This window comes from Paraburkholderia heleia NBRC 101817, assembly GCF_000739775.1.
In the GTDB taxonomy this organism is placed as follows: Bacteria; Pseudomonadota; Gammaproteobacteria; order Burkholderiales; family Burkholderiaceae; genus Paraburkholderia; species Paraburkholderia heleia.
On record NZ_BBJH01000029.1, the window covers coordinates 1 to 55611 of the forward strand.

The window sequence follows — 55611 nt, forward strand, 5'->3', positions numbered from 1 at the left end:
CCCGCCAATCGCGGCCTGCTCGGCAGCTGGCAGTTCGCGAGCCAGGGGATGGGCGTTTCGCTCGGCGCGCTAACGGCGGGACTCCTGACGACTTTCCTCGCGCCCGACACGCTGCTCGCCTGGGGCTGGCGCGTGCCTTTCCTCATGGGCGTGGCGATCGCGCCGCTCGGCATGTGGATTCGCCGACGCCTGGACGAACAGTTGCCTGAGCCGACGAGCGTGGAGCGCATGCCGGTGCTCGCCGTGCTGCGCGACCACTGGCGGCGCGCGGCGCTCGGCATCCTGCTGACGATCGGCTCCACGGTCACGGCCTATGTCGTTACGTTCTATATGCCGACGTATGCGATTCATGAACTGAAAGTGCCCGCACCCACGGCCTTGCTGGCGGGGCTCGTTTCCGGCGTCGTGACCTTTCTGGTGGCGCCCGTGTCGGGCCTGCTCTGCGACCGGTTCAGCCGCCGCGCGCTGATCTTCTGGCCGCGCGTGGGCGTCCTGCTGTCGATCTATCCGGCGTTCCTGTGGCTGGCGAGCGGCCCGGACGCCGCGCGTCTTTTGATTACCGTAGGCGGCCTGAGCGTGCTGCTGGGGCTGCAGGCCGCGCCCTCCATCACGATGCTGCCGGAGATGTTCCCGCGCGCCGTGCGCGCCACGGGCATGGCGATCGTCTACGGCGTCGGCGTGGCGATTTTTGGCGGTTTCGCGCAGACCGTTGCCACCTGGCTCGTGAAGAGCACGGGCAATCTGCTCGCGCCCGCCTGGTACGTCATGGCGTGCGTGGCGATCTCGTGCCTCGCGTTGCCGTTCATTCGCGACCTCACGGGCAAACCGCTCGAGGATTGAGGCGAACAGGCCTTAGCGTGTCTGGCGCGCCGCTTCGAGATTCGAATCGAGCTGGCGCGCCAGGCCGTAAAGCATGCCGAGCGAGGGCGCCGCGACGCCCACGCGCTGCGCCAGTTCATATGGCGCGCCTAGCAGTGCTTCGACTTCGAGCGAGCGCTGCGCTTCCACGTCCTGCAGCATCGAAGTCTTGAATGCGCCGAGCTTGCGCGTGATCGCGTTGCGCGCCTCGATGGTCATCGCGAGGCGAATGCCGAGCGCTTCGCCAATCGCACGCGCTTCCGTCATGACCGCGCTCACGAGTTGCGCGGTGAGCGGGTCGTCGAGAATCACGTCGGCCGTCGAGCGTGTGAGCGCGCTGATGGGGTTCATCGTCATGTTGCCCCAGAGCTTCGCCCAGATATCGGCCTGGATCGGCGCGGCTTTCGTGACCTCGAAGCCGGCCCGCTCAAGCAGATCGCGCGCTTCCTGCGCGCGCGCCGCCATGTGCGCCGAGCCCTCTCCGACGATCAGATGATTGCCGCCGCCCTTGCGGATCACCCCCGGCCCCGCAATCGACGACGACAGATGCACGACGCAGCCCGAAGCCTGCGCGGGCGGCAACGCCTGCGAGACGACACCGCCCGGATCGACCGCCTCGAGCCGGCCGTTGGCGTGTGTGCCGCCGAATCCGTGGAGGAACCACCAGGGCACGCCGTTCATCGCCGAGACGATATGCGTGTGCGGGCCCACGAGCGGCGCGAGCGAAGCCGCCGACTGGGCGAGCGCCTGACCCTTCAGGCAAACGAAGACGACGTCTTGCGCACTGAGCGTTGCGGCGTCGCCGGTGGCGTTGACGGATTGCGTGTAGCGCGTGTCGCCTTCGACAATCGTCAGACCGTCGCGGCGAATCGCTTCCAGATGCGCGCCACGTGCGAGCAGATTCACGGCGATGCCCGCGCGCGCAAGACGCGCCGCGATCAGGCCGCCGATCGCACCGCCGCCGACGACAGTGATCCTCTGATTCGGTGTGTTCAAACTTTCACTCCTGATATGACGGGTCGATGCGCGTGACACGACGGACCAGCGCGTCGAGCACGTTCTGGCCCGCGCCGTGTTCGGGCGAGAACTGCAAGGCGTCGCGCGTCGAGCGCTCGGTAATGGCAGGCGAGATCGGCAGGGTCTGGCCGCGCATCGAATCGGTCACGACCTGCACCTCGCACGCACGGTTGAGCGTCCACAACAGCGCAAAGGCATGCGCGAGGGTCACACCGTGCGAGAGCAGCCCGTGATTGCGCAGGATAAGCAGCCGCTTGTCGCCCATCGACTGCAGAATGCGCGATTTTTCTTCGGCGTGCACGGTGATGCCTTCGAAGTCGTGATACGCGACCATGTCGTGCAACTGCGCCGAATAGAAGTTCGTATACGCGAGGCCGCCTTCCATGCACGCCACCGCGAGCCCTGCCGTGGTGTGCGTGTGCATCACGCAATGCGCGTCTGCCACGTTGGCATGAATCGCGCTGTGAATCACGAAGCCGGCCGGGTTGATCGGATACTCGCCCGGACTCAGGATATTGCCTTCGAGATCGATTTTGACGAGATTCGACGCCTTGATTTCGTCGTACGCGAGCCCGAACGGGTTGATGAGGAAATGCTTGTGCGGCCCGGGCACGCGCAACGTAATGTGATTGAAGATCAGCTCGGTCCAGCCCATGAGATGAAACACGCGATATACGGCGGCAAGCTGCACGCGCGCCGCCCATTCCGTGGGGGCGCACCATTCGGGGCGCGTGCGCTGAATGTTTTCATTCATGAAAGTCTCCTCATGGCGGGCTCCGGTCACGCCGATCCTACGCGCAAATAAATGCGTGTGCAAGCATCAAATTTTCCATGAAATGCCTGCAGAAAAGGGCTTTTATCGATGCTATTCTGATGGCGTGGCCGCATTTCGCGGCCGGTGGAAACCAGGCGGGAAGATCAATGACGGGGAAGTACGACATCGCGGAGCTGTTCACCTACCGGCTTCATGTGCTCAAGAAGCAGACCGATCGCACGATGAGCGACGCGTTCGAGGCAGCGCTTTCCCTGTCGCTCACCGAGGCGCGGCTGCTGCTCAGCGTGGGTGCGTTCGGATCGTTGTCGGTATCGGATCTCGGGCGCGTGTCGAATCTCGATCGCAGCCAGGCGAGCCGCGCCACCGACGTGCTCGAACGCAGGGGCCTGCTCGTCAAGACCTCGAACGAGGCCGACGCGCGGGGCGTGCTCGTGGCGCTTACGGCGCAGGGGCGCAGCACCTGCCGGCGCGCCGCGGCGATCTCGAAGGCAACGAACGACGCGATTCTCGCGACGCTGAGCGAGCACGAACGCGAGGTGCTGGCGAGCGTGCTGGCAAAGCTCGTCGAGAGCGGGGAAGCGGGCGAATGAAGCGTGCGCCGCGGCGACGGCGGCGCGTGCCTCTTCGGCTTTCTCGATCATCGGCACGAGCAGCGTTTGCGTGCCGGTGATCAGGGTATCCTGGTCAGACGAAATTGAAGCCGATGCCGCCCAGCGGGCCGTAATCGGCATGGAACGTATCGCCCGCGCGCGCCGGGATCGGGGCCGTGAATGAGCCGCTAAGGATCACGTCGCCGGCTTCGAGCCGCTCATCGTGGCGCGCGATCTTGTTGGCGAGCCAGGCAACGCCGGTTGCCGGATGGTCGAGCACCGCGGCGGCCAGACCGCTTTCCTCCACGGCGCCGTTCCTGTAGAGCAACGCGCCGACCCAGCGCAGGTCCACGTCGAGCGGCTTCACCGGGCGGCCGCCCAGCACGACGCCCGCGTTGGCGGCAAAGTCGGAAATGGTGTCGAACACTTTGCGCGGCTTTTTGGTTTCGCGGTCGAACTGCTCGATGCGCGCGTCGATGATCTCGATGGCCGGCGTGACGTAGGCCGTGGCGTCGAGCACGTCGAAGAGCGTTATGTCGGGCCCTTGCAGCGGCCGGTTCAGCACGAACGCCAGTTCCACTTCCACACGCGGCGCGATGAAACGGTCCGCGCGAATCGCGCTGCCTGCGGCGATGAACATACTGTCGAGCAGCGGCGCGTAGTCGGGCTCGTCGATCTGCGAGGCGCGCTGCATGGCGCGCGACGTAAGGCCGATTTTGCGGCCCTTGATCGTGTAGCCCGCGGCGAGCTTGAGTTTGACCCACTCGCGCTGGATCGCGTAGCCGTCGTCGATCGTCATGTCCGGATGCGACCGCGAAAAATGCCGCAGCGGCGTGCGCGTGCGTTCCGCTTCGTCGAGCTGCGCAGCCAGTTCGCAGATGGTTTGCTGATCTAGCATCATGAACTCGCGTCTTTGAGCCGGGCGTGCAGGTTGTTGTGCTTCCATGCGCCTTCCTCGCTGAATTCGACGATTTCGAGCGAGAGCGCGAGGCCGTGCGACGCGAAGGCATGTGCGAAGTGCTGCTTGATCGCATCGAAGAGCGCATCGCCCGTGGCCCTGCGCACCGCCTGCGAGCGACCCGCGCCGATCTTCAGGCAGCCGTGCAGGAAGGCGTTCGCCGGATTGCCGTCGGCAACGAAGTACTGTTCGCAGCGCAGCGCGCGCGTGCGGATGCCGCCGCGTGGATAGACGCGCGCGCCGTTTTCGTCGCGTTGTGCATCGAGCACGTGGGCAAGCGTTTCGCAGAGCCGGTCCACGCTGCTCGCATCCGCCAGATTCGCGCTGTATTCGAGGGTAAGATGGGGCATGGCGTTCTCCCGTGTTCAAGCCGGCAGCGGCGTGACCGGCAAGACAGCGTTGATCTGTCCGGTGCCGGAGCTGCCGAAATACGGCGTGACGACTTCCGCCCGGCCGTCGTAGCGGTCCCATCCCAGCGCGCCGAGCAGCATGGCGGTGTCGTGCATGCCGCCCTCGCCCCAGCACTTTTCGTTGTACATCGGCAGCATGCCGCAGAAGGTTTTCCAGTCGCCGCGCTCCCACATCGCCACGACGTTGCGATCGGTCGCTTCAAGAAACGGATCCCAGACCTTGTGCATGAAGGCTTCGGCTGTGCCGTTGTTGGCGAAGTGGTGGCTGAGCGACCCGCTCGCGAGTATCGCCACCGTGCCTTCGTAGCGCTCTTCGATCGCGCGGCGCACGGCGAGGCCGAAGCGCGCGCTCGTGGCGAGGTCGTGCCACATGCACCAGCCCGCCACCGAAACCGTGCGGAAATGTTCGTCGCCGTTCATATAGCGCATGGGTACGAGCGTGCCGTATTCGAGGTCGAGCGTCGTTTCGCTATGCGCGCGCGTCTTGACGTCCATTGCGTTCGCGACATCGGCAATCAGATGGCCAAGCTGCGGATTGCCCGGATACGCATATGGCATGTTCCTGATGAAATGCGGCAGTTCGTTGCTCGTGTAGACGCCTTCGAAGCGCGGCGCACAGTTGATGTGATACTCGCTGTTCACGAGCCAGTGCACATCGAACACGACGATCGTATCGACGCCCAGCTCGCGGCAGCGGCGGCCGATCTCGCGATGGCCGTCGATGGCTGCCTGGCGGCAGCCCTTGTGGGGGCCGTCCAGTTCCGAGAGGTACAGCGAAGGCACGTGCGTGACCTTGGCTGCCAGCGCGAGTCTGCCCATTACACGCCCCAGTGCGGAATGTGATGCGAGCCGAGCGAAACACAGACATTCTTCGGCTCGAGGAACACTTCGTAGCTCCACTTGCCGCCTTCGCGGCCCACGCCCGAAGCCTTCGTTCCGCCGAACGGCTGGCGCAGGTCGCGCACGTTCTGGCTGTTGACGAAGCACATGCCCGCTTCGACGGCCGCGGCCACGCGCAACGCGCGGCCGGCGTTCTCGGTCCACACGTAGCTGGACAGACCATAGGCAATGTCGTTGGAAAGGCGGATCGCGTGCGCTTCGTCGTCGAAGGGAATCAGACAGGCAACCGGGCCGAAGATTTCTTCCTGCGCAATGCGCATGCGGTTATCGACATCGACGAACACGGTTGGCTGAACGAAGTTTCCCTTCTTCACGGCGTCGGGCAGCGCGGGCGCGTCGAGGCCGCCGCACGCGAGTGTCGCACCTTCCTGCGGCCCGAGTTCGATATAGCTGCGTACCTTCGCGAGATGGCCCTGGCTGATCATCGGGCCGATGATGGTTTTCTCGTCGAGCGGATCGCCCACGGTGATGCGCTTCGCGCGCTCGACGAAGCGCTCGGCGAACTTCGCATAGATCGAACGCTGCACGAGAATGCGCGAGCCGGCCGTGCAGCGCTCGCCGTTGTTCGAGAAGATCATGAAGACGGCGGCGTCGAGCGCGCGCTCGAAATCGGCGTCGTCGAAGATCACGAACGGCGACTTGCCGCCCAGCTCCATTGAAAACTTCTTCAGGCCCGCGGCCTGCACGATGCGGTTGCCCGTAGCCGTCGACCCCGTGAACGAGACCGCGCGCACGTCGGGGTGCGCGACAAGCGGCTCGCCCGCTTCCTTGCCATAGCCGTGCACGATATTGAGCACGCCCGCCGGAATGCCCGCGTCGAGCGCGAGCTGGCCGAGCATCGAAGCCGTGAGTGGCGATAGCTCGCTCATCTTCAGCACCGCGGTATTGCCGAACGCGAGGCAGGGTGCGACCTTCCACGTGGCGGTCATGAACGGCACGTTCCAGGGTGAGATGAGCGCGCACACGCCCACGGGGTGAAATAGCGTGTAGTTCAGGTGCGTGGACGTGGGGTAGGTGTGGCCGTCCACGGCGGTGCAGACTTCGGCGAAGTAGCTGAAGTTGTCGGCGGCGCGCGGCACGAGTTGCTGGCCGGTTTGCGAAATGGTTTGGCCCGTATCCTTCGTTTCGGTCTGCGCGATTTCGGGTACGTTCTTCGCGATCAGCTCGCCGAGCTTGCGAATCGCCTTCGCGCGCTCGGCGGCGGGTGTGGCTGCCCAGGCGGGGAACGCGTCTTTCGCGGCGCGCACCGCGAGATCGGCTTCCTCCGCGCCGCCGCGCGCCACTTCCGCGAGCACGTCCTGGTTCGCCGGATTCACGGTTTCGAAGTAGTCGTGCCCGCTGTGCGCGCGGCCGTTGATGAGATGGTCGATTCGCATATCTAACGTAACCCGTGTTCGATGCGTTGGCGGATCAGCGCCCGTAGTCGGCGTCGCTCGCGATGGTGTTGACGAGACGGCCCAGCCCGTCGATCTCGCACACCACTTCGTCGCCCGCATTCACGTTGACGACGCCTTCGGGCGTGCCGGTCAGAATGACGTCGCCGGGGGCGAGCGTCATGAAGCCGCTCAAATACTCGATGAGTTCCGCGATGCCGGTGACGAAATCGCGCGTGTTGCCGTTCTGCCTGAGCTCGCCGTTCACGTAAGTGCGCAGGCCGAGCGCGTTGACGTCGGCGACGTCGGCGGCATCGACGAACCAGGGGCCCAGCACGGTGCCGCCGTCACGGTTCTTCACGCGCAGGTTCGGGCGGTAGTAGTTCTCCAGATAGTCGCGGATCGCGTAGTCGTTCGCGATCGTGTAGCCGGCCACGTACTGCATGGCGCCCTCGCGTTCCACGTTCTGCGCGGTGCGGCCGATCACGACGGCAAGCTCGCACTCGTAGTGCATGAACGTGGCGTCGGCGGGGCGGCGCGTGGTGCCGCGATGGCCGATCACGCTGCCCGGCCCCTTGAGGAACACGAGCGGCTCTTCCTGCTTCGAGAACTGCAGCTCCCTGGCGTGCTCTGCGTAATTGAGCCCGAGTGCGAAGATCGTGCCGGGCTCGAAAGGCGCGAGCCAGACGACTTCGTGCTCCTCTCGCACGCGCCCGTCGGCGAGCCGCACGCGTGTTCCTTCCGGCGTGGCTTCGTGGATGGCGCCTGCATAGGCAACGCGTGCGCGCATCATGCTCGTGCTCCCTGCGCCAAGCCTGCCGCGGCGAATTCAATTTCGAGCGGTGCCCAGTCTCCAATGGAGATCGCTGCGCGCGCGCCTGCCTGAACCACGGGGGCGCCGTGCGGCACGCCGAGCGTGATGACGTCGCCGGGGGCGAGCGTCATGAAGTCGGTGACGTCGGCGAGCAACTGGGCAACGCCGCGCACGCTCGTGGCCGTCGTGGCATGGAAGGGCGCGCCGCCTTCGACGTTCACCGTGATGGCAAGCCGGTCGGGATCGGCCACATGGCGGCGCGCGACGACGGCGGGGCCGACAACGCAGAAGTTGTCGCGCGCGCGAAACCGCACCGAGGGGCGATAGACGCTCGCGTGCGGTACGCTCAGATCGGCCACGACCGTATACCCCGCAATGTAATCGAACGCTTCGTGTGCGGTGACGCGCGCGGCGGTCCGTCCAATCACGACGCCGAGCGACGCGCCTGCCTGAATGCCCTCGCTGCCGGGCACAACCACGCGCGCGCGGTGGCCCGCGAGCGTGTTGCGCGGCTTCAGATAGAGAACCGGCGCGCGCGGCGGCGCCTTGTAAGGGGGCGCGTTTACGGCGTCGCCCAGCGCTTCGAGCGCATGGCGGTCGTTGAGCAGCGTGCCGTAGACAGCGCCGCTCACGGGCGCCCGGCAACGCGTGCCCGTGGCGAGCAGCCCGCGCATGGCGGCAGTGCTGACGTCGCGCGGCAATGCCTCGCCTTCGACGTGCAGCAGATGATCGGCAACGTAAAACATGGCCTGGATGGACTTCACGGAAACACTAATATGTGAGTGATAGTGCGCTTGCTATCATCCGTCGTCAATCGTCGATGAGAATTTTTCGGGTTTCCCCTGGGCCCGTTCACATGAATAACGGGCCCAGGGCCGCCCGGTTCCTCGAGTTCTTCGTTTAGCTGAAACCGCCATGTCCGATACTTCGCGTCCGACCACTCGCGTTGCGCACCGCAACCTGCCCATGCTGCTGCTGCGCGCGCGCGAAAAGATGATGGAACGCTTTCGCCCGCTCATCACGTCGCACGGCCTCACCGAGCAGCAGTGGCGCGTGATCCGCGCGCTCAACGAAAGCGGACCGCTCGAGCCGCGGCAGATTTCCGACCTGTGCACGATATCCAGCCCGAGCATGGCGGGCGTACTCGCGCGCATGGAGGCGCTCGGACTCGTGACGAAGGAGCGTTTCGCCGACGACCAGCGGCGCGTGCTCGTCTCGCTCACGAAGAAGAGCCATCAGCTCGTGAAAGCGATTTCGAAGGAACTGGAGGCGCGCTATAAGGCGCTGGAAGCGCAGGTGGGGCCAGAGGTGGTCGAGCGTGTGTATCGCGCGATCGACGATCTGCTCGCCGGGCTGGAGGCGTGAGCGTGGCGCGTGCCTTCGGGCGCGCTCGCGGGCAAAGGTGAGGGTTTTCGGGAGCGGTCCGCGCGGCTCGGTCGGACCGCATGGAAGGGCCAGGCGCGGCTACGCGAGCGAAGCGAACGCCTCGTCGAGTTCGGCGGCGTTTTGCGGACGCACCACGCGCGCGACCTCAACGCCATCGCGCAGGAAAATGAGCGTGGGCCAGAGCTTCACGCGAAACGAGCGGCCCAGCGCGCGGCCCGGTCCATCTTCCACTTGCAGGCGACGCACCTGCGGATTGCGCTCGAACGCCGCGCCGATCAGCGGTTGCGCGCCCTGGCAATAGCCGCACCAGTCAGTGCCGAATTCGACGACGGCGGCCCCGCTGAGCGAGTCGATTTCCTTGCGGGCGGGCGCGTTCGTTGCGTAGCTCATCGTGTGATTCCTCGTATTGGCGTCTGCAGACATTCACGTACGATACCGCATCGTGCGGCATCGTTCAGGCTTTGCATGGGCGTCCACATGAACGTTCGCGCGAGAGGTGAGGCTTTTCGGGAGTGAGCCGGTATGCACGTGATCACGCACCTTGAACAGAATGGCGCAAGCGCGTGGATGGTGCCTTCAGGCAAAAAAGTATCTTGAAAACAAGGGTGAAACGCAAAACCGGCGTGTGATGCGGTGAGCGTGAACCGCTCGGCGGATGCACTCGAAGCGGAGTGAATCCACGTTTCGACATACAAAGGTGAGCGTTTGCGGGAGAGGCGGGAGCGCGCCGTCGGCAATCCTGAGAAGCGAGGCGACGAACCTGCCGATCCATCGTGCGAAATCCACATTAGCCTTGAATTCAAGGTGTTTTTTAGTCGCCGGGTGTGACGAAGCGACAAGCCGCCGCGCAGGCGGCCTCGGCGCGCGGGCGACAAAGGTGAGAAGATTCGGGAGTGCACCCGCCGTTGGCCATCGCGCTGCCGGGCTTCGAATAGACGCCTGCACCCGATGGGTATATAACATTGAAAAGTGCGGGATTCTTTTGACTACGGCTCACCAAGGGAGATCGACTTCATCATGACGAGCGACGACAAGCAAAAGCAGGACGCTCAAAAGCCTGGCGCCGGTTCATCGCAACCGGATCTGGAGAGTCTGAACGCCGCCTTCAGTCACGTCGACGAAGGCGTGAAATCCGGCAAGATCGCGGCGGGCGCGGCCAAGGGCCTCGTCTTCAGCCTGGTGGAAACGCTGGGCGCGCTGGTGGGCGACCCCGACCTGCCGCAACACGCGCGTTCGGGCTACGAAGGGCTGCTCGAGGCCGCGCGCGAGTTGCGCGCCAAGCTGGAGCACTAATCGTCCTCAACGCGTGCGGCGGCTCTGCCGGGTCGGCAGCCGCACGCTCACGCAGCCAGAAGGGCGGCCGCGAGGCCGTCCGGCGCGGCGCCGATGCGTAGTTCCGGCGTGCCGTGCCAGTCCGCGCAACGCTGCAGCGCCCGGCGCAAGTCGGCCACCAGACGGCCGCTCGCGCGCACGCCGGGCTCCAGATGCAGCGACTTCACCTCGAACACTTGCTGCGCCCGATGCGCCTTTGCGTCGATGCGCCCGACAAGCCGCCCGCGATTCAAGATCGGCAGTACGAAGTAACCGTATTTGCGCTTTGCAGCCGGCACGTAGCATTCCATCGCGTAGTCGAAATCGAATAGCGCGAGCGCGCGCTTGCGGTCCCACACCACCGGATCGAAGGGCGAGAGCAGGGTCGTGACCGTGGAGGCGAGCCTCCCGCTCGCCACTTCGTCGATGAGCGCCGCGTGCTCGCGATGCACGAACGCGTCGTGCTTCCAGCCTTCCACGCGCACGGGCAGCAACTCACCCGCGTCGGCGAGTGCGTGCAGGGCGTCGGCATAGGGGCGGCGCGGCAGGCGGAAGTAGTCGGCCGCCCAGTCCGCGCGGATCACGCCGAGCGCGCGGCAGGAGCGCAGGAGCAACTCGCGTTCCGCTTCGGCGCGCGGAGGCAGGTCGCGCGTGTCGTTCCAGTGCGGCAGCACACGCTCGGCCACGTCGTACACACGCTGGAAGTTGTGCCGCGCGGCCACCATGAGCGCGCCGGTTGCGAACAGCACTTCCAGATGCCGCTTCTCCGGCTTCCAGTCCCACCAGCCGCTGCCTTTCGCGCCCTCGGCGCGCGCGAAGTCGGCGGAACGCACGGCGCCCTCGGCGCGAATGCGCTCGAGCAGGGCGTCGATTTCGTCGCGGTACTGGTCGTGCCACGCGGCCGCGTATTTCCAGCCCATGCCGGAAGGATCGAGCATGCGATGACGCAGCAGCCCGTAGTCCTCGATCGGCAGGAAGCAGGCCTCGTGCGCCCAGTATTCGAACAGGCGCCCTTGCGCGAGGTGCGCGTCGAGCCATGCCGGCTCGAACGCGCCAATGCGGCTGAACAGCACGAAATAAGGACTGCGCGCGACCACATGGATCGTGTCGATCTGCAGCTGCGCCATCCGGCGGATCGCTTCGAGCACGTCGTCCCGGGTCGCCTTGCGGCGCGGCGGCGCGAGCAGCCCCTGCGCCGCGAGGTGCAGCGTGCGCGCGGCCGCGAGCGGCAGAACTAGCGAGGTACCGGCTTCGGGACCCGTGGGGGCTTCTGCAACCTCCGCTGCGCACTCACGCATGGACGCCCGCAACCACTGTCACGGGCCGCAGCGCAGCGAGCCGTTGATGGATCTGCGCGACCACGGCCGCGCCTTCGCCCACCGCCGCGGCCACGCGCTTGGTCGAGCCCGCGCGCGCGTCGCCGATCGCGTAGACGCCTTCCACCGAAGTCGCGAGGCTGCACGACTCGTTATCGCCCGTCAGCACGAAGCCGTGCGGGTCGAGCTTCACGCCGCACGCCCGCAGCCAGCCGGTGTTCGGGTCGGCGCCCGTGAAGAGGAACAGATGGCGCGCATCGAAATGGTCGACGCCCTCCGGACACGGCATCTTCAAACGCACCGCGGCGAGGCCGCTGTTGTCTTCGTCGAGGCCGCCGATCTCGCTGTGCCCATGCACGCACACGTTCGGGAGCGAGGCGATACGGTCGATCAGATAGCGCGACATCGTCGATTCGAAACCGGCCTTGCGGATCAACACGTCGATCTGGCGCGCGTGCGTGGAAAGATAGACGATCGCCTGGCCCGCCGAATTGCCGCCGCCAACGAGCACGATGTTTTCGTGCTTGCAAAGCTTCGCCTCGACCGGCGAGGCCCAGTAGTAAATGCCGCGCCCCGTGTAGCGATCGATGCCCTCGATCGCGGGCTTGCGGTACACGGCGCCGCTCGCGATCACGACCGTATGCGCGCGCACGTCGCCGCTGCAGGTTTCGAGCCGGCGCGGTTCTTCATCGCAGATCAGCCGGCGCACCGAGACGGGAATGGCCACGTGTGCGCCGAACTTCTGCGCCTGCACGAACGCGCGGCCTGCGAGCGCCTGGCCGGATATGCCCGTGGGGAAGCCCAGATAGTTTTCGATACGCGAACTGGCGCCCGCCTGGCCGCCGGGCGCGCGCGAGTCGAGCACGATGACCGAAAGGCCTTCGGAAGCGGCATAGACCGCGGTGGCGAGACCGGCCGGCCCCGCGCCCACCACGGCGACATCGTAGACGCGCTCGCCGTCCAGCTCGGGCAGGATGCCGAGACGCGTCGCCAGTTCGGGCGCACTGGGTTGGCGCAGCACAGACCCGTCGGGGCAGATCACGAGCGGCAGATCCTCGCAGCGCGCGGCGAAACGCTCGACGATGCAGAGCATGCCTTCATCGCGCTCGTCGAGCACCGAATACGGATGGCCGTTGCGCGAGAGGAAGCCTTGCAGCGAAACGAGTGCGGGATCGTTGTGCTTGCCCACGAGAATCGGGCCGCCCGCGCCCTTTTCGATGAGCGAGACGCGGCGCAGGATCAGCGCGCGCACGATGCGTTCGCCGAGTTCGGCTTCGGCGACGATGGCCGCGCGCAACTGCTCGGGCGGAATCAGGATCGCATCGACGGGTTCGAGCGCCATGCCGTCCACGAGCGCCGGGCCGCCCGAAAGCTGGCCCACTTCGGCGAGGAAATGCCCGCGCCCATGCTCGACGATGAGCCGCTCGCGGCCCAGCCCGTCGCGCTGGAACACTTTGACGGAACCGGAGAGCAGCACGAACATGCCGGGGCCGGTTTCGCCCGTGCGAAAGAGCAGTTCGCCCGGCGCCCAGTGGCGCTGCTCGCCGAAGCGCGCAAGGCGCGCGATTTCGTCGTCGGTGAGTTCGGGGAACATCTGGTGGCGCCGCGTGGAGAGCGTCGAGAACGGCGCTTCGGCGGGTTGCGGCTGCGTGTCGGAGTGGCGGCTCGCGGAAGGAAGTTCCGCGGATTCCGGAACCTCGGCTTCGGTGATCGTGCCCATCTGGCGGTTCTCCTCGTGCGGGCGGCTCGGGAGCGGGCCGCCCGGATCAGACAGCTTTAGGCGTGATGTTGACCGGGACGTCGGCGTGGGTGTGCAACTGAAGCGACTCGAGCGCGCGGCCTGCATCGCGCCACGCATCGAGACCGCCGAGGAGCGGCACCACATCGGTAAAGCCGGCCTCGACGAGCTTCTTCGCCATCCAGGCCGCGGAAATTTCATTAGGGCACGAGCAGTAGATCACGAGCTTCTGGTCGTTCGGGTACTTGCCGACGATCTCGTCGAGCTTGCGCTCGTCGGCGAACAACGCGCCCGGAATGATGTACGGATCGAGCTTGCGCTTTTCTTCAGAACGAATGTCGAACACCACGGGTGGCGGCTTGGCGCCCATTGCGCGGTAAAGGTCTTCCACCGTGATGCGCGCATTCGCGAGCTTCTTGATGAGCTGGCGGCGGCGCTGCCAGCGGTAGGTCGCGTAGAGCACGAGCAGCACGACCACCACCACGAGGGCGAAGCGGCCAAGGCGGCTTGCGCCGGCGAGCATCATGTCGATCTGCGGCGCGAACATCACGCCGACGAGCAGGCCGGTGCCGGACCACAGCGCCGCGCCAATGCCGTCGAAGCCGACGAACTGGCGGTAGGGCACGCCCATCGCGCCGGCCAACGGTACGGAAACGAGCGACAGCCCCGGCACGAACTTGGCGACGGCGAGCACCCGCACGCCCCAGCGGCCGAAAAAGCGCTCGGTTTTTTTCACGCAGGTGTCGCGCGAGAGCGAGAGCTTGCAGAGCGTCTTGAGCGTGTTGCCGCCGTAGAGGCGCCCGGCCATGAACCACACGCTGTCGCCGATCAGCATGGCGAAGATGGCGAGCCCGAGCACCGGCGCGACCTGCTGGCCGATCGAACCGGGATGCATGGCCGCCATCGCGCCGAACAACACGAGCGCGGGCATCGCGGGCACGGGCAGCCCAAGCGATCCGGCGAGCACATTGATGAACACCAGCGCAGGCCCGTATTGCGCGATGAGGTCATGTAGCATCGGCTTACTTCCGTTGCGCCGTCTGGCGAGGAACGGCAAAGACAGGAGGGTAACGTAAAGATTATGGACGCATTTCGAAGGCGTGCAAGCGACCCCCTGCATGCGCGTGAGAATGCCTGCCGGGTGGAGCAGACATATGAAAAAAGCGCCGGATTGAAAAGAGAGAAACGCGAGACAAGCGCGATGAGTGGAAAACGACAGAACGCGGCACCCGAGACTGCGTGTGCCGCGTTCGTGCCGCCGGCTCCCGTGCGCTTAACGCGTGTGTGATTCTCCGGGCAACTCGGCACCTTGTGCGCGAATTGCCGCGATCAGCTCGGCCGGCGTGATTTCATAACGCACTTCGCGATGGATGCCCGGCTTGCGCTCGTCGACTTCGACCAGCAAGAGGCTTTTGCCGTCGGCCGCCGATTCGAGGCGCAGTGAACGCAGTTCGCGTCCGGTCGCGTCGTCATGCTCGGTGAGCAGGGTCATGTTTCCGGAAGACCCGGTCGTGCGCATTGATATTGTCCTCGTGCGTTGGGTGGTCGAGCCATTGTACGGGGTCGGCTGGGCGGCGTGTTCATGCAAGTGAGCGCCGACACACACAGCGAGATCGCCGTGGCGCGACCCTGGCCAGCCAGTGTAACGCGACTCGCCGCCGCCACGCCTGTTTTTGCGCGCCCTGCAACGGGCCATGCGAAATGCGTTGCGCGTTGCCTCGCTGTCATGGTTGCGAAGCAAAGCGATGCCAGGCGTCAGGCGCGCGCAGCAGAAAAAACGGCCCACCCGGGCAGGCCGGGCGAGCCGTTGAAACGCCGTTGTTACTCGGATCAGCAAACCGTGGTACGGCTTGCTGACGGTTTGGATGGTGCCGCCCGCGCGCTGTACTGTCGAGATGGGACTAACGCCGATCTTTCAGACCAATAGACAGCCGCTCGACGGAAAGCCGCTCGACGGCGCTTGCGGCGAGGCGTGAGCGCCGGTTGTCATGCCGCGACGTCCTCGGCCGCTTCGGCAAGAGCGACGCTCTGGCGGCGCGCCGGGGTGCGGGCGGGCTTCGAGCGCTTTGCCGCCTCGGCGCCGGCCACGGTGAACAGGCGCACGGCCTCGTCGAGCACGTCGGCCTGCTCGGCGAGCCGCTGCGCCGTGGCGGCGGCCTGCTCGACGAGCGCGGCGTTCTGCTGCGTGGCGCTGTCCAGATGCGCGACGGCCTGATTGACCTGGCGGATGCCTTCGGCCTGCTCGCCGCTTGCGTTCGCGACCTCGGTGATGATCGACGAGACGCGGGTCACGGCTTCGTCGATCGAGCGCATCTGCGCAGTCGTGTTGCCGACGAGGCGCGTGCCCTCGGCGATCTCGTTGACGCTGGCGTCCACGACCTGCTTGATCTCCCTGGCCGACGCCGCGCAGCGCTGCGCGAGCATGCGCACCTCGCCCGCCACCACGGCGAACGAGCGGCCGGCCTCGCCCGCGCGCGCGGCCTCGACGGCGGCGTTGAGCGCGAGGATGTTGGTCTGGAACGCGATGCCGTCGATCACGCCGGTGATGTCGCTGATGCGGCGCGACGCGTCGGTGATGCCCGTCATCGTGCGCTCCATCTGCGCGGCGATCGAACCGCCCTCGGCGGCGGCGGACTGCGCGTCGCGCGCGAGATCGAGCGCGCGGGCGCTGGCCTCGGCGTTGGCCTGCACGGTGGTCGTTAGCTGATCCATCGTGGCCGCCGTTTCTTCGAGCGACGCGGCCTGCATTTCGGTGCGGCGCGCGAGATCGAGATTGCCGCTCGAGATTTCGTGCGCGGCGTCGAGCATGCCGTCGATCTGCGAGCGCACGTCGAACACGATTGCCGTGAGATTGGCCTGCAACTGGTTGAGCGCCTGGAGCACGTCGCCGAGATCGTCGTTCGCGGCGACCGCAAGCGTGGCCGTGAGGTCGCCCGCGGCCATGCGCGTGGAGGCCGTGGTCATCTGCGCGAGCGGGGCGCCGAGGTGGCGCGTGGTGAGACGCCAGGCGCCGAGCGCACACACGCAGGCCGCGCCGAATGCACCCCAGAACGGCAGCGGCGGCAGGCCTTGCCAGGCGGCGAAGCCGGCTGCGGCGAACACGGCGGGCACGGCGCCATAGCCGAACGCGATACGCGTGGCGATCGGCACGCGCAGGACTGCCTGCAGCGCGCCCACGAGGCCCGTGCGCACCACCGAGCCGTGGCGCAGCCGCACGCCGTGCAGACGGCCCTCGCGCATTTGCGCGTAGAAGGCTTCGGCCGTGCGGATTTCCTCGCGCGTGGGCTTCACGCGCACGCTCAGATAGCCGACCACTGTGCCTTGCTCGGAGACGGGCGTTACGTTCGCGCGTACCCAGTAGTGATCGCCGGACTTGCGGCGGTTCTTGACGATCGCGGTCCAGGGACGGCCTTCGCGAACGGTCTCCCACAAGTCGGCGAATGCTTCGGCCGGCATGTCGGGATGGCGAATGATGTTATGTGCCTTGCCGATCAGCTCTTCTTTCGCAAAGCCGGACACGGCGACGAACGCAGGATTGCAGTACTGAATGCGCCCCTTGAGGTCGGTGGCCGAGACGAGCATCTGCGAAGCGGGATAGTCGAATTCCTGTTGCGTGACGGGTTGATTGTTGCGCATGAGATTCCTTCGATGGGGCCGCTTGAGACCCAACAACACAGCGAGGCATAACGGCATTTCCCTTACAAACTTTAGGGGTATGCGCATTCACGGAGCGCGTGAGGTGATTTGCGCGCAGCGAAAAAATCCGTTGTGCGATCAATGGATTGGCGCGGATGTTGGGGGGTGTATGCACAGACTTTTCCCCGTTTTCTGTGGACAAGTCCAGTGCCTCCAAAACGTGCAACTTCTCTGTCGCGTGGCGCGTTGGCGTTTGCGATCAGGGACTTAGGTTCGCTGTCCAGAAGTTGTGCACAGGGCTGTCAACGAAATCTGGGGATAAGGCGGGTGAGGTTCGAGGCTGTTCGAGGCGGTGTTGCCGCGATTGGCAACGCTTGGGGTTAACTGAAACGCATCAAGGACTTGATGCGGTCTTCCAAGCGTTACGCACAGGGCTGCCAACACAATGTGTGGACAAGTCATGGCGCGCGCAACGGTTCGTGTTGCCAACCAATCCGGCCTCGAGGCGATTGGCGCACTCGCGCAGCAATTGCGCGTTACCTCGATACCGCGGCCGGTGTCGCTAAAACGCCAATATCAATTGAAAGAAAATGAGACGTGTGTAATGATATCGATTCTCATTACCGCAGACATTTTCGCGGCCAGACAACCAGACCAGCCAGCCTAGCGTCGTTTCCCTCGGTCCTTTCGGGGCGGCCCAGCCAGCCAATCGACCCGCGTCGTCCGCGCCAGTTCTGTGCGAGTCGCACGGTTGGGTCATCCGCCATGTATAGGGACCTCATGTTGAACCGGACGCCGCTCGCGAGTGCGCTCGCGCTGAGCTTTGCCGTGCCTTTCGCTACGTCTGCGCTCGCCCAGAGCGAGCCTGCCGCCGCCACGGCGGCAAGCGCCGCGAACGCCACCACGCTGCCCACGATCTCCGTATCCGGCCAGAGCGACGCGCAGGACTTCCAGGCGGAGCGCTCGACCGTCGGCGCGAAAACGCCCACCGCGCTGCGCGACATTCCGCAGTCGGTCACGGTGATCAACAAGGCCGTGATGCAGTCGCAGGGCGCCACGTCGTTCCAGGATGCGTTGCGCAACGCGCCCGGCATCACCATCGGCGGTGCGGAAGGCGGCCAGATCGGCAACAACATCAACCTGCGCGGCTTCACGGCGCAAAACGACATCTACCTCGACGGCTTTCGCGACCGCAACCAGTACTACCGCGACACCTTCGACCTCGAATCGATCGAAGTGCTCTACGGCCCCTCGTCGATGCTGTTCGGCCGCGGCTCCACGGGCGGCGTCATCAACCAGGTCACGAAGCAGGCGAACCTCAAGCCGCTCACCGAAGTGTCGACCACCATCGGCACCGACGATCGCTATCGCGCGACGCTCGACGTGAACCGTCCGCTCGGCGATCACGCTGCATTTCGTCTGAATGCGTTCGGCCAGTCGATGGGCTCGACGCGCGACGTGATGAAAAACAAGGACTACGGCTTCGCGCCCGAGTTGCGCTTCGGCATCGGCACGCCGACCGAGGTCACGATCTCGGCGTTGATCCAGCACAACTACGACATGCCGGACTACGGCGTGCAGTCGATCAACGGCCGCCCGTTCGCGCCTTCGAAGAGCACCTTCTACGGCTTGACCGACGACCGCACGATCCAGGACGTACAGACGGTTCAGGCGCGCGTGGATCACCGTTTCAACGACCAGTTCAAGATCACCAACCAGACGCAGTTCTCGCACTCGCTCACGGACGCGCGCGAGACCGCGCCCGGCGCGGTGCTGACCGGCCCGCTTTCCTCGAGCACGGCGCTCAAGAACGGCAACTTCACGAGCCTGCCGCTCGAAGATCTTTACATCAAGCTGGCGAGCCACGATCGCGTGATCGAGAACCACTCGATCTACAACGATACGATGGCGCAATACAAGTTCACCACGGGCTTCCTGAAACACGAGATGCTCGCGGGCATCGAGGTAGGCCACGACAGCTACACGAATCAGGCCTACACACGCAACAACCTGCCGATTCTCTCGCTGCTCAACCCGGTCTATATCTCGACACCTTCGAACGTCACGACGACGGTGGGCAATCACGCGGAGTCGGGCGCGACCACGCTCGCTGCGTACTTCAACGAAACCATGTCGATCGGCGAGCACTGGAAGCTCATCGGCGGTGTGCGTTGGGATCGCTTCCAGGCGCATATCGCCAACACGATCAGCGCGCCGGCCTACGCGGATCAGACCAACACGTTCACGAGCGTGCGCGCGGGGGCGATCTACCAGCCGTCCGACTGGCAGTCGTATTACTTCTCGTACGGCACGTCGTTCGATCCGTCGCTCGAAGCGCTCACGGTCACCAACAACACGCAAAATCTCTCGCCGGAACATACGAAGTCATATGAAGTCGGCGCGAAGTGGGACCTGCTCGGCGGCAATCTTTCGGTGACGTCGGCATTCTTCCAGCAGGAGATGGACAACGCGCGCACGCAAACGTCGACGGGCGAGTACACGCTCGAAGGCGATATTCGCGTGCGCGGCTTCCAGGCGGGCGCGACGGGTCACATTACCGACAAGTGGCAGGTGTTCGCGGGCTACACGTATATGGACGGCGTGATTCTCAAGGCGCTCGACGGCACCCAGGGCAATACGCCGGCGAATACGCCGCGCAATACCTTCACGCTGTGGACCACGTATGCATTCACGCCGCATTGGGAAATTGGCGGCGGCCCCACCTATATGTCGGCGCGTTACGCAGCGAACACGAACTACGTGGAAACCGGCGGCTACACGCGCTGGGACGCGATGGCGGCGTACCACGAGAAGAAGTGGGACGTGCGGCTGAATCTGCTGAATCTGACCAACAAGTTCTACTATGACGCCCTCATCCAGTCGGACGGCGGACGTTCGGTGCCGGGTATCGGCCGCACGTTCCTCGCGACGGCTGACTACCGGTTCTGATTGCGGCAGCTTTGCTGCTTGCGCGGCACAACGAAGGAGTTGACGATGCTGGTTCACGTGCGCAACGTATTGACGCCCGAGCAGGTGCGCACGCTGCGCGCGCGGCTCGACCATGCAGGCGACGCCTGGGTGGACGGCCGCGCAACGGCCGGCTGGTCCGGTGCGCCCGTGAAGCGCAATGTGCAGGTCGCCGAGCATACGCCCATCGCACGCGAACTCGGCGACATCGTGCTCGCGGCCATCGAGCGCAATCCGCTTTTCATCAGCGCGGCGCTGCCCAACCAGGTGTACCCGCCACTCTTCAATCGCTATGAAGGCGGCATGACGTTCGGCAGTCACGTGGATGGCGCAGTGCGTGTGCTGCCCAACGGCGTGAAGCTGCGCACCGACGTTTCCTGCACGCTCTTTCTCTCGTCGCCAGACGAATACGATGGCGGCGAACTCGTGGTCGAAGACGCTTACGGCGTGCAGGAGGTCAAGCTGCCGGCGGGCGACATGATCGTCTATCCGGCCACGAGCCTGCACCAGGTTACGCCGGTCACGCGCGGCGCGCGCGTGGCGAGCTTTTTCTGGGTGCAAAGCCTCGTGCGCGACGACACCAGGCGCGCGCTGCTCTTCGACATGGACACGGCCATCCAGCGCCTGAACGCAAGCGACGCCGACGCCCAGGCGCGGCGCAGCCTCGTGGGCTGCTACCACAATCTGTTGCGACTCTGGAGTGAAACATGAATTTTCCCGAGACTGCCGGGATCGACGCGCCGGCAGCGCCGCGCACGCGTCTGGGCGCCGAACGGCGCGACGAGCGCGCAAAGCGCTCGCGCCGTGCGACCTTCATCAAGTGGCTGCGCAAGGTCCACGGCTGGGTGGGCCTGTGGGGCGCAGCGCTCGGCTTGCTGTTTGGCGCAACGGGATTCGTGCTCAACCATCGCGCCGAGCCGTTGCGCATTTCGCCGGGTGCGCCGCAAGTCTCGACGGTGCAGATTGCCGTGCCCGACCCCGCGCCGGAAACGCCGCGAGAAATGGTGAAATGGTTGCGCTCGCAACCGGATTTGAAGTTGCCCGCGCGCACGGGCCGCGTGCAGAAGGAGCCCGAGCATAACGTAGCCTGGGGCGATCGCCAGGTCGTGCAGCCCGAGCATTGGCAGATGATGTTCACGTCGCCCGGCGAGAGCGTGATGGTCGAGTACTGGATGGGCAACGACAAGCTCACGCTCAAGCGTAACGACAACTCGCTTGTCTCGACGATCACCAATCTGCACAAGGGTACGGGTATGAGCGTCGGCTGGGTGCTGTTCATCGACAGCTTCGCCGGGGCGCTCATTCTGCTTTCGCTCACGGGCGTGCTGCTGTGGACGGAGCTGAACAAGCGCAAGACAGTGGGCGCCGTGCTGTTGTTCGGCTCGATTATCGTCGCGGTGGGCGTCGGCCTGGCGTAAGCCTCGACGCGCAATCCAGTCAACGGGCGCGCGAGCGCCGATATGTTCGCGCCCGTTCTTCTTTCAGTCTCTCACGCCGCGCTTGCGCAGCAAATACGTGTCCATGATCCATCCGTTCGCTTCGCGCGCCTGTGCGCGAACACGGACGATCTCGTCTTTCACGTCTTCCAGCCGGCCCGACACCAGGATCTCGTCTGGGGTGCCGACGTAGGCGCCCCAGTAGATATCGAGTTCTGCGCCTGCGAGCTGCGCATACGCGTTCTGCGCATCGAGCATGACCACGGCGCTTTCCACGTCTTGCGGAAAACCGCCCTCCGCGAGCCGCCTTCCCGTCGTGATGCTCACCGGCTTGCCGATAAAGTTCAGCGGCACGCGATGCCTCGCCGCGAGCGCCTGCACGCTGCTAATGCCGGGAATCACCTCGAAGTCGAACGCGAGCCGGCCATCGGCCAGGATCGCATCGAGAATGCGGATCGTGCTGTCGTAGAGCGACGGGTCGCCCCAGACGAGAAATGCGCCGCATTGGCCGTCGGTCAATTCCGCTTCGATCAGGCGCTCGAACACGCGCTGCTTGTCGCGGTTGAGCTCGTCCACGGCGGCCTTGTAATCGAGCCCTTCGTCGCGGCGCCGCTCGGGGCTCGTGGCCTCCACGATGCGATAGTCGTGGTCCGCGATGAAGCGCGCGCAGATTTCCTTGCGCAGCGCGACGAGCTTGTCCTTGGCCGCGCCCTTGTCCATCACGAAGAACACGTCGGCCGCGTTGAGCGCTTCGATTGCCTGCACGGTCAGGTACTTCGGATCGCCTGCGCCGATGCCGATGATGAGGATCTTTTTCACGTTGCAGTTCCGGAATGGGAGTCGTCGGTGCGGCGCAATGATAGCGCGAGTCCGGTGTGGTACCGCGCTCGCGGGCAGGGCAATTTTCTTCAATACGGTGGCGGCGCGCGCGTCTATCCTCGACGCTGACTGACCGCCCATGAGCGTAGCGAGGAAAACCGTGAGCACTGCCTTGTCGATGGCCGCCTTCGCGCTGGCCACGTCCATCACCCCTGGACCCGTCAATATCGTCGCGCTGAGCGCGGGCGCGCGCCACGGGCTGCGCGCGAGCCTGCGCCACGTCACCGGCGCGACCGTGGGCTTCACGCTGCTTCTGCTGCTGATCGGTCTCGGCATGCAGGAACTGCTGGCGCGCCTGCCGTTTCTCACGCGCGCGCTCGAATGGGCGGGCGTGGCCTTTTTACTGTACGTGGCGTACCGGCTTGCCACCGACGATGGCCGCGTCGACTCGTCGAACGCGGCGCGCGGTCCCTCGCTGATGGCGGGCGCCACGATGCAATGGCTCAATCCGAAGGCGTGGCTCGCGTCGGTAGCGGGCATGGGTCTATATGCGGCTTCGGGAGAAAATGCGCGCGTCTGGCAGTTCGCCGCGATCTATTTTGTGGTGTGCTACGTGTCGATTGCGTGCTGGGCGTGGGCGGGCGCGTCACTGCGCCAGGCCTTGCGCGAACCGTCGCGCGTGCGTTTCGTGAACCGCGCGATGGCGCTGCTGCTGGCGGGCAGTGCGGTCTGGTTGGTGCTCGGCTGAGCGCGCGGCGGCGGCGTTAGCCGCGATATTGGCCAGGCGTCGCGGCAACGAACTGGCGGAACGCGCGCTGCAGATGCGCCTGATCGGCGAAACCCGCTTGCGCCGCAACATCTGCAATGGCGTGCCCGCGGCGCAGTTGCGCGCGGCTGAATTCGATACGGCGGTTCACGACATATGCGTGCGGCGTCATGCCGTATTGCTCGCGAAACGCGCGAATCAGATACGAGGGCGACAGAGCCGCGGCGGCGCAGATCTCTTCGAGCTTGAGCGTGCGCGTGTAGTTGCCGTCGATGAATTCCGCCGCGCGCGCGAGGCGCTCGTTCGGTGCGCGTGCGCTGACCGGCGCAGGATTGAGGGACTGCTGGAGCCTGGAGAAATAGGCCACGACGGCGCATTCCTTGCGCAACGCGGGCTCATTCGTATCGACGAGCAACGCGTAGAGTGCGTTGAGCCCGTCGAACAAGTCGCGCTCCCAGCTCAAGGTCGGCTCGAACGGGCGAAAGCCTTCGTGCGCTCCGAAGCCCAGGTCGCGTTGCAGATTCGCGAGCCACGCCGTGTCGAGATAGAACATGCGATAGGCCCAGGGCTCGTCCGCGGCCGGGTTGCACGCGTGCACGGTTTCCGGGTTGATGACCACCACCGCGCCCGCGCTGACATGCGAGAGCGTGCTCCCGTTCAGGTAGGTGCTGCGCCCGCCCGTGACCGCGCCGATCGAGAACGTGCTGTGTGCGTGACGGCCGTAGCGGACCTTGCGGCCATCGGCGATGGCGCGCACTTCGATGAACGGCAGGTCTGCGTCGCGCCAGAAGCAGGGTTGTGCGTCGGACGTCGTGGCTTGCGGCATGGGGGACCTCGGAGTCATGCTTCGCGCATCAAGCGGCGCGGGTGGTCCATATTAGCGCAACGTGAGCCGGCGAGGACGGACGTGATAGGCTTGTTCGATGCTTGTTCGATTCGCACGGGTCATTCCCTTCCCCTTGCCAGGCACTGCACATGAACGACACGAAGCCGATGAATGCAACGATTCGCCCGTTGACCGAGCAGGACGCCGGGGCGTTTCACGCCATGCGTTTGTACGCGACCGAGAATTTTCCCGCCGGCATCGTCCCGACCTATGAAGAGGAGTCGAAACGCACGCCCGAAGAAAGCCGGGCCAGCGTGCAGGCTACCGAAAACCAGGTCGTCGTCGGCGCATTCGTGGGCGACACGCTCGTCGGCATCACCGGCCTCATGCGCGAACCGCGGCGCAAGCTTGCACACAAGGGGCTCGTTTGGGGCGTCTTTGTCGATCCTGCATGGCGAGGCGCCGGCATTGCCAGGCAACTGATGGAGGGCGTCATCGCTCATGCCCGCGCGCTCGGCTTGCTGCAGGTGCAACTGGTGGTGAGCGTGCTGAATCCCCGCGCGCAGGCGCTCTACCGCTCGTGCGGCTTCGTGCGCTACGGGGTCGAGCCCCGCGGCCTGTGCATCGACGGCGAGTACGCCGACGACGAACTCATGGTGCTCTTTCTCGACGACCCCGCCGTGCCCGACTGAGCGCCGCGCCGTGGCCGCGCAATGCGCAACGCTGCGCGAACGTCAAGTGTGGTGTAACGCACAGCGCGCTCGGGCGAATTATGCATGGTCATCATTTCGTCATACCTGAACGTCGATAATCCACCGCGAATAAATTGGCCGACGTGTCCCGAGCCGCGCAACCATAGCGCGGCCGGCGCGACGAAGGCCCGGGGATTTCGACATGACCATTCGTCACCGCATCACGCTGCTCATCGTCCTGATGTTCGTCGCGTTGTCCGCCATCGGCGGCTACGCGGCCTGGCAGGCCCGCCGCAGCGCCACCGACGTCCGCGAGGTTACCCAGGGCGTCGTACCGAGCGCCCTCGCTTCATCCGACCTCGTGTCGCTCGTGAAAGACGTGCAGCTCGCCACCATGACGCTCGTCTACGCACCTGACGCCACGGTCGCGTCGCTCGCGCAAAACGACCTCAAGGACAAGGAAGCCGCGTTGCGCGCCGCGCTCGACGTGCAGCGCAAGGCGGCAGCCAGCCACGCGCAGGAAGGCCTGGTTTCGCAGGCGCAGGAAAGCCTCGCGAACTACTTTTCCGCGATCGACGACACCGCGAAAATGAAGGCGAGCGGCAAGAACGAACTCGCGCAGGCTTATCTCTTCGCGAACGTCGCGCAGTACCGCGACGAACTCGAAGGCATCGTCGCGACGATGCGAGTGGAAAAGAATCGCCAGAAGGACGACGCGATCCGCACGCTCAACGGCACGCTCGACACCACGACGAGCGCGATTGCCGGCGTGACGGGCGGCGCGATTCTGCTGCTCACGCTGATCGGCGCGCTGCTGTATCGCCAGATCACGCGCCCGCTCTCGCGCATGCAGGCCATGATGAGCGAGATTGCTTCCAGCCAGGACTTCACGCGCCGCGTGCCTGTGGGCCGGATGGACGAAATCGGTCATTCGATCGTCGCCTTCAACGGCATGATCGAAAAGATCCAGCACAGCTCCGCGCAGCTCAAGCGCAAGACCGCCGACATTCAGGCGATGCTGCAGAACATGCAGCAGGGCATTCTCACGGTGGTGGAAGGCGCGACGATCCACAACGAATATTCGGCGTATCTGGAGGCGATCTTCGAAACGGACGAAATTGCGGGCCGTTCGCTCATGGACCTCGTGTTCTCGCATACGGATCTCGACGCCGACACCCTCGCGCAAATCGACGCCGCCGTGCACGCGTGCCTTGGTGAAGACGACGTGAATTTCGCCTTCAATCAACATCTGCTCGTGAACGAGATCACGCGCACGCTGCCCGATGGCCGTGCGAAGGTGCTCGACCTGAGCTGGTCGGCCATCACCGACGAAAACGACGTGGTCGTGCGCCTCATGCTGTGCGTGCGCGACGTGACGGAGCTGCGCGAACTCGCGGCCGAGGCCGGCGAGCAGAAACGCCGCCTCGAAATGATCGGCGAAATTCTCGCGGTGAGCGAAGAGAAGTTCCAGCATTTCGTCGAAAGCTCGACGGGCTTCATTCACGAGAACGAGCACATCATCCGTCAGCACGACTGCGCGGACACGAGCGCGATTGCAGCGCTGTTTCGCAATATGCACACGATCAAGGGCAACGCGCGCACGTACAGCCTGCAGCATCTCACGGGCGTGGTGCACGAAGTCGAGCAGCGCTACGACGCATTGCGCCGTGAAGACACGAGCCACACGTGGGACCAGCAGGCGCTCATCGCCGATCTGGAGCGCGTGAAGACGGCGCTCGAGCACTATTCGAGCATCAACGAAGTGAGCCTCGGGCGCGGCCCGCGTGCGGCTGGCGCACAGAACGGCGCGGCGAGCCTCACGGTCACGCGCGAAGCGATCGAAGAGACGCTGCGTATCGTCGATCGTACCGACGACAACGACCTGCCCGCGCTGCGCGCGATGCGCGCCGAACTGCGCGCGACGCTGTGCGCCATCGGCACCGAGCGCGTGGCCGATGTGCTCGCGGGCGTGACCGGCTCGCTGGCCTCGCTCGCCGAGGAACTCGGCAAGACCGAACCGGCGGTGCGGATCGCGGACAACGGTTATCGCCTGCGCGGCGAGGCTGCCGGCACGGTGAAGAACGTGTTCATGCACCTGCTGCGCAACTCGCTCGACCACGGCATTGAAACGCCGGCGCAGCGCCGCGCGATCGGTAAGGACGAGTCGGGCCATATCGACATCGACGTGAATGTGCACGACGGTGCGCTGCAACTGACGCTCGCCGACGACGGCCGCGGTCTCGCGCTCGCGCGCATTCGCGGCATTGCCGTGGAGCGCGGCTGGCTGCAGGCGTATGAAGCGGTGAGCGACGACGCGATCGCGGCGTTCATTTTCCGCCCCGGCTTCTCGACGGCGACGAGCGTGACTGAAGTCTCGGGCCGCGGCGTGGGCATGGACGCAGTGCGCGATTTCCTCGAACGCGAGGGCGGCGCAATCGAACTGCGTTTCACCGATGACCGTGCGGGCGCCGATTACCGGCATTTCCAGACCGTCGTGCGTTTGCCGCAGCAATGGGCCGTAAAGATGGCGGACGCAACGCAGGCAAAGCAAGAGGAAGCGCTGGCGTAGCGCATGGCGGGGGTGGATGTGGTCTTACCGTATTTGATCGAAGGCGCGGCGCTCGCCGCCCTGGCGGCCGGCCTGGCTGCCGTGTGGGGCAAGCATGCGCAAACGCGGGCGCGTGAGGCCGCGCGCGCGCAGGACGCCGCGCACGCAGCCGCGCTTGCACAGGCTCAGGCGCAGCACGCGGCGCAGCAGGAAAGCGTCGCGCGCGAACACGAGGCGCTGGTTGCGCAGACCGAGTCGCTGCGCGCGGAACTTGCTCAGCGCAGGTCCGTGGCGGATGCACTCGAAGCGGCGCTCGCCGGCGAGCGCGCGCAGCGTGACGACGCCATGCAGCATGCGGCGCGCATCGCCTCCGAGGCTTCGCGCCTGAAGCTCATGTCGTCGACGTTCGAGCGCTGGCACGAGCAGATGATTTCGCTGATGGCGCAGAACAACGACATGCACAAGAAGAACCAGGAGCTGTCGTCGATCGTCAGCCACGTGCTGATCGTCTCGCTCAACGCTTCGATCGAAGCGGCACGCGCCGGCGCGGCCGGCCGCGGCTTCTCGATTGTGGCGGGCGAAGTGCGCTCGCTCGCCACGCGCTCGCAGGAACTGTCGAAGAGCTATCGCGACAGCCTGAACCGTAACGACCTCATCACGGCCGCGACGTTCCAGGACATTCAGGCGGGCGGCAAGATGATCGCGGCGACGCTCGCGAGCGTGGAAGCGTCGTCTCAGCAGCTGCATCACCAGCTCGAAGCGGCGCGCGCCGGGGCGCACGCATGATCGGCACGCACGCGAAGGACAGCATCGAGCGGATTTTCTTCGCGGCGGCGCGCATGCGTCTCGTGACCGACGCCCAGCATAGCTGCGCAATCGAGTCTCGTGCGGGCGAGGCGCCCCAGGGCGAGCACCTGGTCGTCCTGACGATTTCGTCGATGCAGTTCCGCCTGCTCCTGCTCCTGCACTTCGAAGACGACGAGCGCACGCAGCGCTATTACGTGGGCGACGCTTCGCGCCCGCTCGCCGAGTGCTTCATGGAGTTCGGTAATCTGTGCTGCGGAGCCATGAACCAGCAACTGGTCGAGCATTTCCCCGACCTCGGGATGTCCACGCCCTATGCGCTCAGCAGCGGGTGCCTGCCGTATCTGCGCGAACTGAAGCCGGATTACGTGCAGTCGTATGCGCTCACGATCGATCACGACGTCCGGCTCGGCGCCACGCTGTGCATCTGCACGCAGGCGCCGCTCGATTTCGTGGCGAGTGCCGCCGCAGTCGAAGTGCACGACAGCGCGGGCGAACTCGAATTGTTTTGAAGGCAGGGAAAGGAACATGAACGCGAACAAGCCAGTCAGCAAGCTGTTGCTGCTGGAAAGCGATACCGCGCGCGCCGCGGCAATAGCGCAAACCGCAGCCGCATACGATTGCGTGTGCGTGCCGGTGCGGCGCGACGCGCTCTCGGCGGCGCTGAAAACGCACTACGACCTGGGCGGCGTGCTGCTCGGCGAGGACTTTGGCGGCTCGCTCGAAGCCGCGGCGGCGGTGGCCGTCGCGCTGGAAGCGGAGCGCCCGGAACTGCCCGTCGTGCTGCGGCGCGCAGCAGACGGGCACGGCGATGCGTTGCCCGAGCCGTTGCGCCGCCTGCCGTGCGCCAGCTGGCACGAAAGCGATCCTGCAACGCTGATCGCGGCGCTCGAAGCGCACGTGTTCTCGCACGACTATCCGGACCCGCTCGTGGACGGCATCACCGACATGACGCTCGGGCGCTTGCGTGGCCTCTTCGCCGGACTCGAAGTGAACTGGGACACGCCGGGTATCGTGCGCGACCGCATCATCTTCGGCGAGGTGTTGACGCTCATTCCGATCGAGACCGCATGGTGCCGCGGCTGGCTTCTCATGCAGACCGAGGAGGCGCCGCTCATCGAGCTGCTGCCGCCGCGCGCGGGCCGCGACGAAGCGAGCGACTTCCGCGACGTGAACGGCGTGCTGGCCGAACTCACGAATCTCGTGTGGGGTGCGTTCCGCAATCGCTATCTGGGTGACGCGCACGCTGCCGGCGAGGCGGGTTGGGGCCGCGCGCCGGTGCAGGTGCCGCTGCTCATCAATCATCGGCGACGCTATTTGTCGTTTGGCTCGGACAACCCGCAGCTGTGCATCAAGTACCGGCTCACGTGCCCGAATACGGGCCGCGAAGTGGTGATCGACCAGCGGTTCGTGTTCAGTCTCGGCTGGTCGCGCGAAGGATTCGACGAGACGGCCGCGCAGGCCGCGGCTGCAGCCGTTCAGGAGCAGGCGAGCGGCGAACTCGAACTATTTTGATCAAATGCGCGCCCTGCGCGCGCAACAGAGAGGGACAACATGGCAAAGATTCTGGTGGTGGACGATTCGAGCACGGTGCGCGACGAAGTGGCCGGCTTTCTGCGCAAGAACGGTCTGGACGTGGACACGGCGGTGGACGGCAAGGACGGCCTCGCGAAGCTGCGCTCGAACCCCGGCGTGAAGCTCGTGGTGAGCGACGTGAACATGCCGAACATGGACGGCCTCACGATGGTCGAGAAGATCCGCAGCGAACTCGCGAATACGGCCGTGAACGTGGTGATGCTGACCACGGAAAGCAGCCCGGCCATGAAGGAGCGCGGCAAGGCGGCCGGCGTGCGCGGCTGGATCGTGAAACCGTTCAAGGGCGAAGCCGTGCTGGAGACGTTCCGCAAGCTCGCGAGCTAAGCGCGGCGGCACGGGCAAAAAAAGCCCCGGCGCCGTTGCCGGGGCCTGCAGACCGGACATCGCGCCATCATGCCGCGCTGGCGTGATCGTTAGTCTTCGCCGGAGTCAGCAGCACCGGAATCGACTTCGAAGTCGGCGTGCCCGCGCCATCCGCGACGGACGCAAGCGGCACGAGCGGATTGGTCTCGGGATAGTACGCGCCGAGGCAGCCGCGCGGAATGTCGTACTCCACCAGCATGAAGTCCTCGACGTGGCGCTCCACGCCGTCGTCCCACACGCTCGTGATGTCCACGTGCTGGCCCGGTTCGAAGCCGAGCATGGTCATGTCTTCGCGGTTCGCGAACAGCACGCGGCGCAGGCCGTACACGCCGCGATAACGGTCGTCGAGACCGTAGATCGTGGTGTTGTACTGATCGTGCGAGCGCGTGGTCATGAGCGTCATGAGGCGCGAACCGTGTTCGGTCCGCGCGCGGTGAATCGGCGTATCGAGCGCGATGGGGTGCACGACGAATTGCGCCTTGTTGCTGGGCGTTTTCCACACACGATCGCGCGAGGCCACGCCCAGGTGGAAGCCGCCCGGGTGCTTCAGGCGCTCGTTGTAGTTCTCGAAGCCGTCGAATACCTGCTCGATGCCGTCGCGGATCTTCGCGTAGTCGGCGGCGAGATCGAGCCAGTCCACCTTGTCGCTGCCGAGCGTGGCGTGCGCCATGCGCGCGACGATGGCGATTTCCGAAAGCAGGTTCGTCGAAGCGGGCCGGTTCATGCCGTAGGAGATGTGCACCATGCTCATCGAGTCCTCCACGCTCACGCCTTGCGGCACGCCGTTCTGCAAGTCGATTTCAGTGCGCCCGAGCGTGGGCAGAATGAGCGCGTCGTGGCCGTGAACCAGATGGCTGCGGTTGAGCTTGGTCGTGACGTGCACCGTGAGCGCGCACGCGCGCATGGCTTCCCACGTGCGCGGCGTGTCGGGCGTGGCGATCGAGAAGTTGCCGCCGAGACCGATGAACACCTTCACGCGGCCTTCGAGCATTGCGTGGATCGTTTCCACGACGTCATAGCCGTGCTCGCGCGGCGGCTCGAAATCATAGGCCTTGCCGAGACGGTCGAGAAACGCCTGCGTGGGCTTTTCCTCGATGCCCACCGTGCGGTCGCCCTGCACGTTCGAATGTCCGCGCACGGGGCACAGGCCCGCGCCGAGGCGGCCGATATTGCCGCGCATCATCATGAGGTTCGAAAGCAACTGGATCGTCGCCACCGAATTCTTGTGCTGCGTAAGGCCCATGCCCCACGTCGAGATGACGGCCTTGCCCTTCACGTAGATATCGGCGAGCTTGAGCACTTCTTCCATCGGCACGCCCGCTTCGGCGACGATCGTGTCCCAGGATTCGGCGCGCAGGTCGGCGGCGAAGGCGTCGAATCCAACGCAGTGTTCGGCGATGAAATCGACGTCGAGCACGCGTTGCGCGCCTTGCGCGAGCGCTTCGTCGTCGAGTTCGATCACGCGCTTGGCCACGCCCTTGATGAGCGCGAAGTCGCCGCCCACGCGCGGGCGGATGAACACGGAGCTAATCTGCACGCCCTTGGGCGAGAGCATGTCGAGCGTGTGCTGCGGGCTCGCGAAGCGTTCCAGCCCGCGTTCTTTCAACGGATTGATCGAGACGATGGTCGCGCCGCGCTTTGCGCATTCGCGCAACTCGCCGAGCATGCGCGGATGGTTCGTCGCCGGGTTCTGGCCGAAGATGAGCAGCGTGTCGGCGTGCTCGAAGTCGTCGAGCGTGACGGTGCCCTTGCCGATGCCCACCGTGCCCGGCAGGCCGCGGCTCGTGGCCTCGTGGCACATGTTCGAGCAGTCGGGGAAGTTGTTCGTGCCGTACATGCGCACGAAGAGCTGGTAGAGGAATGCGGCCTCGTTGCTGGCACGGCCCGAGGTGTAGAACGCGGCGCGGTTCGGGTCGTCGAGCGCATTGAGGTGCCTGGCGATCAGCTTGAACGCGTCGTTCCACTCGATCGGCACATAGCGGTCCTGCAACGCGTCGTAGACGAGCGGGTCGGTCAGGCGGCCATGCTGCTCCAGCTCGTAGTCCGACTGCGCCATCAGTTCGCTAACCGTGTGCTCCTGAAAGAACCGGGGCGTCACGCGCTTGCTGGTCGCCTCCGCCGCCACGGCCTTCACGCCGTTCTCGCAGAATTCGAAGGTGGAAGCGTGCTCGCGGTCGGGCCATGCGCAGCCGGGGCAGTCGAAGCCATCGGGCTGGTTCTGCTTGAGCAGCGTGCGGTAATTGCCGCCCGTCACCTTCTCCTTGATCAGGTTGATGGCGACCTGCTTGAGCGCGCCCCAGCCGGCGGCGGGGTGGTGATACGGCTCGATGCGACCTTGCGGCTTCTTCATGATGCGGTTGGCTTTTCGTTTTCCAGGGCGGTCTGCCCGATGACCCAAGGCTACTGTGTTCCTGTGCCCCCCGGAGATCACAGAAAAACCAAAAAGCAAGGGATACAGTTGCGGCGTTTTGTCATAGACTTGCCGGGATCGGCCCCGCGCGGCCTCAGCCTTTCGCCGCTTGAATGCAACCCGAACGCAACCCGAACGTGACCCGCTACGAGCAACTCGCCGACGATATCGAAGCCGCCGTGCGCCGCGGCGTGTTCGGCCCTGGGGAGCGCATTCTCTCGGTGCGGCGCGCGAGCCAGCAGCACGGCGTGAGCATCAAGACGGTGCTGCGCGCCTACGCGGTGCTGGAAAGCCGCAGCGTGATCGAGTCGCGGCCGCAATCCGGATATTTCGTGCGTGCGCGCCTGGGTGCGCCGCAAGGGCGCGACCTGGCGGGCGCACCGGGCGCACCGGGCGCACCGGGCTCACCGGGCAAGGAATCCGTTTCCCAGGGCAAGCCGCGCCGCGCCGGCGCGCCCAGGCAACCCATGCCTGCCAACGTGGACGTGAGCCGGCTCGTGCTTTCCACGCTGCGCAGCATCGGCGCGCAGGACGCGGTGCCGCTCGGTTCGCCATACCCGGACCCGGCGCTGTTCCCCTGGCGGCGCATCAACCAGTACGCCAATGCCATTGCGCGCCGCCATACGGGCTGGAACCTCATCGACGACCTGCCGCCCGGCAATCCCGAGCTGATCCGCCAGATCGCGCGGCGCTACGCCGAAAACGGCGTGAGCGTCGATCCGGAGGAAATCGTCATCACCGTGGGCGCGACCGAGGCGATCAACCTGAGCCTGCAAGCCGTGGCCAGGCCAGGCGACACGGTTGCCGTCGAATCGCCGACGTACTACGCGATGCTGCACGCCATCGAGCGTCTGGGCATGCGTGCAATTGAAGTGAGCACCCACGCCGATACCGGCATCGACCTCGACGCGTTGGAGCGCGTACTGGCGCACCAGAAGGTCGCGGCCTGCATGGTGATGCCGAACTTCCAGAATCCGTTGGGCTTTCGCATGCCCGACGCGAACAAGGCGCGGCTCGTGGCGCTTGCCGAGGCGCACGACTTGCCCGTGATCGAGAACGACGTTTATCAGGAGCTGTACTTCGGGCAGACGCGGCCTTCCACGCTCAAACAGTTCGACACGCGCGCACTCGTGTTGCATTGCGCTTCGTTTTCGAAGAGCCTCTCCGCCTCGTACCGCATTGGCTGGGCGCTGCCGGGGCGTTACCGCGCGCAGGTCGAAAAGCTCAAGTTCCTCAATACACTCACGACACCCTCGGTTCCCCAGGTGGCGCTCGCCGACTACTTGCGCCACGATGGCTACGACCGGCACCTGCGCCGCGTGCGGCGCTTCTACCGGCAACAGGCGCGGCTCATGCGGGCGATGGTCGAGCGCTTCTTTCCGGCGGGCACGCGCACCTCGGAGCCGCAAGGCGGCTACGTGCTATGGGTGGAACTGCCGCCGCGCGTCGATTCGATGCGGCTCTATCAGGCAGCGCTCGCCCAGGGCATCACCATCGGGCCCGGCTATATGTTCTCGATGCGCAACGAGTATCACCATTACATCCGGCTGAACTACAGCTACCCATGGAACGCGCAGACCGAAGCCGCGCTGAAGACGCTGGGCGAAATGGCCGCGAAGATGGCATGAGGAGACAGACGATGAACGCAGATGAAGAACGCGAAGACGCCGACGAGCAGGGCGTCGACCCGGTGCTGATCGCGGTGCTCGAGCAGCTATGGCGCGCGGAGTGCGAAAAGCACGAGCATTCTGAGCGCCAGGGGCGTGCATGGTCGCTCGCGAAACTCTCGAAGCAGGCTGGCGTGCCGATGAGCGGATTGCGCAGACAATTGACGGCGCTCGTGGACAGTGGGCTCGTGGTGACGACGCAGGCCGAAGATGGGACCGGCACGGCGAGTCTGTCGGATGAAGGGCGCGTGTTTTGCGCGGAGGTGTTCGGCGAGGGCGGCTGAAAGGCTTTAAGCTACGCCAACACCATCCCCCTCACGACCATGGACTACATCGACAGCCTGCGGATCTTCCGCTCCGTCGTCGAGGCGCGCAGCTTCACGCGCGCCGCGGACATGCACAGCCTCACCACGCCGGTCGTTTCGCGCGCCATCGCGCGCCTCGAAAAGCGCCTTGGCAGCCGGCTCTTTCATCGCAGCACGCGTGCGGTGTCGCTCACCGAGGCGGCCGAGCGCTTCTACGAAGGCTGCTGCCGCGTGCTCGACGATCTCGACGCGCTGGAGGCCGACGCCACTGTGCAAACGCGCGAAGCCAGCGGCGTGCTGCGCCTCGTCGCGCATACCACGGCCACCGTCAACCGGCTCGTGCCGCTCATCGCGAGCTTCAAGCGCGCGCATCCCAAGGTGACGCTCGACGTGATCCTCACCGAGCGCCCCGTCGATCTCATCGCGGACGGCTACGACCTCGGCCTCGTGCTGCCGTTCATGCTCAACAACGAATCGACCGTCACGCGCCTGCTCGAGCGCATTCCGCTCGCGCTCGTCACGACGCCCGCGTATCTCGAAGCGCATGGCACGCCGAAGCATCCCGCGGACCTCGTCGACCACCTGTTCGTACTGATGCCGCCTTCCATGCGCAAGCCCGCGATCGCGTTTCGCGTGGGCGACGAGGAAGTCGTCGTGCCGTTGCACCACGAAATCGCTTCGAACAATCCCGAGTTCAATCGCGAGATGGTGCTGGAGGGCTTCGGCATCGGCATTCTTCCCACCGTACTCGTGAGGGAGGAGCTCGAGGCGGGCAAGCTCGTGACGGTACTCGACGACTTTCCGCTCGTCGACATGCAGATCGAGATTCGCCTCGCCTACACCACACGCACGCTGCTGCCGGCGAAGGTGCGCGCGTTCATCGACCACGCCACGGCGTTTTTCGACGATGTGACGCACGAGGCGCCTTTCGAGGTGAAGGCAAACTGAAAGATTGGCCGCGATTATTGTCGCCGCGGCCATAATGTGATGCGGCGCATAAGCCTTGTTCGGGGCCTGATTGGAGACTACTCTGTGCATATGCACATCTACCAGTCACCGGAACACGACGATTGCTTTGCCGTACGCCAGGCCGCGCGGCATCTGTCTCAGCTCTACGAGCGGCACCTGAGCGCGGCGGGGCTCACGCCCACGCAGTTCAGCATTCTCGGTGCGCTGGGCCGCGCGTCGAGCCTCACGATGGCGGAACTCGGGCGCTCGATGGTGATGGAGCGTACCACCCTCGTGCGCGCCTTGCGGCCATTGTTGCGCGGCGCGCTCGTGGCCGACGCGCCGGACTGCGGCGAACGTCGCCGCCGCCTCACGCTCACGCAAGTGGGCCGGACGCGGCTCGATGCGGCGCATGAACACTGGCGCGCGGCGCAGGACGAATTCGAGCGCCGCTTTGGCGCTCGACGCGCCGCGTGGCTGCGGCGCGAGTTGTTTCGCATCACCCGGGCGGTTTAGTGTTTTCGGCCGGGTTTGTGGGTTGCGTCGCGCTTGTTCCCATGGCGGCGTTTTTTCATCTTCCGTAGTGTATATGCACAGGTAAACGTCATGTCGAGTCCTTCCACTCCCGTCGCGGTCGAGCCGACGCAAGCGACAGAGCGTACGCGCATCTCGCGCATGCGTCTCGCACTAGGCGCGGTCGCTCTCGTGCTGGCGGTTGCCGCCGGCTACTGGTTCTTCGTGCTGCGCTTCGTCGAGACCACCGACGACGCCTACGTGGGCGGCAACGTCACCGTGATGGCGCCGCGCGTGAGCGGTTTCGTCGCCGATATTCCCGTGCAGGACAACCAGCGCGTGCACGCGGGCCAGGTGCTGTTGCGTCTCGACGCGCGCGACTACGACGCGAAGCTCGCCCAGGCCAACGCGGAGCTTGCGAGCGCGCGCGCCGCGGTCGACGAATTGCAGGCGAGGCGCACGTTGCAGGAAGCGGTGATCAACCAGCACCAGGCCGAAGTGCGCGCCTCGAATGCGGAACTGACGCGCAGCGGCGAGGACCGGACGCGCTACCGCGAGCTGGTGAAGGACGACGCGGTCTCGAACCAACTGGTCGAGCGTGCGGACTCCGACTACGCGAAGGCGCAGGCTTCGGTTGCGCAAAGCGCGGCGGCGGTGCTGGCCGCGCAACGCCAGCTCGACGTGCTGGCCGCGCAGATCAACGATGCGCAGGCGCGCGTCGCAACGGCCGAGGCCAGCCAGCGCCTCGCGCAACTGAACGTCGACTACACGACGTTGACCGCGCCCGTGGACGGCTACATCGGCAATCGCACGGCGCGCGTGGGCACGCTTGCCAACGTGGGCGCGCCGCTGCTTACCGTGGTGCCCGCCACCGGCCTGTGGGTGGACGCGAACTTCAAGGAAGACCAGCTGAAGAAGATGCACGCGGGCGATCGCGCCGACGTGTCGCTCGACGCGGCCAGCGGCACGCTGCACGGCACCGTGGAGAGCCTCGCGCCCGCCACCGGCGCGACCTTCAGCGTGCTGCCGCCCGAGAACGCCACGGGCAACTTCACGAAGATCGTGCAGCGCGTGCCGGTGCGCATCCGCATCGACGCGAATGCGCCGGCGGACCTGCAAGCCGCGCTGCGGCCCGGTCTTTCGGCGACCGTGAAAGTGCATCTCACGCAAGCGCACTGAAGAGGCTACGACGATGGACGCCACGACAAGCGCCGACCCGACGCTCGCCCCACATCTTCAACCGATGGCGCAACGCGCCCTCGCCTTCGCGCTCATGTGCATCGGCTTCTTCATGGCCACGCTCGACATCCAGATCGTCGCTTCGTCGCTGCGCGACATCGGCGGCGGTCTTTCGGCGAGCCAGGACGAGCTCTCATGGGTGCAAACGGCCTACCTGATTGCCGAGATCATGGTGATTCCCATGTCGGGCTGGCTCTCGAAGGTGTTCTCCACGCGCTGGCTCTTTGTGGCCTCCGCGGTGGGCTTCACCATCACGAGCATGCTGTGCGGCCTCGCCTGGAACATCAATTCGATGATCGTGTTTCGCGGCCTGCAAGGCGCGCTCGGCGCGGCGATGATCCCCACCGTGTTTACCACGGCCTTCGTGCTCTTTCCCGGCAAGCAGCGCCTCGTTGCCTCCACGACGATCGGCGCGCTCGCCTCGCTCGCGCCCACGCTCGGGCCCGTGATCGGCGGCTGGATCACCGATCAATGGTCGTGGCATTGGCTCTTCTATCTGAACCTCGTGCCGGGTATCGCGGTGGCCGCGCTGGTGCCCAAATACGTGAACATCGACAAGCCCGATCTTTCGCTCCTCAAACGCGGCGATTATCCCGGCATTGCGCTCATGTGCGGCTTTCTCGGCTGCCTCGAATACGTGCTCGAAGAAGGCCCGCGCAAGAACTGGTTCGGCGACGACGTGATCGTTGCCTGTACGTGGATCTCGGCGATCTGCGGCTTTCTCTTCATCGTGCACGCGCTGACGGCGAAGGACCCGATCGTCGATTTGCGCGCGCTGCTCGTGCGCAACTTCGGCATTGGCAGCCTGCTTTCGTTTGTCACGGGCATCGGCATTTTCGTGGCCGTTTATCTCACGCCGCTCTTTCTCGCGGAAGTGCGCGGCTACAGTTCGCTGCAAATCGGCTTGTCGCTGCTTTCGGTGGGTGTGTTCCAGCTGCTCGCGCTCGGCGCCTATGCCTTCGCCACGCGTTATTTCAGCATGCGTGCGCTGATGTTGTTCGGGCTGATCTGCTTCGGGTTGGGCTGCTACCTGTATGTGCCGCTCACGCACGACTGGGGCTGGCAGCAATTCCTCGTGCCGCAGGCGCTGCGCGGCATTGGCCAGCAGTTCGCCGTTCCGCCCATCGTCACGATGTCGCTCGGCTCGCTGCCGCCTTCGCGGCTCAAGTCCGCAAGCGGTCTCTTCAACCTCATGCGCAATCTGGGCGGCGCGATCGGCATTGCCGTGAGCGCGACGATGCTCAACGACCGGCTCAACTTCCACTATCTGCGCCTGAACGAGAGCGTGACCGGCGGCGCGCCGCAAGTGCAATGGCTGCTGGCGGGCCGCACCGCGTACTGGTCGTCCGTGGCGGGCAATGCGCTCGATGCCGCCGAAGCGGGGCTCGCGCAACTGCACGCACTGGTGCTGCGCGAAGCACTCGTGATGACGTTCTCCGATACGTTCTTCGTGCTCTCGCTTTGCTTCGTGGTCGCCATTGCGAGCGTGGCGTTCTCAAAGCCGATTTCGCTGGGTGGCCCGCCGCCCGACGCCCATTGAGGTGACTCATGAAAACCCCTGAACGCTCATCGACGCCCATGCGTCTCGCACTCTCGCTGCTTTGCGCCGCCGTGCTCGCCGCCTGCGCGGTGCAGCCCGCGCAGCACCCGGATCTGCCCGCCACGGTGCACGAAACGGCGCCGGCGGCATGGCGCATCGACGCGCCGCAGGACGCCATCGAAGCGCGCGCCTGGTGGGCGCAGTTCGGCGATCCGACACTGGACACGCTGCTCGCAACGGTGCTCGAAGGCAACCTCGACTTGCAGGCCGCCGCCGAACGCGTGAAGCAGGCGCAATCGATCACGACGCAAAAGCACGCGGCGCTGCTGCCGCAACTCGACTTCACCGCGCAAGGCGCTTATACGCGGCAGAACACGCCGCCTCCGCTTGGCTATGTGAAGCAGGCCGGCGCGGGCCTCGCGTTGAGCTGGTCGCCCGACGTGTTCGGCGGCGAGCGGCTCGACCTGCTCGCGGCGCAAGCGAACCTCGTGGGCCAGAAGCATGCGCTCGACGCGGTGCGTCTCGCGCTCGCGGCGAATACGGCCTCGGCGTACGTCGATCTGCGCTATGCGCAGGCAGAGTTGAAGATCCTTCAGGACAACCTGGAGATTCGCAAACGTACCTTGCTGCTCACGCAAGACCGCCTGAAGTACGGCCTGTCCACGCAACTGGACGTGGCGCGCGCGCAAACGCAGCTAAGCGAGCTGCAGGCGCGTATTCCGCGTGCGCAGGCCAGCATCGATCACCAGTTGAACCTGATCGCGGTGTACACGGGGCGCACGCCGGAGTCGGTGGCGCAACTCGCGCTCGCGCAAACGGCGCCCATTCCCGGCGCGCCCGCGAGCGTGCCGCAGATGCTGCCTTCCGAAGCGCTGCTGCGCCGCCCCGACGTGCAGGCCGCCTACGCCACCGTGCAGCAGCGCGCAGCGGAAGTGGGCGTGGCGCACGCCGAGCGTTATCCGAAGTTCACGCTCAATCTCACGGATGGCATTCTCGCGGCGTCCTACCTCGGCATGCCCACGCTCACGGACAACCTCTTTAGCGCGGCGATCGGTGCGACGAGTCCGATCTTCAACGCAGGGCGCATCACGGCCGACATCGACCAGAGCGAGAGCCGCATGCGCGAGTCGCAATTGAATCTGCAGGAGACGATGTTGCAGGCTTTGCGCGAAGTGGAGGACAGCCGCAGCGATCTCGTGAGCACGGCGAGCCAAACGCAGCAGTTGAACGACGCGCTGGCTTCGTCGGCGCAATCGCTCAAGCTGGCCAACCAGCTCTACAAGGGCGGCGCCGCGGACTTTCTCGACGTGCTGAGCGCGCAGCAAACGTTGCTCGCCGATCAGGACCTGCTCAACGACGCGCAGCGCGAGCGCGCGCTCGCGGCGGTGGCGCTCTATCGGTCGCTGGGCGGCGGCTGGAGCCAGAGCGGCGACGTGGTGCTCGCGCAGGCAACGCCGGCGCACGGCGGTTAATGGGCACGGACAAAGTCATGATCTTGCGCTCAAGCGCCGGAAGCCGCTTCGCGAGCCAGCGAGCGCCACTGCGCGGGCGTTATGCCCACGTGGCGCTTGAAGCCGCGCTGGAACGCGGCGTCCGACTGGTAGCCCACGAATTCGCCGACCTCCGCCACGCTGTCGTTGCCTTGCGCGAGCATGCGGCCCGCGAGCGTCATGCGGATATCGGTGAGCACGTCGGCGGCCGAGCGGCCGATGGCCTCGTCGAAGTGCCGCGCGAACGTCGCGCGCGACATGTGGCAAAGCTCGGCGAGCTCGGGCAGCGTCCAGGGCTTGCCGGGCGCGTCGAACATGGCATCGATGGCGGGTTGCAGGCGTGGCCGCTGCGCGAGCGCGAGCAGGCCGCGCGGCGGCGCGTCGCCGGCGCTGGCGTAGCGCAGCGTGAGCCCGAAGAGCGCACCCGAAAGATGGTTCACGAGCGACTCGCTGCCCGGCGCCGCCTCATACGCTTCGTCGCGCAACAGCGCGATCAGGCGCACGAGACGATCTGGCGCCTGCGCGCCGTCCCGCGCGCTATGCACGACGAGGCGCGCGGGCAGATTCTCGCGCAGCAGGCGCTGCGGTACGGCGGGCAGCAGGAAGCGGCCGCACAGGACGTCGGCGGTGGCGCCATCGCCCGCATTGGTTTCGATGCTCACGCCGCTTTCCATTCGCCTCGCGACGGCGGCGGGCGCCGCGCCGCTGCCGTCGTGCAGCACGTGCGCACTGCCCGAGGGAAACAGCACGATGTCGCCCGCATGGAGCGCGACGGGCGCGCCGTGCGCATCCTCGACGATGGCATGCCCCGCAATCAGCACGTGATAGCGGATCTCGCGCTCCTTCGCGGCGGGGTCGTCGATGCGCCAGGGCGCGCCGAAATGGCAGCGCACGTCGAGGCGGCCGGCAACGGGCATCAGCGCGAGAAGGCGGCTCAGCAGATCCATGGTGGGCGAGTGAGACGAATGAGCATGAAGTCGCGCCATTCTGGCATTAAAAGCGCGATGGTGCGCGACTAGACTGCATCCATGCCATCGACGATGGCAGCGCGACACAGACACCCGCTCGCGACCATGCAACGTTAAAGGAGCCAAACATGTCCCGTCTTTCCGCCATCAAGCCTGAAGCCGCCACCGGCGCCGCCGCCGAGATCTTTGCCAAGATCCGCAAGGCCGTGGGCAAGGTGCCCAACGCCTACGCCACCATCGGCACACATAGCCCCGAAGCGCTGGACGCGCTGCTGGGCGTCGAGGCCGTGATTTCCGCCGGCATGCTGTCGAAGCCCGACATCGAAGCGATCAAGCTCGCGGTGAGCGAAGTGGCGGGTTGTGACTACTGTCTCGCGGCCCACACGCTGGCGGGCAAGTTCGCCGGACTCGCGCCGGAAACGATGAAGGCGGTCCGCGCAGGCGAGGCGACCGGCGACGCGAAGCGCGATGCGCTCGTGCATTTCGTCCGCTTGCTGGTGACCACGCACGGCACGGTGCCGGAAGCGGAAGTGAGCGCGATTCGCGAAGCCGGTTACACCGAGCGCCAGATCGTGGAAATCGCGCTCGCCGTGACGTCGATTACGTTCACGAACCTCGTGAACCGCATCAACGATACGACGCTGGATTTTCCGGCCGCGCCGTAACGTAACGGCAACGGTATTACCAACCCGCGTGCGCTTGACACGACATCAATCGTGCCAGCGCACGCGAGCGCCCGTTCCACAAAATCGTTTGAAAGTGTGCATATGCATACATAGAATGCTGATGGAACGGTGCACATCAAAGGAGAGTCGACCATGAGCAGGGTGAATTCGCGCGAGATCGTTTTGTGCCAGCCGGTGCGTACGGCAATTGGCGCATTCAACGGTGCGTTCAAGGGCGTGCCCGCCACGGAGCTGGGCGCGGCGGCGGTGCGCGCAACGCTCGCGCGCGCGAAGCTCGACCCGGCGCGGCTCGGGTCCGTGGTGCTCGGCAACGTCATCCAGGCGGGCAACAAGATGAATCCCGCGCGTCAGGCGGAGCTTGGCGGCGGCGTGCCGGTTCAGGTACCCGCGCTCACAGTGAATCGCGTGTGCGGCTCCGGCGCGCAAGCCATTGCGAGCGCCGCGCAGGAGGTGATGCTGGGTCTTGCCGACGTCGCGCTCGCGGGCGGCATGGAGAACATGGACCGCGCGCCGTATTTGCTGGATGGCGGCCGCTGGGGCTATCGCATGGGCAACGCCGAAATTCACGACAGCATGCTGCGCGACGGTCTGATCGATGCGTTTTCGGGCCAGCATTCGGGTTGGCATACCGAAGACCTCGTGACGCGGGCCGCGCTCACGCGCGCGGAGCAGGACAGCTGGGCCGCGCGTTCGCAGCAGCGCTTTGCTGCCGCACAAGCGGCCGGACGCTTCAGGGAAGAAATCGTCGCGGTGGAGGTCAAGGGCAGGAAGGGCATGGAGCGCATCGATACCGACGAAGCGCCGCGTCCCGACACGACGCTCGAGGGGCTCGCGAAGCTGCGTCCCGCGTTTCGCCCGGACGGCACGATCACGGCGGGCAACGCGCCTGGCCTGAACAGCGCGGCGAGTGCCATGCTCGTGGCCGAGCGCGGCTTTGCTGAAAGCGAGGGGCTCTCGCCGATGGTCAAGCTCGTGGCGTGGGGCGTCGCGGCGGTGGAGCCGGGCCTGTTCGGCCTGGGTCCCGTGCCCGCCGTGCAACTCGCGTTGGGGCGCGCCGGCTGGTCGCTTGCCGACGTCGAGCGCTTCGAGATCAACGAGGCATTCGCGGCGGTGCCGCTCGCGGTCATGAAGCAACTCGGCATTCCCGAGGACATCGTCAACGTGGAAGGCGGCGCGATCGCGCATGGCCACCCCATCGGCGCGACGGGCGCGATTCTCACCACGCGCCTCGCATGGGCGATGCAGCGCGACGGGCTGCGTCGCGGCGTCGTGACGCTTTGCATCGGCGGTGGCCAGGGTATCGCGCTCGCGCTCGAGAAAGTATGATGGCCGGGCCACGTGAGGCGAACTGGTCGGGGATACAGGCGGGGAACACGATGACGAAGCGGATCACACGCGAGGAATGCAACTGTTTTGCGCTGCGGCAGGCCGCGCGTTTCGTCACGCAGCTTTACGAGCGGCACCTTTCGCAGGCCGACGTGACGGCTGCGCAGTTCACTCTCCTCTCTCGCCTCGCGGGCCGGCCCGACGCCACGGCGGCCGAACTCTCCGACGACCTCGTGATGGACCGCACGACGCTCGTGCGGGCGCTCAAGCCGTTGCAGCGCGACGGCCTCGTGCTCACGGCGGCGGCCGAACACGATACGCGCACGCTGGTCTACCGGCTCTCGGCTGCCGGCTTGCGCCGCTACGACAAGGCGCATGCGTTATGGCTCGACGCGCAGGCCGAGTTCGACCAGCACATGAAGCGCGACCGCGCGAGGGCGCTGCGCAGCGAGCTGTTTGCCCTGACGAAGGCCGCCGCGGACTGACACGATATTGACGCGAGCACGCGTCTCGCCAGCCCGCCAGGCAAGGCGGTCACGCCGGCGATCAGATCTGGCGCGAAAATGGCATCATGAGCATTCCACGAGTCTGACGCTTTGCCGCCGGGTTCTCATGAGACGATATCGACCGCCGCCGCCTAATTTCCTGCGTGACCACGCGCATCCAGCCTGGCGCGATATCGCGTTGACCACGCTGCCCGTGGCCCTGTTCTGCGCCGTCGTCGTCGGTCTCGTCTTCTGGCTCGTCGATCCCGCGCCGCCGCGCACGCTCACGATCAGCGCGGGCCCCGCCGACAGCTCCTTCATGCAGATGGCGCAAGCCTATCGCGCGATCCTCGCGCGCAACGGCGTGACGCTCAAGATCCTCGACTCGGACGGCTCGGTGCAGAACCTGCAGCGTCTGCTCGATCCGAAGCAACACGTGGACCTCGCGTTTGTGCAGGGCGGCGTCGCCGACGGCCTCGATACACGCTCGCTGATGTCGCTCGGCAGCGTGGCCTATTTGCCCATCGTCGTTTTTTATCGCGGCTCGGGCCTCACGCGGCTCTCCGAACTCGACGGCAAGCGCATCGCCATTGGCCGCGTGGGCAGCGGCACGCGCGAGCTGGCGCTCAAGCTGCTCTCCGCGAACGGCATCGACCCCGGCGGCGACTCTACGTTCCTGCCGCTCGACGGCATGGACGCGGCCACCGCGCTCGTCTCCGGCCGCGTCGAGGCCGCGATGCTGAGCGGCGACTCGACCACGCGGGGGCTCATGCTGCGTTTGCTCGACATCCCCGGCATCTCGGTCATGAGCTTCGACGAAGCGGCCGCCTATACGCGGCTCTTTCCGTATCTGGAGAACGTCGACCTGCCGCCGGGCGTGCTCGATCTGCGCAGGCGCCAGCCACGCGAAACGGTGCACCTGATCGGCCCGACCGTCGAACTCGTCGCGCGCGATACGCTGCATCCCGCGCTCTCCGATCTGCTCATCGAAGCGGCGGGTGAGGTGAACGGCGCGCCCGGACTCCTGCAGCGCGAGGGCCAGTTTCCGAGCCCGGCGGTGCACGACTTTCGCGTGAGCGAGGACGCCACCCGCTACTACAAGTCGGGCAAGAGCTTTTTATATCGCGCGCTGCCGTTCTGGCTTGCGAGCGTGGCGGACCGCTTGCTGGTGCTGCTGCTGCCGTTGGCCGTGCTCGTGATTCCCGCGTTGCGCACGATACCGGCACTGTATCGCTGGCGCGTGCGTTCGCGCATTTATCGCTATTACGGCGCGCTCATCGCCATCGAGCGCAACGCGCTCAAGCATACGAACGAAGAAGAGCGGCGTGCGCTCGTCGAGGAGCTTGACGAGATCGAACGCTCGCTCAATACGCTGCGCATGCCGCTCGCGTTCGCCGATGCGTTTTACGTGTTGCGCGAGCACGTGGGTTTCGTGCGTTCGCACCTGAACGCCAACGAGTCGCAATCGCACTCCAGCACGGTCTAGTTTGTATTCACGATATTGTTACGCTTAACGTAGTTTTTCGTCTCGTTGATGCGTGCCGCTTGATTGCAGTGTTGCAGCCCTTCTTTGCTTTCGTCCTGGCAGGCCGCCCGACCCTGATCGGCGATCCCGTCCGTCGGACGGCACGACGTCCGACGTTGTTCTCCGACAAACGCCTCACACGGAATTCGGGCACAATCAAGCCACGGCGACGTGGCTGTCGCCCGATGCGGGCTTTGGCCAACGCAAGCGGAGAAGCCGGGCATGTGGCTTGCTCAATCTTCTCCGCACTCTCATTCGTGTGGAGATAACCAAATGCAACGACGCAACTTCATGCTAACGGCGGCGGTGACCCTCGCCTCGGGCGGTCTCACGCTCGCGGGCTGTACCACCACGACGAATTCGAATTCCACGGCGTCGCAGAACATGTCCAAGCGGCAGTCGATCGACGCGTCTGTGGACGGCACCCTCTCGCGGCTGTATTCGACCGTGAAGGGCTCGCACGAACTCCTCGCGAAGTCGCGTGGCGTGCTGGTGTTCCCCGAAGTGCTGCAGGCCGGCTTCATCGTCGGCGCACAGTATGGCGAGGGCGCGTTGCGCGTGGGCGGCGCCACGGTCGGCTACTACAGCACCGTGTCGGGCTCGTTCGGCCTGCAGGCCGGCGCTCAGTCAAAGGCGCTCATCTTCGCTTTCATGACCCAGGACGCGCTCGACAAATTCCGCGCGACGGACGGCTGGGCCGCGGGGGCCGATGCCTCGGTCGCGCTCGTGACCGTGGGCGCGAACGGCGTTGTCGACACCAACACGGCCACGCACCCGGTGGAAGTCTTCGTGCTGACGAACGCGGGCCTGATGGCCGACGTCTCGCTGGCGGGCACCAAGGTCACGCGTCTGAATATCTGATAAGGTGCGCCCCGGTAAAAAGCGCCGGATCATGTAAAGAGGGCAAGGCATCAAGCCTTGCCCTTCGTCATTTCTGCGCGGCCCGAACTGGCGGCGCCGCGTACGGCCTCAGCAGCCGCTAGTCTTCAGGCGCTCGACTTCGAGCCCGAACAACGGGCGCAGCTTCGTGCCGAGCACATTACCCGCGAACGCGCACACGAGCCACAGCCAGCCGTGCAGGCTGCCCGAGACGATGCCGCTGAAATACGCGCCGATATTGCAGCCGTAAGCGAGGCGCGCGCCATAGCCGAGCAGCAGCCCGCCGATCACGGCCGCCGCGAGCGAGCGCAGCGGAATGCGCCACACCGGCGCGTAGCGGCCCGCGAGCGAGGCCGCGGCCATTGCGCCGAGCACGATGCCGATGTTCATGACCGTCGTGACGTCGTGGCTTGCCGGGGCGGCGAGCGCGGCGGCGTTCGGACCGGCCATCCAGTACTTCCAGCTCGCCACGTCGACGCCAAGCGTGGCGAAGCCCTTCGCGCCCCACAGCGCGAATGCCGAGGTCACGCCCCAGGGGCGGCCCGAGAGCGCGAGCGTCGCGAAATTCAGGATCGCGAGCGCGACCGCGCCGGCAAGCAGCGGCCACGGACCATGCAGCCACGGCGAGGTGTGCGGCGCGCGCGGTTCGTTGACGAGACGGCCGTGGCGGCGCTTCTCGACGACCACGGTCAGCGCGGCGATGAGCGCGAACACCACGAGGTTGAGCGCAATGGCGGGCGCGGGGCCGAACGCGTTCACGAACGAGAACGGCTTCAGTTGCGGCATCGACGTCCAGAACGGCATGTGCGCCGTGGCGACCACGGAGCCCACGATAAAGGCGATGAGCGTGACGACCATGCGCGTGCTGCCGCCACCTACGGTATAGAGCGTGCCCGAGGCGCAGCCGCCGCCGAGCTGCATGCCGACGCCGAACATGAACGCGCCGACGATGACCGACGTGCCCGCGGGCGAAACGAGGCCCGTGACCGGATGGCCGAACAGCGTTCCTGCCGCGAGCGCGGGGAAGAACAGGAGGACGCCGATGGCGAGCATGACCATCTGCGCGCGCAGACCGGCGCCGCGCCCGTCGGCGATGAATACGCGCCACGCCGAGGTGAAGCCGAACGCCGCGTGATAGAGCGTCATGCCGAGCAGCGCGCCGACCACGTAGAGCGCCGCCTGACGCCCGCTCACCGTCTGCGCGAGATACACCGCGCCGAGCGCGACGAGCAAAAGCGCGATGCCTAGCGGCTTCGGATTGATGGAGTCGATTAAGCGCGGCGTGCGCGCGAGCGGCGTGGAGAGGTCGGACATTGGGAAGGGGCGCCCCGGAAAAGCTGCCAGGAAAAGCAATCGATGAAAGCAAAACGATAGCACGAATCGCAAAACGGGCTGACAGAGCCCTCAGCCCGACTTTTCGCGACCCGCGCAGAGCCGGGAGCCATCCCCGCAAATCCCGTTCAGACGGGGATTTCCCAGACATTGGGATGCTCTCCGCGAAACTCCGTGTAGCCCTGCGAACGTCATGGATTTCCCCTATGCAGCGCTGCACACCGTCTGCCGTTACGCGAGACGAGGTGCGAAGGCGCGTCGGGCCGCGCGGATTCGCACCGGCTGGAAGATAAAGAACGCAACGGAGACCTCATGCTGGGAAACATCACCATTCGCCGTGGGCTAACGCTCGTTATCGGTATCTTCGTCGCGTTTCTGCTGACGGTGATCGGCGTGTCGTATGGCGCGCTCAAGCTCACCAACGACAGCCTGCACGACGCCCAGCGTGGCGCCCAGTCGCTCGACGCCCTCAAGACCAGTTCTGAACGCCTGCTCCAGGTACGCCTTGCGCTCGGCGGCTACGAGACGCTCTTCAGCGTTGGCAAGGCCACGGACGGCTTGCTCGACAAGGCGCACCAGGTGCTCTTGAATTCGAACAAGGAGTTCGCGCGTTACAGCGCCGGCCCGTTCGAAGACCCCGAAGAGGGGCGCCTCGCCCAGGCCGTGAGCCGCGCGCGCGAGGCGCTCGTCTCGCAGGCGCTCGAGCCCGAGTACAAGTCGCTCGTCGACAACGACTTCAACACCTTCCGCACGATCCAGGGCGAAACCGCCGACCGCTACTACGGCACCTACGCGAAGGCGATCGACGCGCTCGAGAGCTGGCAGGCCGCGCGTCAGCAGCAGGACGCCGACACCGCCGCGCAGCGCTTCCGTCTTTCGCTCATCGTGTTCGGCCTGATCGGCGTGGTGGGCGTGGCGATTGGCGGGTTCGCGCGCGTGGGGCTCGCCGCCGCCGTGGTCAAGCCGGTGAACCACGCGATCCGCCATTTCGAGCGCATCGCCGCGGGCGATCTCACGGTGGACGTGCGGGTGCGCTCGAACAACGAAATGGGCCAGCTGCTGGGCGCGCTGCAGACCATGCGCGACGGCCTCGTGGGCACCGTCTCGCGCGTGCGCGGCAGCACGCACGAAATCACCCAGGGCGCCAGGCAGATCGCGTCGGGCAACGTCGACCTCTCTGACCGTACGGCCCAGCAGGCGGCGGCGCTCGAAGAAACGGCGGCGAGCATCGAGGAGCTTTCGGCAGCAGTGCGCCAGAATACGGACGGCGCGAAGCAAGCGAACGGGCTCGCCCAGACCGCGCTCGAAACGGTCACGCGCGGCGCCGACGTGGTGGCCCGCGTGAACGCGACGATGAGCGACATCACGGCCTCGTCGCAGAAGGTGGAGGAGATCACCGGCATCATCGAAGGCATTGCGTTCCAGACCAACATCCTCGCGCTCAATGCGGCGGTGGAGGCGGCGCGCGCGGGCGAGCAGGGCCGCGGCTTCGCGGTCGTGGCGAGCGAGGTGCGCAGCCTCGCGCAGCGTTCCGGCACGGCGGCCAAGGAGATCAAGGAGCTGATCGCGGCCTCGGCGGCGACCGTCGGCGCAGGCGCGCGCCTCGTGGAAGACGCGCGCCGCACCATGGACGAGGCGCGCAGTGCGGTGGCGCGCGTGAGCGGGATCATGAGCGAGATCGAGACCGCGACGCACGAGCAGAGCGACGGCATCGAGCAGGTGAACCGCGCGATTGCGCAGATCGACGAGGTCACGCAACGCAACGCGGCGCTCGTGGAAGAAGCGGCAGCGGCCGCGCAGTCGCTCGAATCGCAGGCTGACTTGCTGCGCGAGGCCGTGGCGGTATTCAACCTGGGCGGCGCGGGACAGGCCGGTGCGCGAGCGGCGCATGCCGCTCCCGCGGACGCGCGCGCAGCCCGCGGGAGCACGCCGGCGCTGGCCTGAGCCTGCCGTGACGGGGTCGTCCTCGCCGTTGCAGGGACAACTTTCGTGCGCTTTACGCTTAACCTGAGGTGATACCCCGCGCGCAATTCGCAATTGAGTTCTCCATCGTTCCCGGCGAGACTGGCGGCATAGGCAGCCAGGGTCTGGCCGTCAACGAAAGAGAACAACGGATCATGAGAGTTTGTGTTTTGGGCGGCGGGGTGATCGGCGTGAGCACGGCGTACGCGCTCGCCCACGAAGGACACGAGGTCACGCTCGTCGAGCGCCATGCCGACGTGGCGCGCGAAACGAGCCACGCCAATGGCGGCCAGCTTAGCTACAGTTACGTCGCGCCGCTCGCGGACCCCTCCGTGCTTGCCAGGCTGCCGCAATGGCTTCTCTCGCGCGACGCCGCGCTGCGTTTCGTGCCGCGGCTCGATCCGCACCAATGGCGCTGGTGCGCCGCGTTCCTGCGTGCCTGCACGCGCGCGCGCAGCCGCGCGACCACGGCCGAGCTGCTCGGCCTCGGCTTTCTGAGCCAGCGTCTCATGCACGATGTGGTCGAGCGCGAAGCGCTCTCATTCGACTACGTGCGCAACGGCAAGCTCGTGGTGTATCGCGACGAGGAAGCCTTTGCAGGTGCGCGCCGCCAGGCGCAATACCAGGCGAACCTGGGCTGCGTGCAGCACGCGTTAGACGGCGCAGCGTGCGTCGTGCTCGAACCTGCGCTCGCGCATATCGGTGCGCAGATCGTGGGCGGCATTCACACGCCAGGCGAAGAGGCCGCCGACTGCGATCGATTCACGCGCGGCCTCGCCCGCGCGGCGCAGCGCGACGGCGTGACTCTTCAACTCGCCACCGAGTTTTACGGACTCCAAACGAAAGGGCTGCGAGTGCTCGCCGCGCAGACCTCGCAGGGCGACATAGAGGCCGACGCCTTCGTGGTGTGTCTGGGTTTCCAGAGCCAGCCGATGCTTGCCTCGCTCGGTGTGCACGTGCCCGTGTATCCGCTCAAGGGCTACAGCCTCACGCTTCCCCGCGTGAATGCGCCGGGCGCGCCGCGCGTCTCGGTCACGGATGCGCATCACAAGGTGGTCTACGCCCCGCTCGGCGAGCGCCTGCGCATTGCGGGCATGGTCGATCTCACGGGCATGAACCCGCATGCCGACAACGCGCGCATCGCGCTGCTCGCGCGCCAGGCGCGCGAAACCTTCCCCGATGCCGGCGACTACGACGCCATTCAGACGTGGACCGGCATGCGTCCCGCCACGCCGGACAGCAAGCCTGTGATCGGTGCCACGCACTTTCGCAACCTGTGGCTCAACACGGGGCATGGCGCGCTCGGCTTCACGCTCGCGCTCGGCAGCGCGCAACTGCTCGCCGATTTGCTGGCGGAGCGCGAGTTGCCGGTCAACGGCGACGCCTTCGCGCCGGGGCGGTGATTGGGTGCACTGATTTACCGGCGAGGCTTGACTGCGGTGTCGCGCCTTCCTCGCACACGACCGCGCTCGAGCGTCCGTCGATGCTCACCGGCACTTCGCCGCGCACGGTCGGGCGCCGCACGATGCGGCGTGCGGCGCCGTATTCGTTGATCGCGTAGTGCTGTGTGGCGTGGTTGTGCGCTGTTGTGCGCGGTTGTGATCAGCACGCACCAAAAGAAAATGACGCAGACCCGCGAGGGAATGCGTCATTCACAAGATGCTGCAAGCTACAGCTTCTTTACTGCGTGTTCGCTTCTATGTTCGTTGGTAGGCTCGATTGGATTCGAACCAACGACCCCCACCATGTCAAGGTGGTGCTCTAACCAACTGAGCTACGAGCCTGTCGAGGCGCGAATTATAGAGACACTCGCGTGCGCTTGCAAGCGCTTTTCTCGAATCGGGCGAAACGCCGTGTTTCCGGGCGTTCGTCTTACACGAACTCGCGCGCCAGGTTGCGCAGGTTTTGCGCGGGATCGGCGAGGGCTTCGCGGGCGATGCGCGCGCGTTTGCCGATCAACGCCTTGGCGCTGCGCATGTCGCGACCCTGATTCACGGTGATCGCGCCAACCAGCGCGCCTGTGCCATCGAGACCAAACAGCACGCACGGCGGCGCTTCCAGCGAACCGCGCAGGAGCCATTCAGGCGCAGCCATGTCGCCCGCGAACTGGATGTTGAGGCCGCATTGGTCGGTCCAGAACCAGGGCGCTTCCCCGGCTTCGGGTTCGAGGCCGAGCATCGCGCGCGCGGCCGTCTGCGCCTGACGATTCGCGTTCTCCCACGTTTCGCGGCGCTGGTGGCGGCCGCTCGTTTCGTCCCACTGGCTCGCGGCGTCGCCGGCGGCGTAGATGTGCATGTGCGAGGTGCGGCACTGTGCATCGATCACGATGCCGTTATCGACGCGCAATCCCGCCGCTTGTGCGAGCGTGGTTTCCGGTTCGACGCCGATGCCGTAGATCACCGCATCGCCGGTAATGCGCGTGCCGTCCTCGAGCGTCAGTACGAGTTCGCCGTTTGCGCGAGTGGCCGACGCGAGCGGCGAGCCCAGATGCAGTATCACGCCCCGCGCGCGATGCACATCGCACAGATGCCCGGTGAGCAGCGGCGGAGCGCAACGCGCCATCGCACGCGGGGCCTGTTCGATCACGGTGACTTGCGCGCCGAGATCGACCGCGCTCGAAGCGAGTTCGAGACCGATCACGCCCGCGCCCACCAGCAGTACGCGCTTGCCGGGTTCAAGCACAGGCACAAGGCGTCGCGCGTCCTCCAGCGTGCGCAGCGTGTAGACGCCTTCGCCCAGCGCGTCGAGCATCGGCAGGCGCCGCACGCGCGCGCCCGTGGCGAGCAGCAGTTCGTCGAAGGCGATCGATTCGCCGTTTGCGAGCACGACGACACGCGCCTGCGCGTCGAGTGCGGTCACGGCCACGCCGAGCTTCAACTCGATGTTTTGCTCCGCGTAGTAGCCTTCGCCGTGAATCGCGCAGCGCGCGGTTTGCGGTTGCAGCAGCACATCCTTCGAAAGCGGCGGCCGTTCATACGGCGCGTGCGTTTCCTCGCCGATCAGCACGACGCGGCCCGCATAGCCTTGCTGGCGCAATTCGGCGGCGGCGAGCGCGCCCGCCTGGCCCGCACCGACGATGACGATGGTCGAGGCGTTCATGATCCGTTTCCCCTCACAGATGCAGGCCGCCCGCAGCGTGACGGATGCCGCGGATGCCGAGGCCGGCGTCCGCATTGATCATCACGCCGCTCAGCACGCGGTTGTTCACGCGCGAGGCGAGCATCACGTAAGGCCCGGTGAAATCCGCAGGCTGCGGGAAGAACTGCAGCGGCAGGATGCCGGCAATCGCTTCGGGCGAGCGCGAATCCATGATGCGCAAGTCCTGCTGGCCGAGCGAAGCGGGGCCGCGCAAATCGCTCGCCATGCCGCACGGGCCGACGCCGTTCACGCGCACCTTCGGTGCAAGTTCATAGGCCAGCTGGCGGATGATGCCCACGGCGGCGTGCTTGCTCGCCGTGTACAGGGGGCCGCCGCCGCCCGGATAGAACGAGGCGTTCGAGAGCGTGAAGATCATGCTGCCTTCGCTCGCGACGAGCGCGCGCGCCGCCGCTTTCGCGCCGAGCAGATAGCCCTTCACGTTGATCGAGAAAAGCTCTTCATAACCACTGTCGAGCTGTTCGGGCGAAAGATCGACGAGGCTCGAAGCGTGATCCCAGATCGCCGCGTTGCCGATGAAGGTATCGAGCTTGCCGAACGCATCGACGGCGGCGCGCACGGCGCGCTCGTTGTCGGCGTACGAGGTGACGTCGCCCTGCACGGCAACTACCTGTTGCGTTGCGAAGCGTTCGCGCAACGTCGCGACTTTCCCGGCCGAGCGTTCGAGCACGGCCACGCGTGCGCCTTCTTCGAGAAAGCGTTCGACGAGCGCGAGGCCGAGTCCCGAGCCGCCGCCCGTGATCAGCGCGACTTCGTTATCGAGCCAGCCCATTACGCGGCCTCCGGGACGTCGACAAACACCGCGCCGTCAACGAGCGTAACGGGGAACGTCTTGAGCGCTTCGGTCGCGGGCTGGCACAGCGCCGCGCCCGTCTTCAGACAGAAACGTGCGGCATGCAGCGGACATTCGACAGTGCCGTCGTCTTCGACGTACCCTTCGGACATCGAAGCGTTGCCGTGCGAGCAGCGGTCGTTCAGCGCGAAAAGCTCGCCGTTCACCTTGAATACGGCGATCGCGGCGGACGGGCCGTCCACCTTGATCGCTTCGCCGTCGGACAATGCGTCGTCCTGGCAGACAAAAATACGGGCCATGATCAGAAAAGCACACTCAGATTATGGGAAGTGAGCACCGCCTGGTCCAGCGTGATCTCACGGTTGCACACCTGCCAGCCTTGCGCGCCCTCCACGCGGCGCACGCGGTCGATGCGGCGGCCCACGTAGAACGTCTCGTCGCGTTCCTTCTGCGAGCGGTAGAGCACGTAGTTCACCTGTGCCTCGTACTCGCCGGGCGTTTCGGTCGTGAACACCCGCAGATTCGTCACGAGATGGCGCGTGCGCGAAGGCGGTTCTTCCGCCCACGCCATGCCGGTTTCGAGGCGCGCCACGCGGCGTTCGAGCTGGAAATGCGTGTCGTTGAAGATCCACGTGGTGGGTGGCTGCACGCCGCGCCGACGGTCGCGCGTTTGCGCGTTGACGGTCGTGCGCATGGTGTAGCGGATGTCTTTCGCCATGAATTCGAGCCATGCGCGAAAGCGCCAGCCGTCGAGCAGCGCCGCTTCGTCAAACAGGAACTGCTCGATTGCGTGATGCAGTTCGAGACCCGCGCGCGCGGGCGTGAAAACCGTTTCGGCGACTTCGCTCATTTGAGCACCTCCGCTTCGTAGCGCGCAGTACGCTCGTTCACTTCGTCCCACGTTTCGGAGATCAGCAGGTCTGCCCAGCGTCGGTACATGCCGCGCGCAGCGGTCTCCGAGAAAATATAGTTCGTCATGCCAGGTATGCCGTCTTCGCGCATGCGCTCGTTGCCGAGACCCATTTCGAGGCACAGTTTCGTTTTGCGCGCGCGGCTGCCGCGCAGCACCTTCTGCACTTCGGCCCAGTTTTCCGAATCGTCCTGCTCGAGAAAACCTGCGGGACCGAACGCGCGCGTGGCGCTGCGCTCGAAGGCGGCTTTGACTTCATCGGAAGCGGCCTTGTCGGCGATACAGAACGCCCACACTTCCACCTGGTTCGGCCCGCGCGGATGCCAGACGCGCAGCGTGGCCGTGCCGTTGAGCCAGGAAAGCGTGGGGAACATGTTGTTGTGGCCCGCGAGGCGCATCGCGCGCACCTTGCCGAGGCGCGCTTCGGCTTCGGCATAGGTGTCGCGGAAGTACTGCGAGACTTCGCCGTCCACCCACACGTTCGCGTCGGGCTGCTCGGTGAAGAAGAAGCCGCTGCCATGGCCCGCCTGGCCGTACTGCAGCGCATCTTTCGCGGTCTCCCACACAGGGCGCGCCGTTTGACCGGCGCCCAGCGCCTTGTCGGCTGCGCCTTCCTTCGCGCCGAGCACTTCGATGGCCGACGCGTGCGTGAAGAGCGCATGATACTGATCGCTCGCGAACTGCTCCGCCGGGAATTTCCAGTTGCAGTCGATCACCCACTTGTGCACGCCGCCCACGATCTCGGTGCCGCCTTCGCGGCGGTCGAGCACGCCGTCCAGATACCAGGCGATGTCGCCCATATAGGCTTCGAGGTCGGGCGCGTTCGCGTCCCAGTTGCCGAACACAAGGCCCTTGTACACGGCCACGCGCGTGACTTCCTGCAAGCCCCATTGCTCCTTGCACAGGCCCTGCGGATAGGCGCGCGGTTCGAGCGGCACGTCGATGAGCGCGCCGTCCACGCCATACGACCAGCCGTGATACGGGCACGTGAACGCGCGCGTGTTGCCGCAATCGGCGTGGCTCACGCGCATCGAGCGGTGGCGGCACTGGTTGAGGAAGGCCTTGATCGAGCCGTCCTTCTGGCGCACCACGACGATGGGGTCTTCGCCCATGTAGGTATTGAAAAAATCGCCGGCTTTCGGTATTTGACTGACGTGGGCGAGAAAGAGCCAGCAGCGGCCGAAAATACGCTCGAGTTCGAGCGCGTAAATGTCGGGGTCGGTATAGATCGACGACGTGACGCGGCCATTTTGCGCGTCGACAAGTGCATCGATGTCGATGATTGCGGACATGCGAGTCTCCTCCGTGGCAGCATTCCCCTTTTGGCGGAGAACGCAGACGGATGATCGTTGCTTGCTTTGCCATTGTGAAATATTTTGTTTGTTGCCACTAAGACTTCGAAACGATAATTCGAGCATGGAACTGAGACACCTGCGCTACTTCATTGCCGTTGCCGACGAACTGAGCTTCACGCGTGCGGCGCAGCGCCTGCATACGGCGCAGCCATCGCTGAGCCAGCAGATCCGCAATCTCGAAGACGAAGTGGGGACGCCGCTCTTCGAGCGCACGCGCCGCAAG

The 55611-nt window shown here is 65.8% G+C and carries 53 protein-coding genes and 1 tRNA gene (1 of these 54 only partly in view); 29 read left to right on the plus strand and 25 right to left on the minus strand.

Going from position 1 to position 55611, the window contains the following annotated elements:
- A partial coding sequence (locus BHE01S_RS22945; RefSeq protein WP_042268044.1) for an MFS transporter occupies window positions 1-840 on the plus strand: 840 nt, incomplete at its 5' end.
- Between the two features lie 12 nt (window positions 841-852).
- Here BHE01S_RS22945 and BHE01S_RS22950 read toward each other — a convergent pair.
- A complete protein-coding gene (locus BHE01S_RS22950) occupies window positions 853-1854 on the minus strand; it encodes a 2-dehydropantoate 2-reductase (protein WP_042268046.1) in 1002 nt (333 codons plus the stop codon).
- A 4-nt stretch (window positions 1855-1858) separates the two neighbouring features.
- A complete protein-coding gene (locus BHE01S_RS22955; protein ID WP_042268048.1) occupies window positions 1859-2629 on the minus strand; it encodes a class II aldolase/adducin family protein in 771 nt (256 codons plus the stop codon).
- Window positions 2630-2796: 167 nt separating this feature from the next.
- Here BHE01S_RS22955 and BHE01S_RS22960 point away from each other — a divergent pair, with 167 nt between their 5' ends.
- Entirely contained in the window at window positions 2797-3240 is a 444-nt protein-coding gene (locus BHE01S_RS22960; RefSeq protein ID WP_042268050.1) for a MarR family winged helix-turn-helix transcriptional regulator, read from the plus strand.
- A 94-nt stretch (window positions 3241-3334) separates the two neighbouring features.
- Here the strand turns inward: BHE01S_RS22960 and hpaH are convergent, their stop codons facing one another.
- From hpaH to BHE01S_RS22990, 6 genes are read right to left on the minus strand one after another with little or no spacing between them, the layout of a single operon-like run.
- A complete protein-coding gene (hpaH, locus tag BHE01S_RS22965) occupies window positions 3335-4138 on the minus strand; it encodes a 2-oxo-hept-4-ene-1,7-dioate hydratase (protein ID WP_042268053.1) in 804 nt (267 codons plus the stop codon).
- Window positions 4138-4548 (minus strand): 5-carboxymethyl-2-hydroxymuconate Delta-isomerase, encoded by a 411-nt coding sequence (locus BHE01S_RS22970; protein ID WP_042268055.1) that lies wholly within the window; start codon window positions 4546-4548, stop codon window positions 4138-4140. Before BHE01S_RS22970 ends, hpaH begins: the two co-directional genes overlap by 1 nt.
- Window positions 4549-4563: 15 nt before the next feature.
- Entirely contained in the window at window positions 4564-5427 is an 864-nt protein-coding gene (gene hpaD / locus BHE01S_RS22975; RefSeq protein ID WP_042268057.1) for a 3,4-dihydroxyphenylacetate 2,3-dioxygenase, read from the minus strand.
- Window positions 5427-6884, minus strand: coding sequence for a 5-carboxymethyl-2-hydroxymuconate semialdehyde dehydrogenase (hpaE, locus tag BHE01S_RS22980; protein ID WP_042268060.1), 1458 nt, complete (start codon window positions 6882-6884; stop codon window positions 5427-5429). The genes hpaD and hpaE overlap by 1 nt, the downstream gene beginning before the upstream one ends.
- Window positions 6885-6918: 34 nt before the next feature.
- Entirely contained in the window at window positions 6919-7674 is a 756-nt protein-coding gene (locus tag BHE01S_RS22985) for a fumarylacetoacetate hydrolase family protein (protein ID WP_042268061.1), read from the minus strand.
- Window positions 7671-8441 carry a fumarylacetoacetate hydrolase family protein gene (locus BHE01S_RS22990; RefSeq protein ID WP_042268266.1) on the minus strand — a complete coding sequence of 257 codons (771 nt, stop codon included), beginning with the start codon at window positions 8439-8441 and terminating at the stop codon, window positions 7671-7673. The genes BHE01S_RS22985 and BHE01S_RS22990 overlap by 4 nt, the downstream gene beginning before the upstream one ends.
- Before the next feature lie 220 nt (window positions 8442-8661).
- Between BHE01S_RS22990 and hpaR the strand changes: the two genes are divergently transcribed.
- Entirely contained in the window at window positions 8662-9060 is a 399-nt protein-coding gene (gene hpaR / locus BHE01S_RS22995) for a homoprotocatechuate degradation operon regulator HpaR (protein WP_042268269.1), read from the plus strand.
- A 99-nt stretch (window positions 9061-9159) separates the two neighbouring features.
- On the opposite strand, the gene BHE01S_RS23000 is transcribed toward hpaR, so the two are convergent.
- Window positions 9160-9471 (minus strand): thioredoxin family protein, encoded by a 312-nt coding sequence (locus tag BHE01S_RS23000; protein ID WP_042268063.1) that lies wholly within the window; start codon window positions 9469-9471, stop codon window positions 9160-9162.
- Between the two features lie 627 nt (window positions 9472-10098).
- On the opposite strand from BHE01S_RS23000, the gene BHE01S_RS23005 reads away from it, so the two are divergent.
- Window positions 10099-10374, plus strand: coding sequence for a hypothetical protein (locus BHE01S_RS23005; protein ID WP_028207911.1), 276 nt, complete (start codon window positions 10099-10101; stop codon window positions 10372-10374).
- 47 nt (window positions 10375-10421) lie between these two features.
- Here BHE01S_RS23005 and BHE01S_RS23010 read toward each other — a convergent pair whose 3' ends face one another.
- The 5 genes from BHE01S_RS23010 to BHE01S_RS23030 all read right to left on the minus strand — a co-directional run bounded on the left by BHE01S_RS23010 (window position 10422) and on the right by BHE01S_RS23030 (window position 17082).
- Entirely contained in the window at window positions 10422-11690 is a 1269-nt protein-coding gene (locus tag BHE01S_RS23010; protein WP_084069134.1) for a winged helix-turn-helix domain-containing protein, read from the minus strand.
- The gene (locus tag BHE01S_RS23015; protein ID WP_084069135.1) at window positions 11683-13428 is read right to left on the minus strand and encodes an FAD-dependent oxidoreductase; all 1746 of its coding nucleotides are present in this window, start codon (window positions 13426-13428) and stop codon (window positions 11683-11685) included. Before BHE01S_RS23015 ends, BHE01S_RS23010 begins: the two co-directional genes overlap by 8 nt.
- 46 nt (window positions 13429-13474) lie before the next feature.
- Window positions 13475-14464 carry a DedA family protein/thiosulfate sulfurtransferase GlpE gene (locus BHE01S_RS23020; RefSeq protein WP_042268065.1) on the minus strand — a complete coding sequence of 330 codons (990 nt, stop codon included), beginning with the start codon at window positions 14462-14464 and terminating at the stop codon, window positions 13475-13477.
- A 255-nt stretch (window positions 14465-14719) separates the two neighbouring features.
- Window positions 14720-14965, minus strand: a complete 246-nt coding sequence (locus BHE01S_RS23025) for a hypothetical protein (protein WP_028207914.1) — start codon at window positions 14963-14965, stop codon at window positions 14720-14722.
- Window positions 14966-15432: 467 nt separating this feature from the next.
- Window positions 15433-17082 carry a methyl-accepting chemotaxis protein gene (locus BHE01S_RS23030; protein ID WP_042268067.1) on the minus strand — a complete coding sequence of 550 codons (1650 nt, stop codon included), beginning with the start codon at window positions 17080-17082 and terminating at the stop codon, window positions 15433-15435.
- Between the two features lie 780 nt (window positions 17083-17862).
- Between BHE01S_RS23030 and BHE01S_RS23035 the strand changes: the two genes are divergently transcribed.
- Genes BHE01S_RS23035 through BHE01S_RS23045 form a run of 3 tightly spaced genes read left to right on the plus strand, consistent with a single transcriptional unit; the run spans window position 17863 to window position 21467 of the window.
- Complete coding sequence (locus BHE01S_RS23035) at window positions 17863-20031, plus strand: TonB-dependent receptor (RefSeq protein WP_042268069.1); 2169 nt, start codon at window positions 17863-17865, stop codon at window positions 20029-20031.
- A gap of 45 nt (window positions 20032-20076) precedes the next feature.
- Complete coding sequence (locus tag BHE01S_RS23040) at window positions 20077-20760, plus strand: Fe2+-dependent dioxygenase (protein WP_042268071.1); 684 nt, start codon at window positions 20077-20079, stop codon at window positions 20758-20760.
- The gene (locus BHE01S_RS23045) at window positions 20757-21467 is read left to right on the plus strand and encodes a PepSY-associated TM helix domain-containing protein (protein ID WP_042268075.1); all 711 of its coding nucleotides are present in this window, start codon (window positions 20757-20759) and stop codon (window positions 21465-21467) included. Before BHE01S_RS23040 ends, BHE01S_RS23045 begins: the two co-directional genes overlap by 4 nt.
- Before the next feature lie 63 nt (window positions 21468-21530).
- On the opposite strand, the gene cobF is transcribed toward BHE01S_RS23045, so the two are convergent.
- Window positions 21531-22304, minus strand: a complete 774-nt coding sequence (cobF, locus tag BHE01S_RS23050) for a precorrin-6A synthase (deacetylating) (protein ID WP_042268076.1) — start codon at window positions 22302-22304, stop codon at window positions 21531-21533.
- Between the two features lie 160 nt (window positions 22305-22464).
- Here cobF and BHE01S_RS23055 point away from each other — a divergent pair, with 160 nt between their 5' ends.
- On the plus strand, window positions 22465-23052 hold the full coding sequence (locus tag BHE01S_RS23055; RefSeq protein ID WP_157025581.1) for a LysE family translocator: 588 nt from the start codon (window positions 22465-22467) through the stop codon (window positions 23050-23052).
- 16 nt (window positions 23053-23068) lie between these two features.
- Here BHE01S_RS23055 and BHE01S_RS23060 read toward each other — a convergent pair whose 3' ends face one another.
- Complete coding sequence (locus BHE01S_RS23060; protein WP_157025583.1) at window positions 23069-23896, minus strand: AraC family transcriptional regulator; 828 nt, start codon at window positions 23894-23896, stop codon at window positions 23069-23071.
- A gap of 149 nt (window positions 23897-24045) precedes the next feature.
- Between BHE01S_RS23060 and BHE01S_RS23065 the strand changes: the two genes are divergently transcribed.
- The 6 genes from BHE01S_RS23065 to BHE01S_RS23090 all read left to right on the plus strand — a co-directional run bounded on the left by BHE01S_RS23065 (window position 24046) and on the right by BHE01S_RS23090 (window position 29860).
- The gene (locus BHE01S_RS23065) at window positions 24046-24588 is read left to right on the plus strand and encodes a GNAT family N-acetyltransferase (protein WP_052406065.1); all 543 of its coding nucleotides are present in this window, start codon (window positions 24046-24048) and stop codon (window positions 24586-24588) included.
- A 202-nt stretch (window positions 24589-24790) separates the two neighbouring features.
- Window positions 24791-27157, plus strand: a complete 2367-nt coding sequence (locus BHE01S_RS23070; protein ID WP_042268082.1) for a HAMP domain-containing protein — start codon at window positions 24791-24793, stop codon at window positions 27155-27157.
- 3 nt (window positions 27158-27160) lie between these two features.
- Window positions 27161-27922: a methyl-accepting chemotaxis protein gene (locus tag BHE01S_RS23075; RefSeq protein WP_407669543.1), complete on the plus strand. Its 762-nt coding sequence runs from the start codon at window positions 27161-27163 to the stop codon at window positions 27920-27922.
- The gene (locus BHE01S_RS23080) at window positions 27919-28452 is read left to right on the plus strand and encodes a hypothetical protein (protein WP_042268084.1); all 534 of its coding nucleotides are present in this window, start codon (window positions 27919-27921) and stop codon (window positions 28450-28452) included. The genes BHE01S_RS23075 and BHE01S_RS23080 overlap by 4 nt, the downstream gene beginning before the upstream one ends.
- Window positions 28453-28468: 16 nt before the next feature.
- Window positions 28469-29455 carry a chemotaxis protein CheX gene (locus tag BHE01S_RS23085; RefSeq protein WP_042268086.1) on the plus strand — a complete coding sequence of 329 codons (987 nt, stop codon included), beginning with the start codon at window positions 28469-28471 and terminating at the stop codon, window positions 29453-29455.
- A gap of 39 nt (window positions 29456-29494) precedes the next feature.
- Window positions 29495-29860, plus strand: a complete 366-nt coding sequence (locus BHE01S_RS23090; RefSeq protein WP_028229743.1) for a response regulator — start codon at window positions 29495-29497, stop codon at window positions 29858-29860.
- Window positions 29861-29927: 67 nt separating this feature from the next.
- On the opposite strand, the gene BHE01S_RS23095 is transcribed toward BHE01S_RS23090, so the two are convergent.
- A complete protein-coding gene (locus tag BHE01S_RS23095) occupies window positions 29928-32249 on the minus strand; it encodes an FdhF/YdeP family oxidoreductase (RefSeq protein ID WP_042268090.1) in 2322 nt (773 codons plus the stop codon).
- A gap of 197 nt (window positions 32250-32446) precedes the next feature.
- Between BHE01S_RS23095 and BHE01S_RS23100 the strand changes: the two genes are divergently transcribed.
- The 7 genes from BHE01S_RS23100 to BHE01S_RS23130 all read left to right on the plus strand — a co-directional run bounded on the left by BHE01S_RS23100 (window position 32447) and on the right by BHE01S_RS23130 (window position 39993).
- Complete coding sequence (locus tag BHE01S_RS23100) at window positions 32447-33937, plus strand: aminotransferase-like domain-containing protein (RefSeq protein ID WP_157025595.1); 1491 nt, start codon at window positions 32447-32449, stop codon at window positions 33935-33937.
- 11 nt (window positions 33938-33948) lie between these two features.
- Window positions 33949-34260, plus strand: coding sequence for a helix-turn-helix domain-containing protein (locus BHE01S_RS23105; RefSeq protein ID WP_042268096.1), 312 nt, complete (start codon window positions 33949-33951; stop codon window positions 34258-34260).
- A 39-nt stretch (window positions 34261-34299) separates the two neighbouring features.
- Window positions 34300-35229: a LysR family transcriptional regulator gene (locus tag BHE01S_RS23110; RefSeq protein ID WP_042268099.1), complete on the plus strand. Its 930-nt coding sequence runs from the start codon at window positions 34300-34302 to the stop codon at window positions 35227-35229.
- A 90-nt stretch (window positions 35230-35319) separates the two neighbouring features.
- On the plus strand, window positions 35320-35745 hold the full coding sequence (locus tag BHE01S_RS23115) for a MarR family winged helix-turn-helix transcriptional regulator (RefSeq protein ID WP_042268101.1): 426 nt from the start codon (window positions 35320-35322) through the stop codon (window positions 35743-35745).
- Window positions 35746-35835: 90 nt separating this feature from the next.
- Complete coding sequence (locus tag BHE01S_RS23120; RefSeq protein ID WP_042268102.1) at window positions 35836-36921, plus strand: HlyD family secretion protein; 1086 nt, start codon at window positions 35836-35838, stop codon at window positions 36919-36921.
- A gap of 64 nt (window positions 36922-36985) precedes the next feature.
- Window positions 36986-38521 (plus strand): DHA2 family efflux MFS transporter permease subunit, encoded by a 1536-nt coding sequence (locus BHE01S_RS23125; RefSeq protein WP_157025598.1) that lies wholly within the window; start codon window positions 36986-36988, stop codon window positions 38519-38521.
- 38 nt (window positions 38522-38559) lie between these two features.
- Window positions 38560-39993, plus strand: coding sequence for an efflux transporter outer membrane subunit (locus BHE01S_RS23130; protein ID WP_042268104.1), 1434 nt, complete (start codon window positions 38560-38562; stop codon window positions 39991-39993).
- A 29-nt stretch (window positions 39994-40022) separates the two neighbouring features.
- Here BHE01S_RS23130 and BHE01S_RS23135 read toward each other — a convergent pair whose 3' ends face one another.
- Window positions 40023-40958: an AraC family transcriptional regulator gene (locus BHE01S_RS23135; protein ID WP_042268106.1), complete on the minus strand. Its 936-nt coding sequence runs from the start codon at window positions 40956-40958 to the stop codon at window positions 40023-40025.
- Between the two features lie 149 nt (window positions 40959-41107).
- On the opposite strand from BHE01S_RS23135, the gene BHE01S_RS23140 reads away from it, so the two are divergent.
- The 5 genes from BHE01S_RS23140 (at window position 41108) to BHE01S_RS23160 (ending at window position 45862) form a co-directional block, all read left to right on the plus strand.
- On the plus strand, window positions 41108-41644 hold the full coding sequence (locus BHE01S_RS23140) for a carboxymuconolactone decarboxylase family protein (RefSeq protein ID WP_042268108.1): 537 nt from the start codon (window positions 41108-41110) through the stop codon (window positions 41642-41644).
- A gap of 153 nt (window positions 41645-41797) precedes the next feature.
- Window positions 41798-42991, plus strand: a complete 1194-nt coding sequence (locus BHE01S_RS23145; RefSeq protein ID WP_407669544.1) for a thiolase family protein — start codon at window positions 41798-41800, stop codon at window positions 42989-42991.
- A 50-nt stretch (window positions 42992-43041) separates the two neighbouring features.
- Complete coding sequence (locus tag BHE01S_RS23150) at window positions 43042-43476, plus strand: MarR family winged helix-turn-helix transcriptional regulator (protein ID WP_042268281.1); 435 nt, start codon at window positions 43042-43044, stop codon at window positions 43474-43476.
- A 127-nt stretch (window positions 43477-43603) separates the two neighbouring features.
- Window positions 43604-44962: a TAXI family TRAP transporter solute-binding subunit gene (locus tag BHE01S_RS23155; RefSeq protein WP_042268109.1), complete on the plus strand. Its 1359-nt coding sequence runs from the start codon at window positions 43604-43606 to the stop codon at window positions 44960-44962.
- A 312-nt stretch (window positions 44963-45274) separates the two neighbouring features.
- On the plus strand, window positions 45275-45862 hold the full coding sequence (locus tag BHE01S_RS23160) for a BPSL1445 family SYLF domain-containing lipoprotein (RefSeq protein WP_042268112.1): 588 nt from the start codon (window positions 45275-45277) through the stop codon (window positions 45860-45862).
- Between the two features lie 108 nt (window positions 45863-45970).
- Here BHE01S_RS23160 and BHE01S_RS23165 read toward each other — a convergent pair whose 3' ends face one another.
- Window positions 45971-47194 carry a YeeE/YedE family protein gene (locus tag BHE01S_RS23165; protein ID WP_042268114.1) on the minus strand — a complete coding sequence of 408 codons (1224 nt, stop codon included), beginning with the start codon at window positions 47192-47194 and terminating at the stop codon, window positions 45971-45973.
- Window positions 47195-47524: 330 nt separating this feature from the next.
- Between BHE01S_RS23165 and BHE01S_RS23170 the strand changes: the two genes are divergently transcribed.
- Both BHE01S_RS23170 and BHE01S_RS23175 read left to right on the plus strand, forming a co-directional pair.
- Window positions 47525-49156 carry a methyl-accepting chemotaxis protein gene (locus BHE01S_RS23170; RefSeq protein ID WP_042268116.1) on the plus strand — a complete coding sequence of 544 codons (1632 nt, stop codon included), beginning with the start codon at window positions 47525-47527 and terminating at the stop codon, window positions 49154-49156.
- Between the two features lie 173 nt (window positions 49157-49329).
- Window positions 49330-50577: a D-amino acid dehydrogenase gene (locus BHE01S_RS23175; RefSeq protein ID WP_042268284.1), complete on the plus strand. Its 1248-nt coding sequence runs from the start codon at window positions 49330-49332 to the stop codon at window positions 50575-50577.
- A 304-nt stretch (window positions 50578-50881) separates the two neighbouring features.
- On the opposite strand, the gene BHE01S_RS23180 is transcribed toward BHE01S_RS23175, so the two are convergent.
- The 6 genes from BHE01S_RS23180 to hcaE form a co-directional block, all read right to left on the minus strand.
- Window positions 50882-50958: transfer RNA gene (locus tag BHE01S_RS23180), tRNA-Val, on the minus strand.
- A gap of 88 nt (window positions 50959-51046) precedes the next feature.
- The gene (hcaD, locus tag BHE01S_RS23185; protein WP_042268119.1) at window positions 51047-52273 is read right to left on the minus strand and encodes a 3-phenylpropionate/cinnamic acid dioxygenase ferredoxin--NAD(+) reductase subunit; all 1227 of its coding nucleotides are present in this window, start codon (window positions 52271-52273) and stop codon (window positions 51047-51049) included.
- A 13-nt stretch (window positions 52274-52286) separates the two neighbouring features.
- The gene (hcaB, locus tag BHE01S_RS23190; RefSeq protein WP_042268122.1) at window positions 52287-53102 is read right to left on the minus strand and encodes a 3-phenylpropionate-dihydrodiol/cinnamic acid-dihydrodiol dehydrogenase; all 816 of its coding nucleotides are present in this window, start codon (window positions 53100-53102) and stop codon (window positions 52287-52289) included.
- The gene (hcaC, locus tag BHE01S_RS23195) at window positions 53102-53422 is read right to left on the minus strand and encodes a 3-phenylpropionate/cinnamic acid dioxygenase ferredoxin subunit (RefSeq protein ID WP_042268123.1); all 321 of its coding nucleotides are present in this window, start codon (window positions 53420-53422) and stop codon (window positions 53102-53104) included. Before hcaC ends, hcaB begins: the two co-directional genes overlap by 1 nt.
- Window positions 53423-53424: 2 nt before the next feature.
- Window positions 53425-53973, minus strand: coding sequence for a 3-phenylpropionate/cinnamic acid dioxygenase subunit beta (gene hcaF / locus BHE01S_RS23200; protein WP_042268125.1), 549 nt, complete (start codon window positions 53971-53973; stop codon window positions 53425-53427).
- A complete protein-coding gene (gene hcaE / locus BHE01S_RS23205) occupies window positions 53970-55325 on the minus strand; it encodes a 3-phenylpropionate/cinnamic acid dioxygenase subunit alpha (protein ID WP_042268127.1) in 1356 nt (451 codons plus the stop codon). The genes hcaF and hcaE overlap by 4 nt, the downstream gene beginning before the upstream one ends.
- Window positions 55326-55449: 124 nt before the next feature.
- Between hcaE and hcaR the strand changes: the two genes are divergently transcribed.
- Window positions 55450-55611 carry the 5' portion of a DNA-binding transcriptional regulator HcaR gene (gene hcaR, locus BHE01S_RS23210; protein WP_042268128.1) on the plus strand. Its footprint extends 717 nt past the window's final position, so only the first 162 of its 879 coding nucleotides appear in the window; the start codon lies at window positions 55450-55452; the stop codon falls past the right edge of the window.

Coding starts and splice junctions, on each gene's coding strand:
- BHE01S_RS22955 (WP_042268048.1), bottom strand. CDS start 2,629: ATGAATGAAAACATTCAGCGCACGCGCCCCGAATGGTGCGCCCCCACG.
- BHE01S_RS22960 (WP_042268050.1), top strand. CDS start 2,797: ATGACGGGGAAGTACGACATCGCGGAGCTGTTCACCTACCGGCTTCAT.
- hpaH (WP_042268053.1), bottom strand. CDS start 4,138: ATGCTAGATCAGCAAACCATCTGCGAACTGGCTGCGCAGCTCGACGAA.
- BHE01S_RS22970 (WP_042268055.1), bottom strand. CDS start 4,548: ATGCCCCATCTTACCCTCGAATACAGCGCGAATCTGGCGGATGCGAGC.
- hpaD (WP_042268057.1), bottom strand. CDS start 5,427: ATGGGCAGACTCGCGCTGGCAGCCAAGGTCACGCACGTGCCTTCGCTG.
- hpaE (WP_042268060.1), bottom strand. CDS start 6,884: ATGCGAATCGACCATCTCATCAACGGCCGCGCGCACAGCGGGCACGAC.
- BHE01S_RS22985 (WP_042268061.1), bottom strand. CDS start 7,674: ATGATGCGCGCACGCGTTGCCTATGCAGGCGCCATCCACGAAGCCACG.
- BHE01S_RS22990 (WP_042268266.1), bottom strand. CDS start 8,441: ATGTTTTACGTTGCCGATCATCTGCTGCACGTCGAAGGCGAGGCATTG.
- hpaR (WP_042268269.1), top strand. CDS start 8,662: ATGCTGCTGCTGCGCGCGCGCGAAAAGATGATGGAACGCTTTCGCCCG.
- BHE01S_RS23000 (WP_042268063.1), bottom strand. CDS start 9,471: ATGAGCTACGCAACGAACGCGCCCGCCCGCAAGGAAATCGACTCGCTC.
- BHE01S_RS23005 (WP_028207911.1), top strand. CDS start 10,099: ATGACGAGCGACGACAAGCAAAAGCAGGACGCTCAAAAGCCTGGCGCC.
- BHE01S_RS23010 (WP_084069134.1), bottom strand. CDS start 11,690: ATGCGTGAGTGCGCAGCGGAGGTTGCAGAAGCCCCCACGGGTCCCGAA.
- BHE01S_RS23015 (WP_084069135.1), bottom strand. CDS start 13,428: ATGGGCACGATCACCGAAGCCGAGGTTCCGGAATCCGCGGAACTTCCT.
- BHE01S_RS23020 (WP_042268065.1), bottom strand. CDS start 14,464: ATGCTACATGACCTCATCGCGCAATACGGGCCTGCGCTGGTGTTCATC.
- BHE01S_RS23025 (WP_028207914.1), bottom strand. CDS start 14,965: ATGCGCACGACCGGGTCTTCCGGAAACATGACCCTGCTCACCGAGCAT.
- BHE01S_RS23030 (WP_042268067.1), bottom strand. CDS start 17,082: ATGCGCAACAATCAACCCGTCACGCAACAGGAATTCGACTATCCCGCT.
- BHE01S_RS23035 (WP_042268069.1), top strand. CDS start 17,863: ATGTTGAACCGGACGCCGCTCGCGAGTGCGCTCGCGCTGAGCTTTGCC.
- BHE01S_RS23040 (WP_042268071.1), top strand. CDS start 20,077: ATGCTGGTTCACGTGCGCAACGTATTGACGCCCGAGCAGGTGCGCACG.
- BHE01S_RS23045 (WP_042268075.1), top strand. CDS start 20,757: ATGAATTTTCCCGAGACTGCCGGGATCGACGCGCCGGCAGCGCCGCGC.
- BHE01S_RS23060 (WP_157025583.1), bottom strand. CDS start 23,896: ATGCCGCAAGCCACGACGTCCGACGCACAACCCTGCTTCTGGCGCGAC.
- BHE01S_RS23065 (WP_052406065.1), top strand. CDS start 24,046: ATGAACGACACGAAGCCGATGAATGCAACGATTCGCCCGTTGACCGAG.
- BHE01S_RS23070 (WP_042268082.1), top strand. CDS start 24,791: ATGACCATTCGTCACCGCATCACGCTGCTCATCGTCCTGATGTTCGTC.
- BHE01S_RS23075 (WP_407669543.1), top strand. CDS start 27,161: ATGGCGGGGGTGGATGTGGTCTTACCGTATTTGATCGAAGGCGCGGCG.
- BHE01S_RS23080 (WP_042268084.1), top strand. CDS start 27,919: ATGATCGGCACGCACGCGAAGGACAGCATCGAGCGGATTTTCTTCGCG.
- BHE01S_RS23085 (WP_042268086.1), top strand. CDS start 28,469: ATGAACGCGAACAAGCCAGTCAGCAAGCTGTTGCTGCTGGAAAGCGAT.
- BHE01S_RS23090 (WP_028229743.1), top strand. CDS start 29,495: ATGGCAAAGATTCTGGTGGTGGACGATTCGAGCACGGTGCGCGACGAA.
- BHE01S_RS23095 (WP_042268090.1), bottom strand. CDS start 32,249: ATGAAGAAGCCGCAAGGTCGCATCGAGCCGTATCACCACCCCGCCGCC.
- BHE01S_RS23105 (WP_042268096.1), top strand. CDS start 33,949: ATGAACGCAGATGAAGAACGCGAAGACGCCGACGAGCAGGGCGTCGAC.
- BHE01S_RS23110 (WP_042268099.1), top strand. CDS start 34,300: ATGGACTACATCGACAGCCTGCGGATCTTCCGCTCCGTCGTCGAGGCG.
- BHE01S_RS23115 (WP_042268101.1), top strand. CDS start 35,320: ATGCACATCTACCAGTCACCGGAACACGACGATTGCTTTGCCGTACGC.
- BHE01S_RS23120 (WP_042268102.1), top strand. CDS start 35,836: ATGTCGAGTCCTTCCACTCCCGTCGCGGTCGAGCCGACGCAAGCGACA.
- BHE01S_RS23125 (WP_157025598.1), top strand. CDS start 36,986: ATGGCGCAACGCGCCCTCGCCTTCGCGCTCATGTGCATCGGCTTCTTC.
- BHE01S_RS23130 (WP_042268104.1), top strand. CDS start 38,560: ATGCGTCTCGCACTCTCGCTGCTTTGCGCCGCCGTGCTCGCCGCCTGC.
- BHE01S_RS23135 (WP_042268106.1), bottom strand. CDS start 40,958: ATGGATCTGCTGAGCCGCCTTCTCGCGCTGATGCCCGTTGCCGGCCGC.
- BHE01S_RS23140 (WP_042268108.1), top strand. CDS start 41,108: ATGTCCCGTCTTTCCGCCATCAAGCCTGAAGCCGCCACCGGCGCCGCC.
- BHE01S_RS23145 (WP_407669544.1), top strand. CDS start 41,798: ATGAGCAGGGTGAATTCGCGCGAGATCGTTTTGTGCCAGCCGGTGCGT.
- BHE01S_RS23150 (WP_042268281.1), top strand. CDS start 43,042: ATGACGAAGCGGATCACACGCGAGGAATGCAACTGTTTTGCGCTGCGG.
- BHE01S_RS23155 (WP_042268109.1), top strand. CDS start 43,604: ATGAGACGATATCGACCGCCGCCGCCTAATTTCCTGCGTGACCACGCG.
- BHE01S_RS23160 (WP_042268112.1), top strand. CDS start 45,275: ATGCAACGACGCAACTTCATGCTAACGGCGGCGGTGACCCTCGCCTCG.
- BHE01S_RS23165 (WP_042268114.1), bottom strand. CDS start 47,194: ATGTCCGACCTCTCCACGCCGCTCGCGCGCACGCCGCGCTTAATCGAC.
- BHE01S_RS23170 (WP_042268116.1), top strand. CDS start 47,525: ATGCTGGGAAACATCACCATTCGCCGTGGGCTAACGCTCGTTATCGGT.
- BHE01S_RS23175 (WP_042268284.1), top strand. CDS start 49,330: ATGAGAGTTTGTGTTTTGGGCGGCGGGGTGATCGGCGTGAGCACGGCG.
- hcaD (WP_042268119.1), bottom strand. CDS start 52,273: ATGAACGCCTCGACCATCGTCATCGTCGGTGCGGGCCAGGCGGGCGCG.
- hcaB (WP_042268122.1), bottom strand. CDS start 53,102: ATGGGCTGGCTCGATAACGAAGTCGCGCTGATCACGGGCGGCGGCTCG.
- hcaC (WP_042268123.1), bottom strand. CDS start 53,422: ATGGCCCGTATTTTTGTCTGCCAGGACGACGCATTGTCCGACGGCGAA.
- hcaF (WP_042268125.1), bottom strand. CDS start 53,973: ATGAGCGAAGTCGCCGAAACGGTTTTCACGCCCGCGCGCGCGGGTCTC.
- hcaE (WP_042268127.1), bottom strand. CDS start 55,325: ATGTCCGCAATCATCGACATCGATGCACTTGTCGACGCGCAAAATGGC.